The sequence below is a fragment of the Tissierella sp. P1 genome (genome assembly GCF_002266425.1).
Classification (GTDB): Bacteria; Bacillota; Clostridia; order Tissierellales; family Tissierellaceae; genus Tissierella; species Tissierella carlieri.
This window is the reverse complement of the sequence record NZ_NPMN01000005.1, coordinates 115344-173014: the sequence shown is the minus strand read 5'-3', so window position 1 is coordinate 173014 and position 57671 is coordinate 115344. Positions and strand designations below refer to the sequence as shown.

The window sequence follows — 57671 nt, the reverse complement described above, 5'->3', positions numbered from 1 at the left end:
GTTAAGACTCCTGCATCATATTCAGAAAGATCGTAATCTTTTATAAATCTTTCCTTTTTATCATGAGGTAATTCTGGAAGATTATTTTTTATTTCTTCTATCCATTCATGATTAATTTCTATTGGAGCTATATCTCCGTCAGGTGCAAATCTATAATCTGCTACTCCACCTTTTCCCCTCATGGTTATTGTCTCATTTTTTGCATCATCCCATCTTCTTGTTTCTCTTACTGTATTCTTCCCTTCCTTTAAAAGAGCTATATGTCTTTGTTCTTCATATTCCATAGCCTTTACTGCTCCCCTAAAGGAGTTTAAATTCTTAACTTCTGTAATATTGGTTTTAACTCCTGTTTCATTATCTACCACATTTATATTTACATCACATCTTAAGGAGCCTTCTTCCATCTTACAATCAGATACTTCAATATATTTTAATATTGCTCTAAGTTTTTCAAGGAATAGTCTAGCTTCCTCTGGAGTATTCATATGAGGCTTTGTTACTATTTCTATTAGCGGTACTCCTGATCTATTATAATCAATTAGAGTATCTCCCTCTACTGTATGGATTTGTTTTCCTGTATCCTCTTCTATATGAATCCTTTGTAAGCCAATTTTTTTAGTTTCATTTTCTAATTCTATCTCTATATAACCACCATCGCATAAAGGCAAATCATCTTGGGAAATTTGATATCCCTTAACTAAATCTGAATAAAAATAATTTTTTCTATCCATTCTTGTTTTAGTGGTTATTTTTGAATTAAATGCAATTCCTGCTTTTATAGCATATTCTACAGCCGTTTTGTTTATCACAGGCAGTGCTCCTGGTAAACCGATACAAACAGGACAGCAATGAGTATTTGCTTCACCACCAAAGGCATTTACACAGCTACAGAACATCTTTGTTTTAGTAGCTAACTCAACATGAATTTCTAGCCCAATTATAGTTTTATAGCTCATTTTTTAGTCCTCCTTCAAATCCTAGACCCGTCTTTATAATATTCGCTTCTTTATATTTATCCCCAATAATTTGTAAACCAAGAGGAAGTCCATCTATATATCCACATGGTATACTCATTGCACAGAGTCCTGCAAGATTAACAGGGACAGTAAATAAGTCTGCTTTATACATAGATAGCGGGTCTTTTATCTTCTCTCCAAATTTGAACGGAAGTACTGGAGATGTTGGAGATAATATTACATCATATTTACTAAAGGCATTACTAAAGTCTTGCTTTATCAAAGTTCTTACCTTTAGTGCTTTTTTATAATGATCTTCTGCATATCCTTTCGTTAATGAATAAGTCCCTAACATTATTCTTCTTTTAACTTCTTCACCGAAAGCCTCTGTTCTTGAATTGATATATAGTTCATCTAATGTTTCATATTCCTTAGCCCTATATCCATATCTAACACCATCAAATCTCGCTAAATTTGAACTAAGCTCAGATGTTGATATAATATAATAAGCTGCAAGTGCATAGTCTAAATGAGGTAAGGATATTTCATCTATTCCAGCACCTAGAGATTCAAATATTTTTATTGATTTATTAATTTCTTCTTTAATACGGCTATCTATATCGTCCTTAAAGATTTCTTTTGGTATTGCTATCTTCATTCCCTTTAAGTAATTAGTATAATCTATTTCTTTTGGGAAACTACCAAATATTATAGTTCCTTCTGGATTTTTAAAAGATGTAGAATCTTTTTCATCATATCCTGTTATAGAGGACAGCATAAGTACTGCATCTTTTACATCTCTCCCAAATACTCCCACTTGATCTAAAGTATTTGCCATAGCAACAGTTCCATATCTAGAAACTATACCGTATGTAGGCTTGATACCTACAACATCGCAATAGGATGCAGGTTGTCTAATTGACCCACCTGTATCTGTACCTAAAGCCAAAGCTACTTCTCCAGCCTTTACAGCAGCAGCTGATCCACCTGAAGATCCTCCCGGCACTCTTTCTGAATCAATAGGATTTTTAGTTGCTCCAAAATAAGAAGTTTCCGTAGATGAACCCATGGCAAACTCATCCATATTAGTTTTCCCTATAATTATTCCATCTGCTGATTTAATTCTTTCCACAACTGTTGCATCATATGGAGGAATAAAATTTTCTAGCATTCTAGAACCACAGGTAGTTCTAAGATTTTTAGTCATAATATTATCCTTAACACCTATGGGTATTCCTGCTAATAGACCCATCTTTTCTCCATTTTTTATTTTTTCATCGACCCTATCCGCAGCCTTTAAAGCTTCTTCTTTATTTAAAGTTATAAAAGCATTAATGCTTTTTTCTAACTCATCTATCTTATTAAAATGTGCTTCAATTAATTGCCTACTTGATACTTCCTTTTCATGTATCATTTGCTTCATTTCAAATGCCGACAATTTTGTAATATCCATTATCTCACCCCTTCTTATTCCACTATCTTTAATATTTTAAAATATCCATATTGTTCTTCTATAGCATTTTGTAATACTTCTTCTCTCTGCAATCCTTCTTTTACTGTATCTTCTCTTAGCTTTTGATTATAATCATATACTTGATATGTGGGCTCTATATTTTCTGTATCTATCTGATTTAACTTTTCTACATAGGCCAATACCTCAGAAAACTTATCTGTAAATTCATCTATTTCTTCTTCTGAAAACTTTAATTTAGCTAAACTAGCTACATGTTTTACATCTTCCTTAGAAATCATCATCTTATCCTCCTAATTAAACTTTACTTTTTATTTTACCACTTTTTATGATAAAAAATCAAACAATACTATAATGAGCCAGAGAAAACGTTCCCTGACTCATACTATTATAATAACTCCTTCAACTTCTCCTGACCTATAATTTCAATACCTAATTCCAAAGCCTTAGTATATTTAGATCCCGGATCTTCTCCCACTATAACGTAGTCTGTTTTCTTGCTAACAGAGCCTGTTATCTTTCCACCCATTTTCTCTACCATATCCTTGATTTCATTTCTGCTGATTCCTTCTATTGTACCAGTGATAACTACAGTTTTTTCTGTAAATATGGATCGCTGTATTTCTATTTCTTCAAAGTATGGCTTCACTCCTTCAGATAATAATTTATCTAAACTTTCTAATATTCTTTCATCATGGAAAAATTCTATGATACTACCAGCTATAATCTCTCCAACTTCTCCTACTGTCAACAATTCTTCAAAGGTTGCATTTTTTAGATTATCTAAAGATTTAAAATGATTTGCTAAATCATTAGCGGTTTTTATACCTACATTATTTATTCCTAAAGCATATATAAATGATGCTAATGATATATGTTTGGATTTCTCAATAGCTTCAAGTAAATTCTTCGTCTTTTTATCCTTAAAACCTTCTAATTTAATTAAATCCTCATATTTCACTTCATATATCTGAGGTAAATCCATTATATTCAACTCTTCCAAAAACTTCTCCGCTGTCTTTTCACTAAATCCCTCTATATTCATAGCATCACGACTAGCAAAATGAACTAATCTCGATACTAACTGGGGTTTACATGATAATGAATTAGGACAAAATATATGAACTCCATTCTGAATCAATTCAGAATCACAAGCTGGACAATGAGTTGGTTTTTCTATTTCAAAGGTTTCATCATCTGTTTTCAATGTTCCCAATATCTCTGGGATAACATCATTAGATCGTCTAATAAGAACTCTAGAATTTATTCTTACTCCCTTTCTTTCAATGTCATCATAGTTATTTAAAGTAGCTCTCCTAACTGTAACCCCTCCAATTTCTACTGGTTCAAGTATTGCAGTAGGAGTTACCTTAGAGGTTCTTCCCACATTCCATACTACCTCTAATAGTTTCGTTGTAGTTTCTTCTGCCTCAAATTTATAGGCTATTGCCCATCTGGGAAATTTATTGGTGTATCCAAGAACCGTTCTAGTTCTCATATCATCTATTTTTATAACTAATCCATCCGTTAAAAGATCTAATTTATGTCTCACTTCTTTTATTACTTCAATTTCTTTAATTATATCTTCTATTGATTCAAATTCTTTTGCATATGGAAAAACTGGTAACCTATTTTCTTTTAGAAATTCCAATACTTCAGTATGCTTTTGGAATGTTTTCCCCTCCATGTATCCTACATTATAAAAGTAAGCTGTAAGATTTCTTTCTGCAGTTATTTTAGAATCCAAATTCCTTAAAGCTCCTGCTGCTGCATTCCTAGCATTTTTCAAGGGTTCAGAGGCTACTTTATTATATTCTTCCAATACAGATAGTGGCATTAAGCCTTCCCCCTGTACCTCCATAGTTCCTTTAAAGTCTATCTTTAAAGGAATTGATTTTATGGTCTTAAGCTGTGGTAGAATTGCCTCTCCTATAATTCCATTTCCTCTTGTAGCACCTTGCACTAAAAGTCCGTCTTTATAGGTAAGATTTATAGTAAGTCCATCAAATTTATATTCCACTATATATTTAGGATTAGGTAATTTGTCTTCATTAGACAAATTATATTCCTTTATGGACTTTCTAACCCTATTATCCCAGCTAATTAACTCCCCTTCATTTTGACTCTTATCCAAACTCCATAGCTTACCTAAATGAATATGTTTTTCAAACTTATCTACTAATTCTCCACCTACTCTTTGGGTGGGAGAGTAAGGATGTATAATTCCTGTTTCTCTCTCTAATTTCACTAACTCATCGTATAACAAATCATATTCCTTATCAGATACTTTAGGATCGTCTAAGGTATAGTAATGATAATTTAAGTCACTAATTATCTCTATAAGTTCATCTATTCTTTTCTCATTATCCATAAATATCACCTCAATATTTCTATAGGAGCAATAGAAAGTAATAATCGTTTTAACCCTTCTCCATCAAAAGATATAACTAATTCTTTATCATTATCTCTATCCTTTATTTGAACTATAGTTCCTATGCCAAATTTCTTATGTTTTACTTTATCTCCTACACTTACATTTAGATTTTTATCCCCTTGAGGCTTAGGTTGTGCTTGTATTATAAATGGTCTAGGAGCAGCCTTTTCCCTATTTGCTGTAAAATCCTTCACGGATACTAGTTGTTCTTTGATGTTTTTCTTTTCTTTTTTCTCTATGGCATCTCCCATTTCCTCAATAAATCTAGAAGGCAGAGTATAATTTACATTCCCATAAATTGTCCTTACTCTTGCATTAGTTATAAATAATAACTTTTCTGCCCTAGTTACAGCAACATAGCAAAGTCTTCTCTCTTCTTCTAGTTCTGATTCATTATCTACTGCTCTAGTTATAGGAAATAATCCATCCTCCATGCCTACTAGAAATACAGCTGGAAACTCTAATCCCTTAGCACTATGTACTGTCATCATTGTAACTACATTTGTAGTGTCAGAGGTCTTATCTACATCTGATAGTAAAGCCACATTGGCTAAAAATTCTTCTAAATTACTTTCTCCCGTTCTCATTTCAAAATCTATTGCAACAGATATAAACTCTTTAATATTTTCTTATTCTTGTTTGAGCCTCTATTGTATTCTCTCTTTCCAATTCCCTTATATATCCTGTTGTATTAATAACTTCTTCTATAAAATCCTTTACTCCCATTACTTCCTTCATAGCCATAAGTTTATTCATCATATCTACAAATGGCTTCAAGCTATTCTTTGCTCTTCCATTTAATTCACTTATACTGTCCAAGGATAATAAAGCTCCATAGATAGAGTCATTTGTCTCTGCTGCAAATTCTTCTACTTTATCTATAGTTGCATTACCAATTCCCCTTTTAGGAACATTAATTATTCTTTTAAGCGAAATATTATCTACAGGATTTTGCAATACCTTCAAATAAGCTACTATATCCTTTATTTCTTTTCTATCATAGAATTTAAGTCCTCCTACTATTTTATAAGGAATATTTTTTCTAATGAAGGAGTCCTCAAATGAACGTGATTGAGCATTTGTCCTATAAAGGATAGCAAAATCAGATAAACTATATCCCTGAGAGATTAATTCTTCAATTTTACTAGCCACAAATAACGCTTCATCCTCTGAATCTGGCAACTCTTCATAATATATAGGTTCTCCCCCATGATTTTCAGTCCATAGATTCTTATCTTTTCTCTCAGAGTTATTTTTTATTACTTTATTTGCTAAATTAAGTATATTTTGTGTGGACCTATAGTTCTGCTCTAACATTATGGTTGTAGAATTTTGAAAATCCTTCTCAAAGTTTAAGATATTAGTGATGTCAGCTCCCCTCCATCCATAGATAGATTGATCGCTATCCCCTACAACACATATATTATTATGTTTTCCTGATAATAATATGGTAAGCTCATATTGAACCTTATTTGTATCCTGATATTCATCTACAAATACATATTTGAATTTTCTTTGATAGTAGTCTAAGACATCAGAATTTGACTTTAAAAGTTGTACTGTTTTTATTATCAAATCATCAAAGTCTAATGCATTATATTGCTTAAGCTTTTCCTGATATAAAGAATATAATTCCCCGATATTTCTTAAATAAAAGTCCTTATAATTTTGATTTATAAATTTATCTGGATCTGTCATAGCATCTTTTAGTTTACTAATTTGGGCCAAAACCGAAGATTCTTTATATGTCTCCTTGTCAAGATTTTTCTCTTTTATACATTCTTTTATTAATGTTATCTGATCATCTCTGTCATATATTGTAAAGGATCTATTATATCCAATCTTATCAATATCACGTCGAAGTATCCTAACACATATTGAGTGGAATGTCCCCATCCACATAGTATCTACATTGGCAGATAGAAGTCTCCCCACTCTCTCCTTCAGCTCATTTGCAGCTTTATTAGTGAAGGTTATTGCCAAAATATTTCCCGGGAAAATCCCTTTTTCTTCTATTAAATATGCTATTTTATGAGTAACTACTTTAGTTTTACCTGATCCTGCCCCTGCTAAAATAAGTAGGGGGCCATCTGTATGTAATACAGCTTCCCTCTGTCTATCATTCAATCCATTTAGGTAATCCACTCTCTCACACCTTTCTAAACATTTGTTTCCTTCTTTTCTATTATATAGTATTGACCATGAAATTTCCATTAAAAAAGCAGCAATCAAAGATTGCTACTTTTTCAGTAAACTCAAAATATGTGAAACTATATTAATAAAAATTATTTAATAGACTCTGCGATTTTTATTAATTCGCTTTTACCAATTTCTCCTCTTTCTGATAAGCTATAAAGTATTCCATTATATTCCCAATCAATACTTTTTTCATCTATCATGATGGCATTTTCATTATTAACTTTTACTTCCTCTAATTTTCCATCTGTTGCCATTCCATATGCTGTTTCTTCATCTGATATCCTCTGATGCATGTTAATATATTTTCCTGTATTTTGATTAATAAAATATAGTTCAATATACTTACTATTTTTTACAATATCTTCCTTACCTTTATAAAATTCTGCTCTGTCGAATTCATAGCCCTCTGGTAAATAGCTTGGAAGAATTATATTGAAACAGGTATAATCACTTAATTTATTAACATCCTTAACTACAAAATACTTTTCTTTATTCAATACTTCTTCTTCCCTAACAGATATTATCTCTCCACTATCCATATCTATGCGGGCAATTTCTTCACCATCAGCCATATATATTTTTCCAGATCCTATAAATTCTTCTGAAAATACCTCTAACATATTCCCATCTTTATCAAATATTTTCCCTTTTAGGTCTTCTGGAATAGGATAGGTCCTTTTTTGTGGTTCATATTGTACAGCTTCTATATTCTTAAGAGATATAATCTTTACTATCTTATCTATAACTTCTTGTGCAAATGATGTTTTTATCATTGAAATACTCAGTATTCCTATTAATAAAAAAGATGCAACTTTAGTAATAGGATATTTAATTTTCTTTAATCTCTTCATTTCATTCTCTCCTCTATACTCATTGATATTTTTTAAAGCTCTATCAAATACTTCTTTTTTATTACTATTCTTACTAAAATCTTTACCAGCCAAAGCCTTAGTTATTTCCAAAACTTCTTTATATTCTTCTGAGTCTACACTACTTAAGCCATTTATCCCATTAAAATAATCATCTATCTCTTTAGAACATCCATCTTGAATATTTCTATCATTCACATTTATTCCTCCTTCTCCAATTCCTTTTTTAGTTTCTTCATTGTTCTATAAAGTATTATACCTACATTGTTTTCTGTAAGATCCAATATTTCTGCAATCTCTTTGTTTTTCAGCTCTGCTCCAAATTTAAGTGATACAATACTTTTTTCCCTTGTATTCAATCTCCTCAATGCCTTTAACAACTCATCATTTGTTTCTGAAATCTCTACTATTTCTTCTGGTGTTTTCATCTTTGATATTAATTCCTTAACTCCATCAATAGAAAAAATATTATATTTTCTTATACTTCTAAAATAATCATTTACTATGTTCTTAGCTATAGCAAAAATCCAAACTTCAAAAGGTGATTTGTCCTTAGAATATTTCTCTATATTGACCATTGCTTTTAAGAATACCTGACTAGTCAAATCTTCTGCTGCATAATGGCAACTAACCTGATAATATATGAAATTGTACACCCTTTTATAGTAAGCTTCAAAAATATAAGAAAAATCTTGTTGATTATATATATTTTCTTTAGTCTTTTCTGCATTGAGGGTATCCACTAAAGTCAGTCGATACATATCAAACCTCCTCCTTAAATTCTATATTTGGCGCCAAATATTTTCATTCATATGTTAATACGTAAAACTCTTCATTTCATTACACAATATTTGAAATTTTTTATTTATATTTAAGTATAATTAATTATAAGAAAAGCTTCTATCAAAGTATTAAAAGAAGTTTTTCTTGGCCGCTGCATAAGCACCTTGCACGAAATCAAAAATTTTGGCAATCTGCTTAAAACTCATTCAGGTCAAGTTCTTGAGACGAAACATTAAAGTACAACTTTCCTATTCGTTATAAAATAATTTTATATAAACATCAAAAGGGCTGTATCAAATCATTTTGACACAGCCCTTCTATTCTTAACAATTCTAAAGTTCCATCCTTATATTTGTTTTAATCGATTATTTCTTATTATTAGTCTATAAATCAATTCTTCAATAAATGAAACTAGACTGCTTGTTATAAAGTATATACCTATACCTACTGGACTTCTAGATGTTAATATAATTGAGATGATAATAACACTTACTAGATTTTGCTTTAGGGGTTTACTTTCATCAAAGTTTCTTAAATGTCTTATATAGTTTAATAAGTTAGGACTTATTGAAACCAATGCATATACTAAAGGTATTATATAACTAGTGTCGTAGGACTTCAGGTTTGAAACCCATGGTACTAATATGGAACCTGTATCTACACTATTTGTCTTGATAACATTGAATAAAATTATTAATATTGGAATTTGAATTAAACCTGTAAAAGAGCCTAAGAAACTAGAACTATTTTTAGTATAATACTTGGTCAGTTCCTCAGTCATTTTTGTTTCGTTTCCCTTATACTTTTTCTTTATTTCATCAATTTCTGTTGTAAACTTTCGCTGTTTTAATAAAGCTGTTTTTTGTTTTATAGATATTGGTAGTAATAAAACTTTAACTAATATAGTTAACCCCACTATAGCTAGTCCCCAATCATTAGTAAAGTTAAATAGCATATTTAGAATACTGCTTAGTAAATTAGACATGAAAAATTCATCCTCTCAAAATGGTTTTTATAGCTTGAGTCATTAATCATATCTATTATTTAATCTGGAAAGTAAAATCTCCAGATTTGATACTTTTCATAGGCATTATAATCTACTATATTTAAACATATATTATAATCTAAAAATTTACTTTTCTCAAATTCATGATGGTCGTTAGAGATATGCAGAAACTGACTTTTAAAAGATCTTAGTGCAATATATCCTATAGATATAAAACATGCAAAAAACATCATAAAACTTAAGAAATATAAGTAGTCAAAATTCATAATAAAAACTCCTTTTAAAATGAGTTGTGTTAACATTATACGATATCGATAATATATATACAACTTATATTTAGCTGAATCCTATAGTAAGATAATTAATAAAAAACATAAATATAGAACTAAAAAAGTGACCTATATTCTATTAGAATAAAAATTATTTATTAGATTTTATATTTACTTATCAACAATTATTGATTCCTAACAATATAATTCATACTTATATTAGAAAAAAGAATGTTTGTTGAAATAATTAATAAGTCTACAAAAAGTAAGGTGTATATAACATATATACTTCTTTCTTTCATTCCAAGTATTATTATAATAATAACTTGTATAATAATTACAGCTAAAGATGTAATAACTCCGTATAATATTCCCTCTAACAAAACAACTCTTTTTATTTCGCCCTTACTAATTCCTATTATATTCAATAATGTGAACTCTTCTTTTCTATTAACAATATTATTAAAAATACTTGTAAAGCTATTCGCCATAGCAATAAATAAAAAGATACCTATTACAAAAATCTGAAATAATATTTTTTTAATATATCGCTCTTGAAAATACTTTACGGTATCGTTATATGTCTTAATACTTACACTACTATTAAACTCAAGATTTTTAATGTTATTTATAGATGTTAAATTAGTATTATCTTCTAGCCAGATATCTATTCTATCATACCCTATTGTATTGTATAAATTTTGTAAATCATCATAATCCACTATTACTTCTGTTGTAGAATGGAATTTAGTGTAAACTGGAAATTCATCCATTATTTTTATAACCTGAAAATGTTCTGATATAGTAAACTCATTTCTATCCTCTTGGTACATTTTAAGATAGATAAAATCTCCTTCTTTAACTTGAATCATATCAGCAAATTCTTTACTAATTATTACAGGACTTATGTCGTCTTTTATTTCTAGTTCTTTTTTTAAGTCCTTTTTTCCAAAGGCTATTGTAGATATAGTGGTGTAACTACCATTAATATCCTTATTCAATTCAATATCAGTTTTATTTTCCTTATAAAATGTTGAATTTTTATCGATGTTATTAAAATCAATATCAGCAAATAATGATTTTATTTGATACGCGTTAAAACTTTTAATATTTTTAGTTCTTTCTAAACTTTCTAAATTAGGTCTACTTATAAAAGATTTAGAATCATGTATGCTATTATAATCTATATTTCCTTCAATACATATATCCCCTGGAACATATTTTTTTATCCAACTATAATCCTTTTTGGCTCCAATATTATTAATAATTATCATAGTGCTTAAAATACTAAAAGCAATTATCATAATGCATATTGTTATTATAGTTCTTTTTTTATTTCTTAGAGTATTATGAAATCCATAATTTATTAATTTATTTTTAAAAAGTATTTTATTGCTTTCTTCAGTTTTTCTTCGATAATATTCAATATCTTGATTACTTGCATTTATGATTTCTATTGGGGTATCTGAAAATATATAATAAAGAGTGCCTAGTAAACTAGGTAAAAGAATAGATAAAGTAATAATAGCTGACGATAATACAATATATCTACATTGACTTTAAAATCATCTACTAGCAACTGTTTACTTTCTGTTCCAAGAAAATGTGCTACAAACTTTTCAAACAGTAAATTATTTACAATTACCCCTGATAAGATACCTAAAGGAATAGCTAAAACAAAATAAAATACTATTCTGTAAGTAACGATTTCATATAATACTTTTTTATCCATGCCTAACGATGTCATAATTCCTAAATCTTTTCTATCAGATAAAATAGAAAAATACACAACATTATATAAAATTAAACCAAATATAGCAAATATTAAAAAATTTACTACAATTCTCACATTACCTATTGTAGTATTATCATCAATAGCAAAAATTAGTTCATCATTATACTTGACTACATTTTGTAAGTTTATCATTTTTATTAGTTCTTCTGATTGACTTAATATATCTTTCTCTCTTTTAAAATGAATTAATGTGTTATCAACGAAGTCTGTTTTTATTAATTCATTTTTCAACTCTTCTGATACTATCCCAATCTCTATATCTTCATATTTCCCCCAATTTTCAATTATACCGCTTATTGTAAAAGTCTCTTTATATTTATAAAATAAATCTCCAGTATCATAATTAATTTTTTCAAATTCAAGCGATACTTTATCTCCAATTTCAAGTTTATTTCTTTCCATATGATTTCTAGTAATAACGATATCTTTATCTCCTGTTGGATTCTTACCTGCTATTAAATTACTTAATGACGAATCTAATCTATTATAAATTTGATCTCTATATAGAAGCATAAATTGATTCGCATTATCCGTGACACTTCCTATTACCCACTCTCCACCAACCTCTTTAACCAAATCATTTTCTCTGATTTGTTCAAACTCATTTAGTGAAGCATTTTCGTATAAAATATGGTAGTATCCACTTTCTTTAGCTGCATTTAAGTATTTTATCTTCTGAATATTTCTCACCGTCTGGTTAATGAATATAAAACAAGTAAACGCTAATATAAGCATAATAATGGTTTCGATAGTTCTCTTTTTATAATGGAAAATATTATTTTTTAATTAAATTAAATTTTTTTTCATATTCAACAATCTCCCCATCATTTAGTACTATTATTTCATCCGCGTATTTTGTAAGTTCTAAATTATGAGTTATCAACACAATTGTAGTATTATACTTAATTACCATATCTTTTAAAAGTTCAAGAACTTCTATTTCAGATTTTGAATCTAGATTTCCTGTAGGTTCATCTGCAAATATGATTTTAGGCTTATTCACCAATGCTCGGCAAATAGCTACTCGTTGTTGCTGGCCACCAGATAATTCAGATGGTAAATGAAGCCTTCTATCAAATATGTCCATTGTCTTCATTAAATCATCTACGTAATCTTTATCCTCATTAATTTGTGGTAGTTCTATGTTTTCTCTAGCATTTAGTACAGGAATCAAATTATAAGATTGAAAAATAAATCCTATCATAGTTCTTCGAAATCTTGTCCTCTCATCTTCATTAAAGTTAATTAAATTCCTATTGCAAATAAAGACTTCTCCCTTGGAGGGTATATCTAATCCACATAAAACATTTAATAGCGTCGTCTTTCCTGAACCACTTCTACCTATAATAGCTATAAACTTTCCTTCTTCTATATCCAAATTTATATTTTTCAATGCATATACTGGATTATTTGTATTCTCTCCATATATTTTTGTTACTTTTTTGGCATATATCATTTTAACACCCCCTTCTTTAATAATATGAGAATATCAAATTATTCTAAAGTTCACATGAGCAATTCACGCAAACCTTGCGTTATACAAATAAAAATAGTAAAAAGCCTGATACTCAGGCTTTTTAGATAATTAACCATTACAAAAATTTAATATCTTTTTTCTTTAATCTTCACTATGAATTGTCATTAAAAAACTTTCTCGTCATCATTTAATTCTATCACACTTAATTCCTGCACTCTTGTAACCTCATAGAGAAGAATCTCATAAGTAAATATTTCCAATCCACCTTCAAGCTTGATTAATAGAACATGCACATCCTAGTATATCTTAAAAATAAATATTTACACCTTCTTCTACATCTTTCATTTCATATTTAATACTGTATAATAAGATATTTTCATTCCACTAATCCTTGCTATTCCATGTACTTTTTAAAATTCCATTAGGAATGTCTTCCCTATAATTAGGAATTACTACCCTTATTGAAGCTTTCTTTAATATAATATCTATCAGACAAAAATTATAAACAAGCTGTTTATATAATGCTACCATATATGAACTGCCAAAATATTTAGCTTTGCATATCTCAAACTATTAATTTTAACTTTTGATTATCTATTTCATATACCTTTGTACATAGTAAATCTATATCCATTTGATTGTGACTCGTGATAAATATTGTTTTACTCTGTTTGTGTAGATCTAATAATAAATTCCTGATATTTTCTACACTGCTTTTATCAAGTGCATTAAATGGTTCATCCAATAATAACACATCTTGATCCTCCATAATTGCTTGACATAATGCTAATTTCTGCTTCATTCCTAAAGAATAATTCTTTACCTTGGTTTTTAAATTAGGATCAAGTCCTACTCTTTCCATTGCAGTCTTGATTTCATCTTTTCCTATTTTTTTACGTATTAAAGCCAAATACTCTAAGTTTTCATATCCACTTTTATCTTCTAAATATCCTGGTCTATCTATGATAATTCCAAAATTTGTTGGAAATCTGTTTTTTAAATTCATTTCATTTCCATTAATCTTTATAACTCCCGAGTCTGGAAATATAAATCCACAAATTATTTTAAAAAGAACAGATTTGCCCGAACCATTTGGTCCCACAATCCCGTATATTTCTTCTTTTTCAAAGGTAATATTTAAATCCTCAAATATGTTAATTCCTTTAAACCCTTTAGATACATTTATCATTTCAACTAAACTCATAGTATTCACCACCCAATTTATTTTATATCTTGACGGTTAAACATTCCTTTTAATATACATATATTTATAACAATATAGATAAGCAAAATAATTGTATGTCTAAACATTATGTTTCCTTCTACTGCAAATGCTAAACCATTTAAAGAAATGGGGGCTAAATAATATCTATTTACTCCTGGTAGCATAAATACCATTGTAAAAAATAACCCTATTAAACCTACAAATGTATTCCTTGTTTTCCACGCTATAGTAGATACTAGTAATATATAAAATAATAACTGTAAAAATCCATTTACAAAAAATTGATATAATGTTTTTAATAAAGTCACATTATAAAACATATTACTTTCTATAATTGTTTTAGAATTAACTAAAAAATAGCCAATCATAATACTACATATGAAAAGTATTACTAATGCTTTTATAAGATAAGCAATAATTCCCTTAACCCAATGAAGAAACCATCTATCAACTGCCCTATACCTAATAATTTTATAATATAAATTTCCATCTAGCTCTCTATCAAATGAAATCTGAGCGAAATATACTACCCCCCAGAATGTAATAATGTATTTTAATAAATTTAGAAAATGGCCATTTTCACTTGTAATTCCATAAAAGGAAAGAACAATCCCATCTAATATCGTAATATCCAATACATTTTCCGCTCTCAATTGAATAGTCATACTAACAATCACTAATATTGCATAAGTTAAATACATCCATTTATCACCAATTTTATTTTTAATCCTTTTCCTATTTGAATAGATGCTATTTAAGCAAAGAAACATAATATAAATACTTATAAGTACCACTAAATATATCCAGGTATTATTAAAACTCAATACCCCTTTTGTAGCCACTATATAAATCGGAAATTTTAATATGTTTACTATGAAAGATGTATCAACATATTGTTCTATACGAATCATGATAATGCACATAAAAAAAATTATTATGCTAGTTAAAATTAAATAATTTCTTTTACGAAAAATACTATATATAATAATCATAATTAAATTTAAAATCAAACTTACAATATAAAAACTTAAAGCAATTAATATTAATCCTTCTAATGAAGTAATCTCATTTGAACTAAAAACCTTAGTATTTACGATATTGTTATTAAACTGTGACAACTGGCTCCAGCTGAAACCATCGTACAAATCAGAGGATAATATAATTCCAACTACTAGCCATATAATAAAAAACATGTTTAACTTTTTTAAGTATTTCAACTGAATATATTTTATGGTTTTAAATGGATTACCAGTTCTTATGATAATATAATCCTTATAATTATTTTCAACATTTAAAATAGAATTATATAATAATAGAGGTAATATAAAATAATAAGTTAAATATTGGTCACATAATATATAATATAACATATCCCAAAGATTTATAGATAAACCTGATTTTATACCATATTTTATCAACTCAAATTTACCAAACAAACCAAAAATAAATATAATTAGTGCATATAAAAACCATTGAGCTTGATAGTTTTCAAATTTTTCTTTGATATTAAACATAGTAATCACCAAATTGTTTGTATTTTTTATAAGAATATATAAATAAAACAATATCAATGATAAATAAAGTTATAAATGACACAAAAAAATTTCCTGTCCAAATTTTTCTTAGACTTAATGGAAAAACAGACGCAAGTGGTGAAAACTTTTCAAATCCAATAACCGCAAGGAAAAAATTCCCTAAATGATAAAACAAAACAGGAATTGATAATGATATAAATCCATTTTTTTTATGCAATGAAATAAGCATAGCCATATTTCCATATAGTACTGCATTTATGCCGACCCAAATAGTATATACCAGTATATATGCCAAAGAAGAATATTCAAGAAGAAAAGATAAATTATTCTCTCTAGGATACATCTTCTCTGTTATAGGTGTCAACTCTACCAATCCATATCTTGGCACTATTACTTGACAGAAAAAATATGGAATCAATATTATTAAAGCTCCTACTATGAATGTAAAAATACTATTTGCTAGTAATTTGCTTTTTATATATGTCCATATATCAACTCTTGATTGACAATATTTTATATATTCATTTTTATACTCTACGATATAACCATTGGCATAAACCACCATAATTAAAACTGGAAATAACATTGAAATGATTCCCTGTATTGATTCTTCAAATATCTCCCTTGTAATATAATATATATAACCTTCTTGAATTGCTAAAAATTGAATTGTAAAAGGGATAATAATTATTATTAGAATATATAATATCTTTTTCAATGATGAAAATTTCTTAATTTCAGAATATAAACAATTAATCATTTTAGACCTCCTGTTAACTCTCATGAAGATATATTATGCATTTATCTATATTTTATATAAAAGGATAGCAATTAATTAATTTCATCTAGTAAAACCAGTATTTAGCTTAACCTTCAATCTATTAAATTTTAGTTGCTTCTCCATTCCCCTTCAACTTGTACTTTTACAGGTGTACTTAAGTCATTACTAATTTCAAGTCTACATCTTTCTCCAGCTTGTACTGAATTAGGAATATAGAAGAACATTCCATCAACTACATTTCTTTCCCATTTACTATTTCTATTTTGAGACACAAGTCTGATGTCCACTTCATAATCTCCACCTACATAATCAATATCAACTTCTGCATCCTCACTTGATATTGATTTTGTTTGATAGGATGTATAGCCTGAGCCATTAAATCTTGGAACTGTTGTGCTGAAACTACTCCAAGATGTACCTGCATAGGCACTAACACTTCCCATTATTATTAAAGCTATTAATAACATTGATACATTTCCCTTTTGTTTCATAAATTACCCCCCTTATTATTGGTAATTAATCGCTATCCTTCATAAACTAAATATTTGAGATGTTAAAACTATTGATTATAATTGCTTTATACTTGCTTAATTTCTTAATACCAATTATGACTAATAAATTTTCTGAATCTCATAAATAAAATATAATATCTTTAAAAAATACAACACCAAATAGTAAAATTTTTCTTACTGCCTCTTTAATCCAGACACTTAACTTCTACAAAAAATATACTTTATTACTTTCTCCTATTAGATTTAATTATATCAGCAACAAGTAAACAAAGAGCTTGGACACTTTTTAGTTATGGTTCTATACCATTCTCCCTCTCCAGCTCCTGTTGCCATTTCTAACTCTTCATTGGAAATTTCATCTATTACTTCATTCATATTAAAGTAATCTAATCTTTCATCCTCCATTCCCTCATCCCCCTTATTTCTCTAATTGATATAAGAATATCAAATCACTCTAAGATTTACATGAGTAATTCACGCAAACTTTTCCTTATATAATTACAAATAATAAAAGCTACTTTAAACATAAATAATGTCTATAGTAGCATTCTAAATTTATTCTATTGGGGCTTTACATATCCAAGTTGAATTCCCTTAGTTATAGCCTCAATAGCCGAATTAACTTTTAATTTATTAAAAATACATTGTATATGATTGGACACTGTTCGCTCACTTATATATAGCATAGCTGCTATATCTTTTCTTTTATATCCATTACATAATTTTTGCAAAACATCTTTCTCACTATCAGTAAGTTCCTCTATTAATACTTCATCATCTGGAAAGTAAGTATTTCCATTATTGATATTCATAAGAATTTTAATTAGATCATTAGGTTCTATATTTTTATTTACAAACCCTCTTGCCCCTATTTTTTTTGCTTCCATTTTATATACAGGTAAATCATGTCCTGTCAGTATTACAACTTTTGTCTCTGGTATATCAGTTAATATTCTCTTTGCTAACAATAGTCCATCTTCGTCACTTATATTCCGCAGGTTAATATCAATCAGCACTATATCTAGTTTAACTCCTTTGATAATGGATATTGCTTCATTTGTATCATCTATTATACTAAAATTAGTTATTTCAGGATGATCTTCTAATACAATTTTTAAACTCTTTGCGAATAATGCATGATCATCTATTAATAAAATATTTATAAGAATCCTCTCCTTTCATTGGCATTTTAGCTATTATAATTATCCCACTTGGATTATTTTTTAAAAAATCTATACTTCCTTCCAACATCTTGACTTGTTCTTTTATTGAAATTAGCCCTTTTTGATTTTTAATATTATCTAATTTGTTAAAGTCAAATCCCTTTCCATTATCCTTAACCATAAGAATGATCATCTCTTCATTATATTCCAAATTAATATTTAATTCTGTTCCATTTGAATGCTTGAAAGCATTAGTAACTAATTCCTTAATCATTCGATATACGATAAGGTCATAGGGTATTGCTAAAAACAAAGTTTCATCACATTCAAAGTTTATAGAGATATTCTTTAATGGATAGAAATACTTTATAGAATTGATTAGATTTTGATAATTTTCTTTTAGTGTTCTATCCTTTAGCATAACAGGATGATAAGTATTCATTTCATTTCTAATAGATACATTAAGATAATCTAAAGTATTTATAATCAATTGCTTTATTTCTGGATTATCAGATTTTGTTATTAGATTTTTTACCGATAAAATATCTTGAAGAACTTCATCATGCAAGTAATTAGAGATATCTCTTTTTATCTCCTCCTCTTTGATTATTAGTCTTAAACTGTTTTCAATGCTATTTCTAAAGGAATTATCTTTACTGCTTGCTGTTTGAAACCTATCCTTTGCATCTTCATATTCCAGCATTAAATATACCTCCCAGAATAGAATTGCCGAATGAATCAATATAAAATTAGTAACTATATTTAATTTATATATATAGTTAAATATAGATAGAAACATAAAAAATAATATTACAAGTTTTCTTATACTTCTTCTTTTTACGGGAAGAAAATAGTTTGCATTATCTTTACTTATTAAGGCTATTTTATTTATACTAAACAGTGGTATAAATATTAGTACATACCAAATTAAATTATCTATATGTCTTTGGTCTTTCAGTAAAAATGGCAAAATAATTAATATTGGAACAATAATCATTAAAAAGGAATTTATCAAGTTCTTCTTTTCATTTCTCATTACAAACATAAATCTTTTTCTATAGATTGTAATTAAAAATATAAATATCCCAATACTTAATAATAGCTGAATCTGCATTGCAGCATAAAACAATTTTATCTGTATAAATCTAGTCATTAAAGTTAAAATACACATAAACTTGAGAATTAAATCCGTAATCTTTTTATATGGATAACTATAATCTTGGAATATAAAATTTAGTGTGAAATCAATGGTTTTATACAATATGTAAACCCCAAGTAATATGCTTAATTCATAAAAAAGATATCGCTCATCTAGACAAATTAAAAATTGCCAATTTACTAATACTACCAGATCCGTAAATTTATTAATTATTTTAACATTCCTTATATTAATAAAGCTGACACAAAATCCATTTATTAGAATAATAGTAGTTAATATTAATGATATTATTTCAGAACCATATATTTCAGTACTATTCTTTATAAGTTCATAGCATAAAAAAATAATAACAAGGACTTGGTTTAATATGAGGAATTTTAATCTATTTAAATAATCCTCCTTCATTTTACATCCCCCCGACTATGCTAATTAGAATATATTATAGAACACTGTTCCCCACTTAAATTGTATTATATATTTAGGGGAATCATAAGGCAATTGTGATTATATATTAATTAATCTCTGGTAGTTCTAAGGTTAAAACTGATGGTATTAATTTTGGCTTAGTCAATCTTAATAACTGATATCCTATACCAGACAATCCTGTCATGAATGATGTTACTTGAAAGTTCTGAGGGATCCCACAATGCCATTGATCTATATTTGCATCTTTAATTAGATCAGATACTATTCTTCTTGCTTTTAGAAGATAATTTTCCTTGTAAAATAATTTATTAGCCATAATTAATAGTTCAATATTTCCCATAGTTCCATGACATAAACAATCACTTCCCCCAACTCCTTCTTTAAGCGTTTTGTTTATTGAATCTTGAATCTCCTCTATGATAGAATCATCTTTGAAAATATCATAGCATTTTATTCTAGAAATTCCTAATCCTGGAGCCCCATGGCACCAATTAACGGGGTCAGTAAATCCATTTTCTATTAAATCTTTTTTATTTTTAGTATTTATCCAATTATTCTGTTCTCTATTATAAATTTTCCTTTCAAAATTAATAGCTTTTAATGCTAAGCACAGATACCTTTCATCTTTAACTACCTTATAAAGTTCCATTAATGCCCATGCAATTCCTGCACTTCCATGCGACATTCCTGACAATATTTGTCCTCCCCCTGCTGGTGTTGGCCAACCAACACTGTTGTCTTTCTCAATACAGTATTTAATTAAATGTTCACCACTATTAATAGAAACATCCAATATCTCTTTATTGTTATATTTATTAAATATGTTTAAAGCCACTATTAATGTTCCAGCACAACCTGAAACTATATCAAAATTCTTGTCATTTTCTATATAGTTTTTACAGCTTAATATATAATAAATTGCTTTTTCTATTAAATCATTTCTATTAAACTTTAACCCCATAAAATAATAACAATATGCTAATGATGCTTTTCCCAAGAATGCTGAAATATTATTTTCATCCATATCTTTCGTAAGGTATTCTGCTGACTTAAGGATTTTTTCTATTACATCTTTATAAGCATTATTTTTTGTTATATCATACAGAATTGTAAAAAACAATCCATTCCCTAGGACTCCACTATATAAATAAGCATCTTGTGGTGAATATATCCATTGTCCACCATTTCCGATATCAATATTTAACCAATTAATATCATTGCATTTATCACTTAATATCCCTTGTTCTAAAATTTTATTGCCTATCTTTTCTGCTTCTTCTATGAAAAGTTTATCTGTTTCTAATAGTAGATTATTTGTATTCATATAGTTTTTCTTATATTCTCTGATTTCCCATCTTTTAATTGGCTTTCTAAGTGAAGTTTCTATATACTTTACTTGTTCTTTTTTTGCTATTTCGTTCATATCTCTTATTCTACTAATAGATTTCTCTAACATATTATATTCATTCTCAATGCATTTCCTCCCTAAGCTGTCATATACAATTCCACTGTTTACATATGAGTAAAAATAAGGAATATCTCCTTCCATCATATCTCTTATTTCAGATGTAACTATGTTCAGAAATCTTTTATCTTTTTTAACTATTGCCCACATTTTATCAAATAATTTATTTCTATATATTCCATCAAATAAGTACTTGGGATGTGTTGAAGTCTTTAAAACTACACTATAACTTTGAGTATCTCTTAAAATAGTTCTAACTTTACAATTTGAAAAATTTGTTAGTAATCCATCTTTATCAATAAAATCTGCCTTGTTTTCCATAATTAAATCATAACAACTTTCAAATCCTTCAATTATGAAACTAACATACTCTCTAGGGTCTATATATTTACCATTTAGCTTCGGGATGTTCTCTTTATATTTTATCATGCAATCAGTGCGTATAAGTCTCATATTATCAGTATAATTATCTTGAATTTGATATTTTCCTTTAAGAACAGTTTGTCCTCCTTTTCCTGTAATTCCTGAAATATCCAAGTCCATATTCTTATCTATACTGGCCGGAAATAGACTTGTCTCAAATATTGAGTTTTTTATTTTTCTACATATTATCTCAAAGGAATTATCTTCTTTACTCATGTAGCCACTAAAACTTTGGAATATCGATTCTAAATCTACAAAAAATGGATTATCTCTAGATATTATTAGGTTATCCATGTGTAAATCTGAAGTATTTAGTATATGAAATAAACAAGAATATACTCCCAATTTATAATATATTTTTTCTAAATCATCCTCGGAATTACATTCCTTAGCTTCTATACATTCTTGCCATCCATATTCTTCTCTTACTAAATATGTCATTCTCTCTAGTTTATATCTTAACTCTTTTTCGTTTATGTAATTCAGTATGGCATTAAATTTCTTGTCTATTTCTAATGATCGTGGTTTATATACAACACTTCCTTTTTCAAAGTAGAAAATTAATACTGATTTCTTTCCACAATGGCTATCTCCTTTGTTGTCTTCAATTCTTTTAATCTTGCCTTCTATTTGAAATATCTTTTTTAAATATTTATAATCTCTATTTAAGTTATCTAAGGATTCTATAATATAATCTTTACTTTTTATTAATTCCTCTACTATAACTCTAAATAATATAGGAAATTTATATATTAATTCTTTCAAATATTGTGCATTTTTAAACTTACCGCAAAAATCTAAATACCTATCTTTAGGGCTATCTCCTTTTAACTTATTATTCCTACTAAAGTAATTTAGTTCTAAAATTAAAGTTTTTAAAGATTTTTCTATAACTATCTCAAATGTCTTCTCTGCTATGATCTCTTTTATTAACTCTTCACTATAATTTACACTTTCTTCTATGGTAACTTTTGTCAATATCCATTTAATGAATGGAGTAGTAAAACAAGAAAATGGATGTTTAAGATACTTCTTATTAGTCATATACTCATTTACTTCTACATCGTCTCCAAATAAATTTATAATATCATTTATGTGTCTAATCCACAATGGAGTTTCTTCTTCCTTAAAAAGAATATCCTCTTGTCTCTGTGATAATAAATTTGAAAGTTCTTCTTCATTTAATCTATATGTCTTTAAATAATACTCTAAATACTTGTCTTGTAAAAAGATTTCTTCCATCCATCTTGATAATAGCAATGTGTCCCTAATATTATTTTCTCCTTTTATATACAACCTTTCATTGAGATACAGACCCCTTCTCAAATTATTTATATCTATAGATTCCATTCTTACCCCCTAGAATGAATAATATTTTATATTATATCTCTATTAAAATCTTATTTCATGAGTAATTTACGCAAATCTTTTAATTATTATAAATTAGTAACAATTAAATCTCACCCCACAGTTTAATCCTAACTTTCCACTAAAGCAAATATAATAATATTCATTGTTTATGTCCATTTCCAATGCTATAATAAGAGTAAATTTAAAGATTTAAGGAGGAACTTTATGAAGTTAAATTACAAACGGACCTTTTTTGTAGGACTAGCATTTTTATCTATTTCTGCATTTTGGCAATTATATGATAATATTATACCACTTATTTTACAAAACACCTTTAAAGTTGGGGAAACTATGACAGGCACCATAATGGCTGTTGACAATATCTTAGCTTTATTTTTACTTCCTATTTTCGGTGCTTTATCCGATAGAATAAGGACTAGATTTGGAAGAAGAACTCCTTTTATCGTTATAGGTACAGTCATAGCAGTTATCTCTATGATGATGATTCCTATTGCAGATAATAATCAAAATTTCATATTGTTTTTTATATCTTTAGGTGTGGTACTTCTTTCTATGAGTATCTATCGTTCACCTGCAGTTGCTCTAATGCCTGACATCACACCTAAGCCTCTTAGAAGTAAGGCAAATTCCATAATTAATCTCATGGGTGCAGTAGGAGCCATTTTTACTCTTGCAATGATTAGTATATTGATTCCAAAAGAATCTTCACCTAATTATACAAATATCTTTTTATCCGTTGCTATTCTAATGGTAGTTGCAGTTGGTATTCTTGTAATTACCATTAGAGAGAATAAATTAGCTAAAGAAGTATCAAGTACTGATTGTACTGAAGATGAAGAATCCAATTTAGATAATCTAAATGAAAGCATAACTATGGATAAAAATGTAAGGCGAAGCCTAAATTTTATATTTGCATCAATATTTTTATGGTTTACAGCATATAATGCTGTCACTACAGCTTTTTCTAGATATGCAATAACGGTTTGGGACTTACAAGGTGGTGGTTTCGCAAATGCCCTTATGGTTGCAACAGGTGCTGCAATTCTATCTTATATCCCTATAGGAATCATATCTAGTAATATAGGTAGAAAGAAAACTATTATTGGTGGTATTGTAATGATGAGTATTTCTTATTTCTTTGGATTTTGGTTTAAGACTTACTCTCCCTTAATCAATGTGGTATTTGCATTTACAGGTATTGGATGGGCGGCTATTAATGTGAATTCATATCCAATGGTTGTGGAGATGGCTCGTAGTGCTGATGTAGGAAAATATACTGGCTTATATTATATATTCTCTATGTCTGCACAGGTTTTTACTCCAATATTATCTGGATTTCTATTAGAAAATATCTCTTATAGGACACTATTCCCTTATTCATTTGTATTTTCTTTGTTATCCTTGGGCACAATGTTGATGGTTCGTCATGGTGATTCTAAGCCACCAAAGAGAAAAAGCACATTGGAACATTTTGATGTAGAAGATTAGTTTATAGGAGGTTATTTAATGTTTTTCTATATTCTTGGTATCATTTTAATGGTAATTATTCTTTACCTTCTTGCTATTATGCCAGAAACACTAAATAGACCTGACTTAAGCTTATTTTATAAAAGATATTATGCTCATAGAGGCTTTCATAAAGAAAAGTTTATTGCACCTGAAAATTCTATGGCTGCATTTCAGCTGGCAATAAATCATGGATTTGGAATTGAGTTTGATATACAGTTATCAAAAGATCGTGTTCCAGTTGTATTTCATGATTTTAATTTAAAAAGAGTCTGTGGCATAGATAAAAATGTAAATGAATTGACTTTTCAAGAATTAAGAGGACTTACCTTATTTGATTCAAAGGAAAAGATTCCTCATTTAAAGGAAGTAATTGATTTGGTTAATGGACAAGTACCTCTAATAGTGGAAATAAAATCCAGATTTAATTATCTTTCAATTTGTAGTATAGTTGCATCTTATTTAGATAATTACAGTGGGGCATATTGTGTGGAATCTTTCAATCCTTTAGCTGTACTTTGGTATAAAAAAAATAGACCGCAGGTTGTTAGAGGACAGCTTTCTACAAATTATTTAAAGAGCGAAATTAAACAAAGTAAAATATTTTCTTTTTTATTACAGAACTTAATGTTTAACTTTATTACCAGGCCTCACTTTATTTCATATAACTACAAATATCATGATAACTTATCTTTTATTTTGTGTAAAAGACTTTATAAAGTCACCACTATTGCTTATACTATTCCTTCAAAAATAGAATTAGACAATTATCTTAAGTATTTTGATTTGTTTATTTTTGAAAATTTTTTACCAGATAATCCTTTGAATTAAAGATAATAGAAAATAGCTAAGATTATAATCTTAGCTATTTTCATATTATCTTTAATTTTCTGCTAAAAACACATTAATATCAAATTCACCAATATGGGTTTTTAATGGTAGAAGAAGTGCTAATTTATTTGCCATAGAAATAGACTTATATTCGCCTATGATTATTTGTGGTGGAGCAATATCACATATGTAATTATATTCAGTTAAATTTGTTACTGCATTGCCTCCAATAATATTTGCAACTTCACCCAAAGCTGAAGATACAAAGTTGTCTATTTCATGCATTTCCATTCCTGACATTATTCTAACCATCTCTAAAGTCATATCACTAGTAAAACTAAAAAGAATCGTGCCTTTCAAATCTCCTGTGACTCCAAGAATAACATTGGCATCTTTGCTGCAAACCATGCCCTCTATAGCCTTTAACTGTCCCTTCTCTACATCTGTGTCAAGCATTAATCTAAATACATCCTGAGTTGCCTTATAAAAGGAGTTTAAGTATTCTGCCTTCATTGTGCTTGTCCTCCTTTTTCATTTGCATATTCTCCAATTTTTTGATCCATTTTTCCCACATGCATGATTAGCCATGTCATAAGTTTAGCACTGAATTCTTGTATTTTTTCCTCAGTAAATCCTCCTTGTTCAAAGATTTTAACATAATCATTGATTACTTCTTTAAATTTTCTATGTGCTTCTTTATGTATTTCAATATCTGGATAATTAATTTTTTCTTGATACGCTTCTTCATCATCAAAATGGAATATTACGTATTCTTGCATAAATTCCATTGTTTCTTTTACCTTATCTAATCTTTCATTCCAATCACTTTTACTTTGAACAATTTGTATAAATTCTGATAAACGTTTAAAGAGTTCTTTGTGCTGCTCATCAATTAATTCTACACCAACTTTATATTTATCTTTCCACATCATTTTTAATCCCTACTTTCTAACTTCATAATAATTATAATATTTAATTATATACCCCATAATTTGATATATTACAACAATAGCTTACACTTAATGTTAAAAATCAATAGCTTTGATGTGGCTCATGCTCTTAAATATTATATTATAATATCTAGTATCTCAGTATCTTGTGGCTGAAGAAAATCTATAAATTTATTACCTACCTGCACTATAGGCTTAGTTTCATTTTGAGGGTGTATATAGACTATTATTCCTGTTGAACCATCACTTAGTAAGACCTTATTTCCAACATAAAATCTAGATATATTCTTTAAAAAGACTTGAGTAATATTAGGGTCTAATGAGGTGAAACTTTCACGTCTAAGGTAATCTGCGGCTCGTAGTGGCGAATCCTTATCTTTATACACTCTATTAGATGTAATAGCATGATATATATCGCATACAGCCATTATTTTTGCATATTCATGTATACTATCTCCTTTAGCACCATAAGGATAGCCTGTCCCATTGATTTTTTCGTGATGCTGCAATATACCCTGTAAAATATCTTCATTAAATCTGTTAGTTTCTAATAGCATTTCATAACTATAAAGAGGATGTTTTTTCATTTCTTCATACTCTTCTGCACTCAATATACCCGGTTTCTTCAATATTTCATCCGAGATCTTCAACTTTCCAATGTCATGAAAAAGCCCAACTATAGATAAATCCATAATTTTATCTTGAGGATAATTTAGCCATTTTCCCAAAGTTATAGCTAATATGCTTACACCTAAACTATGATTAAATGTATAGTCATCTGTCTTTCGAAGCAATCTCATCTGAGTAAGTATATCTCTTTCTGAGGCTATTTCCTTAACAAAGCTATTCATCTCAGAAATTACCTTATCTGATTTTAATTTTTTACCCTCTTTAATCTCATTGAATATATTATCCAGTCTATTTTCTACCTTGGAATATTCTCTAGCAAATCCATCATTGCGAATTCCTTCAGGTATTTCTTCCTCTCTAACAAATACAAAATGTATTCCATGAATATTTAGTTTATCAATGAAAGCCTTTGTTATAGCGGTGTTCTCTGGTATCAATACTGCACCTGTTTTTATATCTACTACGTCCTTGTCCAAGAGCATTCCTATTTCTAATTTATCAATATTAATGAGTTTCCCCAATATACACACCTCCACTGAGATTATATATTACTATTGATCTAATTTATTTTTACACTCTAAAAGGAATAAGGGACTCTTAGTCCCTGTTTCTTATAACCAATAGGAAAGTTCTGCTTTAATACCTAATATCAAGAACTTGACCTAATTGAGTTTTAAGCAAATTATCGAAATCTTTGATTTCATGCAAGTCGCTTATGCAGTGGCCAAGAAAAGTTTCTAACGTTTCCTTAGAGGCTTTTCTTATTCTTCTATTATGCCTAATTTTTTTAATACAATATTGTATCCTTCTGAACCATAGTTCAAAGCCCTATTTATTCTACTTATCGTTGCAGTACTAGCACCTGTCTCAGCTTCTATTTCATTGTAAGTTTTATTAGCTTTAAGTAATTTCGCAACCTCGAGCCTTTGTGCTATTGCTTGAATCTCCTTTATAGTGCATATGTCTTCAAAAAACCTATAACACTCTTCCATATTTTCTAAAAGTAAAATCGCTTCAAAAAATCCATCTACCTGATTGGATTTTATCTTTGAATTAAATTCCATATCCTGCCCTCCTAATAAATTATAGTTTCATACTAACGTATTCAAGTGTAAAGTGATAATAATAGCTGGGACTTTGCCCAGCCATTATCTAGAACAATCCTACTATTTCTCCACTTGGTAATATATCAATATTATTTGCAGCTGGAACTTTTGGTAATCCTGGCATTGTCATAATTTCTCCTGTTAGGGCTACTAAGAAACCAGCACCTCTAGATACTTTTATGTCTCTAACAGTAATGCTAAATCCTCTAGGTCTGCCAAGTAAAGTCGGGTCATCTGAAAGTGAATATTGAGTTTTTGCCATACAGATTGGCATCTTGTCAAATCCTAATTTTTCTATATTAGCTATTGTTTTCTCGCAAGCCTTAGTGAAGTCAACTCCATCTGCACCATAAACTTCCTTAGCTATCTTTTCAATCTTAGTCTTGATTGAATCTTCTACATCATATAAAGGTTTAAAGTTAGACTCTTTTGTTTCACATACTCTTACTACAGCTTCAGCCATTGCTACTCCGCCTTCGCCACCTTTACCCCAAACTTCTGAAAGAACAGCTTCTGCACCTAATGATTTACATCTTTCAAGTACATAGTTAAGCTCAGCTTCTGTGTCTGTTGGGAATTTGTTAATAGCTACTACCGCTGGTACTCCAAATTTATTGATATTTTCTATATGTTTCTCTAAGTTTTCAAACCCTTTAGCTAATGCTTCTAAGTTCTCATTACCTAGTTCATCTTTCTTAACTCCACCATTGTATTTTAACGCTCTTACTGTAGCTACTATAACGGCAGCATCTGGTTTTAATCCACCGAATCTACATTTGATATCGAAGAATTTTTCTGCACCTAAGTCTGCACCAAAGCCTGCTTCTGTTACTGTGTATTCTGCCATTTTTAAAGCTAATTTTGTAGCTAACATTGAGTTACATCCATGAGCTATATTTGCAAATGGTCCACCATGAATTAATGCTGGTGTGTTTTCTAATGTTTGAACAAGGTTAGGATTAACTGCATCTTTCATAAGTAATGCTACAGCACCTTGAGCTTGTAAGTCTTTTGCAAATACTGGACTTCCGTCATATTTATATGCTACGATAATTTCTCCAACTCTAGCCTTGAAGTCTTCTAAGTCTTTTGATAAACAGAAGATTGCCATTATCTCTGAAGCAACTGTTATATCAAATCCATCTTCTCTTGGCATTCCATTTGGTTTTCCGCCTAATCCGATTACAATATCTCTTAATGCTCTGTCATTCATATCAAGAACTCTTTTCCAAACTACTCTTCTTGGGTCAATGTTTAATACGTTTCCTTGATGAATGTGGTTATCTAATAAAGCTGAAATTAAATTGTGAGCTGTAGTTATTGCGTGGAAGTCACCTGTAAAATGAAGATTGATATCTTCCATAGGTACTACTTGAGAATATCCACCACCAGCAGCACCGCCTTTAACTCCAAAGCTAGGTCCAAGTGAAGGTTCTCTAAGTGCTGTTATTGCAGTTTTACCTATTTTATTTAATCCCATTGAAAGACCTATATTTGTAGTAGTCTTACCTTCGCCTGCTGGAGTAGGATTAATTGCTGTAACTAAAACTAGTTTTCCGTCTGGCTTGTCTTTTAATTCCTCTAAAAGTCCTAAAGATACCTTTGCCTTATACTTTCCATAATGTATAAGTTTTTCTTCGTCTATCCCTAACTTCGCTGCTACCTCAGATATAGGTAACATTGTTGCCTCTTGAGCAATTTGAACATCTGTTTTCATACTTAATCCTCCTTGTGTTTATTTTTGTACTAACTATTATTTAAATTACCTAAGTAAATTATACCCGAATTAATATATACCCTTTTTAATATGGTCAATCACTTTTATTCCAATTTTCTAATTTTTTAGCCTATTACTAATGAATACTTAAACTACAATTACTATATAGTATTATAACAGAACAATAAGATTTTGGAAATCTTTTTCAACAAAAAAAGCAGGTTTTATCCTGCTCTATGAGTTAATTAATTGACAATTGTAGTTTTCCCAATATCCTTCCTATAATTCATACCATTAAATTTAATTTTATCTACATTTGAATAGATTTTTTTTCTAGCTTCTTCAATAGTATGTCCTAAACTAGTAACAGATAAAACTCTTCCTCCATTTGTAATTAAACTTCTATCTATTTTCTTTGTTCCATTATGAAAAAGTATAATATCCTTATCTAGCTCATCTACTCCAGTAATTATAAATCCTTTTTCATATTCATTAGGATACCCCTTAGATGTAATGACTACAGTAACACAAGCCTTCTCTTTCCATATTAAATCTGATTTTTCTAATGTTCCATCTATTGTATTTTGAAATATATCTATTATATCTGATTCAAGCCTTGGGATTAATACTTCTGTTTCAGGATCACCAAATCTTACATTAAATTCTAAAACCTTAGGCTCATCACCTACTATCATCAGACCAATAAATAATATTCCTCTAAAATCCATTTTTTCTGAATCTAATCCGACTCTTATGTTATTAAGTATATTTTTTTCAATTTTTTTATTTAACTCATCATCAAAAAGCGGACTAGGAGAGAAACAACCAACTCCTCCTGTATTTGGTCCTTCATCGTTCTCATATATTTTTTTATAGTCTTTAGCAGATTCCATTGGAATTATTTTATCCTTAGTAACTATACAAAGAAGAGAAGCTTCTATACCATCTAAAAATTCTTCTATAACAACCTTTTCTCCCTCAGATCCAAATACTTTTTCTCCTAAAATATCTTTTAATGTATTCATTGCTTCATCTTCACTCTGGCAAATAACTACACCTTTCCCGGCACATAGTCCATCTGCCTTTATAACTAATGGATAAGTGAATTCCCTAAGTCCTTCTATTGCTTCATTTAAATTAGTATATGTCTTATATTTAGCAGTAGAAATATTATATTTCTCCATAAATCCTTTAGAAAAATCCTTACTACCTTCAAGCTCAGCACATTCCTTGTTAACTCCAAAAATTTTCAATCCTTTTTCTTGGAATTTATCTACTATACCTAGTACTAAGGGTAATTCCGGCCCTACTACAGTTAAATCTATATGATTTTCCATAGCGAATTGAACTAACTTATCTATTTCATCAACATTTATAGCTATATTTTCAGCTATATCAGCAGTTCCACCATTTCCAGGTGCACAATAAATCTTACTTACTTTCTGACTCTTAGCTATTTTCCAACATAATGCATGTTCTCTACCACCACTGCCTATAACTAATACTTTCATTTTCTTACCTCCTAGGCATTAATGTTTGAAATGTCTTATACCAGTGATTATCATAGCAATACCATTCTTATCTGCTTCTTCTATTACTTCATTATCCTTTAGTGAACCCCCCGGTTGAATTATTGCTGTAATTCCTGCCTTAGCTAATAATTCTATGGAGTCTTTAAATGGAAAGAATCCATCAGATGCTAAGACTGCTCCTTTGACCTTTTCCCCTGCTCTTTCTATTGCATTCTGCACTGCCCATACCCTATTTACTTCCCCAAGACCAATACCTATGGTTGCTTTATCCTTAACTATGACTACTCCGTTGGATTTTACACTCTTTGCAGCTTTCCAAGCAAATAATAAATCTTCCATCTCTTCCTTAGTAGGCTGATTCCTGGTTACTACCTTTAATTCTTCATTTAATAAAATATTATCTTTATCTTGTATTAGTAGTCCACCTAATACTTTCTTTATATCTAATTCTTTATATTCCCTGTCTGTAATATTGTTTATCTGTAGGATTCTTATATTTTTCTTTTGAGTGAGTATTTCTAATGCTTTTTCAGTGAAAGATGGAGCCATTACTATTTCTATAAAAATTTCATTTATTTTTTCTGCAACCTTCTCATTTATTTCTCTATTAGCTGCTATTATTCCTCCGAATATAGATACCTTATCACATTCATATGCTTTTTCATAAGCTTCTAGTATGTCTTCTCCACTTCCAATACCACAAGGATTAGCATGCTTTACAGCCACTACAGTAGGTTCATCAAATTCTTTTAGTGCTTCAATACAACCATTTCCATCATTAATATTGTTGAAGGAAAGTTCCTTTCCATGAAGCTGTATTGCTCCTGCTAGAGTTCCTTCTTTCTTCCCTACTTCCCTGTAAAATGCTGCTCTTTGATGCGGATTTTCTCCATACCTTAACTCTTCCTTGGATTTATAGGCCAAAGTTAATCTCTCTGGGAATATAACCTCTTCTATTTCATTAAAATAATTTGATATTAATGTGTCATAATAAGCTGTATAGTTGAAAACCTTTCTTGCTAAATATTGCCTTGTTTTGAAGGTAGTTTCATTATTCTCCTTTAGCTCTCTTAGTACAATTTCATAATCGGAAGGATCTACTATTACTGTTACATCTTTATAGTTTTTAGCTGCCGCTCTAATCATAGATGGACCACCAATATCTATATTTTCAATGATCTCCTCGTGAGTTACACCTGATTTATTTATTGTCTCTTCAAAAGGATAGAGATTATTAATTACTATATCAATAGGATTTATTTTCATATCTTCAATTGTTTTTACATGATTATCATCATCTCTTCTGTACAAAAGTCCGCCATGAATATAAGGGTTTAAAGTCTTTACCCTTCCATCTAGTATTTCGGGGAAATTAGTTACATCTTCAACTTCCATTACTTTTATTCCAGCTTCTTTTAAAATTCTATAGGTTCCTCCAGTCGATATTATTTCCCAGCCTAGTTTCTCTATTTCTGAGGCAAATTCAACAATACCTTCTTTATAAAAAACACTGATTAATGCCCTTTTCATCATCTCACCTCTGTTTTATAATCACTTTTCTTCCTTCAATGATTAAACTACCTTCACAATATAATTTCATTGCCTGTACCAAAAGCTTATGTTCTATCTCTAGTACTTTTTCTTTTAAGGTATCCACCGTATCTTCACTATTAACATATACAATTTCCTGAAGTATTATAGGGCCCGTATCTGTTCCCTCATCTACAAAATGAACTGTAGCCCCTGTTATCTTTACACCATAGTCTAAAACCTCTTGATGTACCTTTTCACCATAATATCCTTTTCCGCAAAAACTAGGTATTAAGGAAGGATGGATATTTATTATTCTTCGATTAAATTCCTCTATAAATTCTTGAGATAGTACCTTTAAATATCCTGCTAAGACAATTAATTCTACATTTTTTGCTTTAAACTCTTTTATTAATTCTAGATTATATTCTTCTTCACTATTAAATAACTTTCTATCTAAATAAATGCTCTCTATTCCTGCATCTTTTCCCCTAGTTAAGCCATAAGCTTCTTTTCTGTTGGAAATAATTAATTTTATTTCTCCATCTATATTTCCATTTTTAATATTATCTATTATAGATTGTAGATTAGTACCTCCACCAGAAATTAAAACACCTATCTTTACTGGTGACATAATACTACTCCCTCAGTACCTTTTTTAACTTCACCAAGTAATATAAATTCTTCTTTCTGCTCTTTTAAATATTTTGTAATATCATCTAGTTCATTTTTATCTACCGCAAGAACCATACCTATTCCCATATTAAAAGTACCGTACATCTCATCCTTAGCTATACCACCCCATTTTTGTAAAAGGTTAAATATAGTTGGAGTATTTATTTTAGCAGTGTCTATATGAGCTGTTAGTCCTTCTGGCAGCATTCTTGGAATATTTTCATAAAATCCTCCACCAGTTATATGGCTAAGACCTTTAATATTAAATTTCTGTACCAAGCTATATACTGGATTTGTATATATTCTAGTTGGTCTTATAAGTTCCTCACCTATGGTGCATCCTAGTTCTTCTATATATTGGTTTACATCCATCTTTTCTTTTTCAAATATTATTTTTCTAACTAAAGAAAAACCATTGCTATGAACTCCACTAGATGGTAATCCTATGATATAGTCGCCTTCTTCTATTGCAGATCCGTTTATTATCTTCTTCTTGTCTACTACTCCTACACAAAATCCCGCAACATCATATTCATCTTCTTTATAAAATCCAGGCATTTCAGCAGTTTCTCCACCAATTAGGGCACAACCTGCTTTGATGCAACCATTAGATACACCTTCTACAATATTTGCCATCTTTTCAGGAATAAGTTTTCCTGTGGCTATATAATCTAAGAAAAATAAGGGCTTAGCTCCTTGACAAAGAATATCATTAGCACACATAGCTACACAATCTTCTCCTATGGTATTATGTTTATCCATCATAAAAGCAAGTCTTAGCTTAGTACCTACTCCATCCGTTCCTGATACTAAAACTGGTTCTTCATAGGACTTAGTATCTAATTGAAACAAGCCTGCAAATCCACCTATATCTGATAAAACCCCTGGGATATGAGTTTTCTTTATCATTCCCTTTATAAGCTGTACCTCTTTATATCCTGCTTCTTTATCTACACCTGCATCCTTATAAGTTAAGCTCACTTTACACCCTCCTATTTTCAATTCACGATTCACAATTCACTAGATAAACAAACCCTAAAGGACTACTGAATTATACCCTGCGGGGCAAATATCAGTAGCTAAGTGATGAACACAAAATCAAAAACCATGATTTTGGTTCCCTACTTAAGTTCACAATTGTCGCGGTCTAGCTATGGGGTCTTTTTCTGGCGACCAGCGGTCGTTTCTCTAATTGTGCATTGTGCATTGTGAACTGTGCATTTGTTCTAATCCTCTATATCCAACTATTCAATATCATTAGATATAGGATAGCTGTTATTCAAGCATCCTGTACAAAACTCTTCTCCATCTGCTGCTTTTAACAATCCTTTGAGAGATAAATATTCTAATGAATCTACCCTACTAATTCCTTTATTTCTTCCTTTGACATTTGGGCTGCTATTAAATTTTTTCTATTTGGCGAATCCATCCATAAATGACATGAATAAAGAACTGGCGGCGAAGATATTCTAACATGTATTTCTTTAGCTCCTGCATTCCTTATCATTTCGATAGTTCTTTTTATGGTAGTTCCTCTCACTATAGAGTCATCTACCAATATTACCCTTTTGCCTTCAACATTTTCCTTTAATACGTTTAAGCTTAATTCTAACTCCCTGTTCCCTTAAATCTTGAGTTGGTTCTATAAAGGTTCTACCTACATATCTATTTTTTATTAAGCCTTCAGCATAAGGAATTCCTGATTCCTCTGCATATCCTATGGCTGATATCGTACCAGAGTCGGGAGCACCTATAACAATATCCGCATCTACGGCTGCTTCTCTGGCTAACTGTTTTCCAGCCTCTATCCTTGATAGGTAAATACTCTTTCCGTCTAATTTACTGTCTGGTCTCGCAAAATATATTATCTCGAATAAACATGGGTTCTTACCTTTAGGCTCCTTCCTTATGGACTTTAATCCGCTTTCATCTATAACAACAATCTCTCCTGGCTCTATATCTCTTATAAATTCAGCTCCTATAGTATCAAAGGCGCAAGTTTCTGATGCTAATATATAATCTTCTCCAAACTTACCCAAAGAAAGAGATTTCACTCCATAAGGGTCCCTTGCACCTATTAATTTATCCGTTGTCATCATAACAAGCCCATAGGTTCCCCTTATTGCATCTAAGGCCTTTATTATAGCATCCTCCACATTGTCCTTGTGATATCTTGCTATTAGGTTGGCTATGACTTCTGTATCTAATTGAGATTGAAAAATTGTACCATTATCTTCTAACTCATCTCGTAACTTTTCAAAGTTTACTACAGCTCCGTCATGAGCCAATGCTAGTGCACCTCTCTTATATCCTACAACTAAGGGCTGTGCATTTACAGTAGTTGTATCCCCTACTGCAGCATATCTAACATGTCCTATGCCAATATTTCCTCGAAGTCTTTCCATAGTTTCCCTTGGAAAGACTTCATGTACTAATCCTAAATCCTTAAAATAATCAACAAAGCCATTGTTATTTACTGCAATACCTGTACTTACTTGACCTCTATGTTGTAGTGCATATAAACCATAGTATATTATTTTTGATACATCATTTCTTTTTTTGCTATAAATTCCTACAACTCCACTCAAGATTGCACCTTCTCTCTAGTTAGTTTCTATGCGCAGTTTCGCAACTCAAATTTATTTGCTCGCTACGCTTGTTGGGTTAGGTCATTTCCCGCAGTCTCACTGCACAAATTCATTTGCTCATTGTCATTCGCATGAATTTGGCGTTCGTTGCGTTTGACCTACATCAGCTCACTACTTTCGCTGTGTTAGGTCATAATCAATTTTTTCTACTTCTTCTGCCATCTCTTTTTTATATTCCTTGAATTTTTCCCTTAATTCAGGATATTTTATAGAAAGCATCTGAACAGCTAGAAGTCCTCCGTTTTCTCCTCCATCTATGGCTACAGTAGCTACTGGAACACCCTTTGGCATTTGTACCACAGAAAGAAGTGAATCCAATCCATCCATAGTGGAGGATTTAGCAGGGATTCCTATTACAGGAAGAGGGGTTACTCCTGCTAATACTCCAGCTAGATGGGCTGCTTTTCCAGCTATGGCAATAATAACTTCTGTATTGTTTTTCTCAGCATTTTCAGCAAATTCGACAGCCTTATATGGAGTTCTATGAGCTGATATTACTCTGACCTCATAATCCACTCCAAATTTATCAAAAATTTTAGTTACTTTCTCTGATATAGGTTTATCTGATATGCTTCCCATTAATATACTAACTTTCATTTTCTACTCCCCCTATTTAAAGTATTTTATACCTGATTCAAATATCTTATGTTCTCCTATTATGTTTGAATTCTTATATAATCCATTTCCTACTCTATCTATAGAGGAAATAGTACCAAGTATCCTTCCATCAGAACTGGTCATAGATTCTATACAATATACAGATCCTGTTGGATTCTCATCTATAAATTGAGTTGAAATTTGTCCCTTAGCTATTAGATCATCTATATTCTCCCCTATTACTCTTCCTTCTTTTGTAGCTACTGGTAAAGTATATACATCTCCCACTGTCATATCATTAAACCAAGGTGATAAATTTGAACTTACCTTAATATTGGCTAATCTTGAGATAAATTCTCCATTCTTGTTATAGGTAATATTTGTTGAAGGAGCTATAAGTCCTAGTTTCATCAATCCTAAGAATCCAGCACCTACTCCAAGGATTAATCCATCTCTCTTGTATATATGATTATTGATTTCTTCCATTACATAGGAATTACTTAGTATCAATTTCATTAGCTTTCCACCAGTTTCTGGTTCATCACCTAATAATGAACCATTTGGTAATCCTATTATTTGACATCCTTTGATTTTCTCTGCTAATTCCTTGTATGATTCTTCTATGTCTCTGAAAGTTAAAGTCTTAAACACAAAGGTATCTACTTCACCACCAGCTTGTTCAAAGCATCTAGCCATAGTATATTCTCCATGGGTTCCTGCAAATATTGGTATTAAAACTCTTGGTTTTGCTATACTAGCTTTTCTTGTAATTATATTTCCTTTTTCAAATTTAATATCTTCTTCATTTTCTTTGTCTCTATATATTGGAAATACTTCTTCCAATGGCTCTTGGAAGGATTTGATCAAAGAATCTAATTGAATGATTTCTTTATCTATTCCTATATGCTCTGCTTCTATTGTAGTTCCAAGGACTCTATAATTAATGTTTCCTAATACTGCTTCATCCTTCAATTCAATTATTATTGAGCCGTATAGTGGCTTAAACAAATCTTCTTTGCTTACTTCATTAAATCTAAATCCTATTTTATTGCCCATAGCCATTTCAGCAATAGATCTTGCAACTCCGCCAAATTTAACTGTGGAAGCTGAAATTATTTCACCTTTATCTATTAATTTTTTAATTGTGGAGTAATTTGACTTTAGTTGGCTGAAATCAATCATACCATCTTCATCTATATCCAATTTTATTAAAGCCACAGTTGAACCAGTATTTTTAAATTCTGGAGATATAATATTCTCTACTTTATCTGTAGTTACTGCAAAACTAACTAGGGTTGGCGGAACATGAATATCTTCAAAAGTACCACTCATACTATCCTTTCCGCCTATGCTTGGAGTATCTAATTCTTTTTGTACTAAAAATGCGCCAAGTAGTGCAGAAAATGGTTTACCCCATTTAGTTGGATCATTTCCGATTCTTTCAAAGTATTCTTGGAAGGTTAATCTTATTTTTTTATAATCTCCACCCATAGCTACAATCTTTGCTACGGATTCTATAACAGCATAATAGCCTCCATGGAATGGACTCCATTTTGAAAGTTTTGGTTCATAACCATAGCTCATTAAAGAGCAAGTATTTGTCTCTCCTTCCTGTACAGGAATCTTCGCAACCATTCCTTCTGCCGGAGTAAGTCCATATTTCCCACCTAAAGGCATCAATACCGTACTTGACCCTACAGTATGATCAAATCCTTCTACTAAGCCTTTTTGGCTACAGATGTTTAAATCCTTTATATTTTCTACAAATGCATCTATGGTATTTTTTCCTTCTACATGAGATGGCATTTTATCTAAATATAATTCTCCAATAGGTTGTTCTATATTAACTTTATTCTTCTTTCTTATACCATTGGTGTCTAAGAAACTCCTCTTGATATCGACAATAGTTTTTCCTCTCCATATCATTTTAAGAGTTTTTTCTTCTGTAACCTTAGCTACTACTGTGCCTTCTGAATCCTCCGCTTTAACAAAGGACATAAATCTATCTAGATTTTCAGGTGCAATAACTACGGCCATCCTCTCTTGTGACTCAGATAATGCAATCTCTGTGCCATCAAGACCAGGATATTTTAGTGGTACTTTATCTAATTCAATAAAAAGTCCATCTGCCAATTCTCCTATTGCTACTGAAACTCCCCCAGCACCAAAATCATTACATTTTTTAATCATCTTAGATACTTCTTCATTCCTAAATAAACGAACTATTTTCCTTTCTACTGCTGGATTTCCCTTCTGCACTTCTGCACCTGATGTGTGTAGGGATTCCTCTGTATGTTCCTTAGATGAACCAACTGCTCCACCTAATCCATCTCTACCTGTTTTACCACCTACTAGGACAATCAAATCTCCCGGCTCAGAATTTCCTCTATATACAGCTTCCTTTGGAGCAGCTGCAACTAATGCTCCTAATTCCATTCTCTTGGCCATATAACCCTTGTCATATATTTCTTTAACATATCCTGTTGCAGCACCTATTTGATATCCATAGGAACTATATCCTGTCTTCGCAGTCTGAGTAATCTTCCTTTGAGGTAATTTTCCAGACAAAGTATCTTCATATTTTTGTCTTGGATCTGCTGCCCCTGTGATCCTCATAGCCTGATATACGTAAGCTCTGCCTGATAATGGGTCTCTTATTGCTCCACCGAGGCAAGTTGATGAACCACCAAATGGTTCCATCTCTGTAGGATGATTATGAGTTTCATTTTTAAACATCAGCAACCATCTCTCAGTTGTACCATTAACGTCTACATCTATTTCAATGCTGGCTGCATTAACCTCATCTGATTCTTCCTTATCATCTAGTAAGCCCTTTTTCTTAGTTTCCTTCATATTGATAGTAGCCAAATCCATTAAGCAAATTGGTCTTTCTTTGTTTTCATAAACAAATTCTCTAGATTTTATATATTCATCTAATGATTTTTGGAATACTTCTTTATACTTTCCTGCATCCATAGATATATCTGTAATCTCTGTCATGAAGGTAGTATGTCTACAGTGATCTGACCAATAAGTGTCTATTAGCTTTAACTCAGTAATAGTTGGATTCCTATCTTCATCTTTAAAATACTTTTGGCAGAATAAAATGTCTTCTATATCCATACCTATTCCATATTTTGATTTAAAAGATATAAGTTGATTTTCTGTCATCTTTATAAAATCATCTATTATTTCTATTTCTTCTGTTGCTTCAGTTTCTTTTTCAAAGATAAAGCTATTAAATGCAATTTCCTTCATCTCTATTGGATTTATATAATATTTCTTTATTTTAGCTAATTCTTCTTCTGTTACATTTTCTAAAATTATTATTTTTGAATTTTGTGCAATTATTTCTTCATTTTTAGTTAAGATTCTAATCATTTGGTTAGCTGAATCTTCTCTTTGATTATATTGACCCTTTAGATATTCAATTCTAAATAATCTTTCGTTCGCTTTGATTGGAAGGTTATTTTCATATTTGTTATCTAAAATTTCTTCAAAGAGGATTTCTTTTACTATAAGCTCTTTTTCTTCTTCGGTTACATTGATTAAATCATATACATTTACCGTCCTTACCTTTGACAACCCTTGTACTTCCAAATAATCTCTAAAATCTTTTAGTAATAACTGACCTTCAGTATTAAACTCTTCCTTCTTCTCGATAAAAATTCTTTTAAAATCCAAATTTAACCCTCCTCAAAAAATTAAATTAAGCCCAGCCGGGTAGGCAAAGCGAAACCTACCCGACTGGGCTTTTATCCCTTCGGTGTAATACTGTCCATACAGTATCTGTACCGCTCGGTCCAGCAAGACAAAGTCTTCGGAACCCTAGGTACACTTTCGCCCATAGCTAAATGATTTTCGGTCATTTTGTAGAAACGTCTCAACCATATTATGAGACCTATATGAGCAACATATTCATTATTATTTATTACAATTACATATTAACAGTATGATTTATATCTGTCAAGAGTTGTTTATTATAATATTTTTTCAAATGCAATTCTCTTACTTTTATCCTCTAAGTAAATCACACCACAATACTGGAAACCATTTTTAGACAGTAACCTTTGCATTGATAAATTATCTTCATGGGTATCCACCCTAATGCTATTTATGCTTCTATTTAAGCAAAGCTCCTCTATGTTCTTGAAAATAATGGATGCTATTCCTAATCCTTTATAATCAGAATCAATAGCTATTCTATGAATAACTACATACTCTTCATTGCTTATCCATTTGCCATCATAAATATTCTTGTAGTTTTTTTCTTCTCCAAAAATAGCTACTACAGTACCAACAATATTATTATCTTTTACTAATACATAGCTTACTCCATTTTTTATATCATTTTTTACTACTTCATAATTAGGATAATTATTATTCCATTGTTCAATTCCTTGTTCCTTCATATATGCCTTTGCTTGATTAAAAATATTCATAATACTGTCAATATCTGATTCGACGGTTTTTCTAAATTCCATTTTAATCCTCCTTTAAGACTCAAACAATAGAGCCTGCTAATTAATTTTTATTTTGAATTTATTCTTATAATGTTACTAGATTTCTTATCAATGAGAATAATTTATAGCACTGGATTCCTTTTCTAAATATCTAATCAAAACAATAATTGTAAAGAATAATGATAATATAAATATTGAAAAGCCAAATGCGGCTTTAAATACACCTGTGAAGAAAAGAAATGCGATGATTTTCTTTGCAATATTATCACATATCCTTTCATCCATGTATTTCAATCTATATGAATACCAAAACAATATTGTGAAACCTCCTGATGCAACTAATGAAAGGATAACTCCTATAACAAAAGCTGCTATTTTGATTAGGAAAATTTCTTTATCACACATTTGCAATTCAGTAATATAAAAACTATAAAAACCAGTCATAGCATTATATATCCAAAAGAATCCAAACAAGTAACAAACTAACTTTAGTATCTTTATTTTATCTCTATTCATAATGTCCTCTCAAAATATTATATTTTCTCATTTGAGTATATTGAAGCCCATATTACTACATAATTAATAATTATATTGATTTTATAAACTTTTTTATTAAGTTTCTTTTGAAACTTTTTATTTTTGTTGTATCATGATTCATCGAATATAGACCAAATAGTACTAATGCAATGCCTACTCCCATTCCAAAACAATAAATACCTTCTGGCATTTCTATGAATTGTTTTGACCCTAATACAATACTATTAATTAGTAATCCCCAAATTATATACCCGTTCATTTGATTATTCTTCATTTTTAATCACCTCACTCAGAATTTATAATGAAAATAAATTTTAAAGAATCCTTTAACTAATGCTGTAAATAATGTAGCTCCCAATAATGAAAAAAATACAATCTCATTGAAAAAACCAGATATTATAGTTCCAACCCCTAGCCCTATAATACATATTGTAATTCCCATAGCACCTGTCTTTTGCATTATCATAATTGCACGTTCATCATTTTCCTCGATATATAATTTTTTTAATGCTCTCTCATCCCTCATAGCTCTTACATTTTTAAATATATCTAACATTAGCAGAAGTTCAAGTCCGCATAAAGCTCCTGCATGGAAACTCATGATGAAATTAGGCATTTTAGGTAATTTATCTTGGTTTAAAAACAACACAAGATAGCTAACTGCTAAACCGATCACAATCGCTGACATCCATAATGCTCTAATACGAATTTTATCCTTAAATTTTTCCATATTATATTTCCTCCACTTCTGAAAAATCAAATACTTCCTCAATGGTCAGTCCAAAATATTTTGCGATTTTATAAGCAAGAACTAAGGATGCTGTATATTTTTCACACTCTAAGGAAGTAATTGTTTGCCTTGTTACACCGACTGCATTAGCTAATTCTTCCTGCGATAGTCTATGCTGCTTTCGTAGTTCTTGAATTCTTGTCTTCAAAAAATCACCTCTCCGCAATGTTTACTTTGCAACTTTAGTATAGTATGCTTTGCAAATTATGTCAAGTACACTTTGCAAAACAAGCTAAAAAAAGCAGTGAAATTTTCACTACTTTTTCTTGTTTTAACATATCTTAATATCAGTAACCATAGGTATAGTGTAATTGATTTAACTTATTCTCAAATATTAAAAGAGCTCATCAAGAAGAATATAATATTCAACTTTTTCCCAATCAGGTTGTATGCCTAGATGCTTAAAAAATAAATCGATGTAATCATCTGTTCCAAAATTATGTTTTAGTGATCTAACACATAAAGCTATATCTTGATATATATCAGCTATCCCACTTCTGCCTAAATCGATAAAACCACTTATTTTATTATCTTTAGAGAAAATATTAGGAAGACAATAGTCTCCATGAGTAAATGCTGGTGTAAATTCTTTAGGTTGATTATTCCTTAAATATTCAAGTAGTTCCATTGGAGTATCGAATCTATTATTTTCTTCCCAATCAGATATATCAACTAAATTATTTTCTATATTATATAATGCTTCCTTTAACTTTGTTTCTAGACTATTATCAAATGGACAGTCTTCAATTGAAATAGATTGTAACATCTTTATTCCATCAGCTAACAACCTAACTGCTTCCTCTGGATTATTAAGAAAGTAATCTGAACAAATCATTTCCCCTTCTATTTCTGTCATAAGTAAATAGTCAAAACCACCATATGATTTAAAGTATATCTTTCTAGGAACTGGTAGCTTATGTTGCAGCCACTCCATAATCTCATGCTCTTTCTCAAGTTCATTAAAGGTAGGTTGAACTTTTAGATAATATGATAATTTATCATTGTAATATCTATAGACTCCAGCAGTTGAACGACCAATATTATCTGCTTCACACAACATTCCATCGAGAAGTAATCTTAAATCTTTAGGGTACTGTTGAATATCCATTTTTGTATTCTCCTCTATCTATCTTCTAGTTTATACTTCAATTACTAATTATTCATCAAATATAGTTTCTATACACTTTATTTGTCAAAAATTTCTTTTAAAAAATTTTTATATCCATCTTCATAAATTTTGATTACATTATCATAGCTATAATCGCTTTGTGCAAAGGTCCCTGCAATAGCAAACATTCCTGATATGGCTCCAAACTTATCCCAGTATGCTCCAGAATTAGATTTCATTAGTAATTCTGAATGTTCATCAATACTTGAAGAAACAGCTTGTCTTAAAATATTATATGCATCTCCCTTTTTTTGCAACTTCTCATTATCCAACCAATCAATCTTTTTAACATTCTCATGAAAAGATAAAAAATGAGCAAATCCTTCATCAAAACATATATATTGCAGTTTAGATATAAAACTAGACTTCCCATCTGGAGTTGGATAATCACTATGAAGACATGCATGTGAATATTCATGAGTAAGTAAGCTCTTAATTATAGGTATCAGCTTCTCTACTGAATCAACATAATCTAACATTCTATTAATATAAATCTATATCAATTTTAAGTTCTATTTCCTCTATAGATATATTTAACTACTAAAAACACAATAAATCCAAGTATAGACAAAGTACCAAAGAAGGTCATAAACATAGCCTCTTTCATTGTTGGTCTAGGATTAGGTACTAATATAGGTTTTAAATAATTATATACTGCCGCACATGCAAAAAATCCAGGTAAAATTATTCCTAAGTAGCTTTGCCTTTTTCTAGATAAATATATTACTGCAATAAGATATATAATAATGATTAAAAGTATAGTTAATAATAACTTATTTATGCCGATTTGCATACATGATTTTCTCCTTTGAAATAATTTATTTTAATTCAAATTCTCAATAAATTTTTCAATTTCATCTGCTATTTTTTCATACTCAATATCATGAACATAATGAGAACAGTCTAAGTTAACTATCTCCCCATCTTGAATATTTTCTATATAATTTTTCTGAAAGGTTCTCCATTCATCCTCATTCCAACCAGTTCCTTCTCCATTGGATGAAAATATTAGTATAGGAACATCGGGAACTCCATTTTCTCCCACTATACCTGCACTTGCCTTGATTTCTTGCACTTCATTTAACATTGTTTTTGTTGCTGTTCTTCGATAAAAAATAGCTTTATATAATTCTTTTTCTTCATCTGTCAATGATCCATATTTTATAGCATCACTTTGCCATACTCTAGGAATCCATCTTGTAATTCCTGCATTAGCTGCAAAAGCAGATAATTTTATTATAGGCATATTGATATTATATTCCTTATAAGATTCTGAGACTGCCATATCAAGTCCTATAATTGCTGATACTTCAGCTGGATATGTCTGAGCCCAGTATAATGCTTCAATTCCTGACATTGAATGTGCACACAAGATATATGGTCCACTTATTTCAGCTTTCAAAAGTGCCTCTCTCGTTTCAGATAAAATATTATTAATATCTCTATCTATATCCACTACATCACTAAATCCATATCCTGCTTTTTCTACTACTACGATTCTATATTTATCATCCAGCAAAGAATATAGTGATTTAAAATCTAAAACAGGAGAGCATGTACCACCACCAGGCATAAATACTAATGTCATATCTCCTTGCCCTTCTGTATACACATGCATCCGATGTCCGTTTACTTCCACCATTTCTCCATTTGGGACGAATAACCCATCTTCTTTGGATAATTGAATTCTATGATTAATATAGCTAATTGTTATAAATATAATAACTAACCCAATGATTATTCCTATGAACCTTAATATTTTTCTCATAATTTCCTCCAATTAGAATTATACAATTAGTCTTTAAGATATTCATATTATAAGTATGTATTTTAGTAGTATCTAGATTTTTTAACATTTTCCGTTATTAACAACTTAGTCTCTTAATCTAAATAATTAGGATGCTCAACTATATTACTTTATCATTTGTATTTTCTAAAATAGATTCATCTTTATACTCTTTCGTAAATAGAAATGGTAAGAATATAATAACATTAGAAATAAAAACTATTATTAACTCTGTTAACTTAATTGTCGTTTCATAACTAGCACCATCACTAAAGCCCATGCTATTGTTAATCAAATGGATAATTATAGCTGACCATAAATTCCCTGTTTTCATATAAACAAATCCAATGAAGATTCCACTCAATATACAAAACAAAACATGAGCTATTATGCAGTAAATAGGAGTGCTTGGGCTATAAAGCATAATACAAAGAGGTAAATGCATATCCCCCAAATAAATCCAAGTATAATAACTCCAAGTCTTCTACCAAGTAAAGCTTGAAGTCTTGGTTGCAAAAATTGTCTCCATCCCAATTCTTCTCCAAAGAATGGTATAAAACTTAAAACTATAGTCATTGGTATACCAATAATAAGTTTAAATATATATTTAGCACTAAAAATTATTTTTAATGCTTCTAATAATTGTCTATAAAAAAATGCTACTAGCAAAACTCTAGTTAATTTTAGTCCAAGAAATAGTAAACAAAATAGTATGACCTTCTTAAAACTGCCTGTAGAGCTCATATTAATTTCTTCAAAGCAATTATTCTCATTATTTCCAATTAGAATTAAAGCCATTATACTATATATTATTATGATTATATCTAAAGTTCCGCTTACATGGCTGGGAAAAGCAAAAATTCCTATGAGTAAAATAATAATATATAAAATACTAATAATGATATAAGATATAAAGAACTCCATTAATCCACTAGAAATTTTATCCTTTCCATAATAAACTTTAACGGCAATGACAGCTAAGGCTGGATACATCATCTGAGCTCCAGCAAACCCCGATTTAATATCATTATCAATACGATTATAGACCAAGAACATTATTATCCCCATAATGAATGTAATTGCAAAGTTAATCAATAAGAATGTTATAATTTCACTCTTAGTCTTTGTCAAATTTGAGTTCATAAGATCTCTCCTTTAATCAATTATTTATTTCATTTATGGAATAGCGAAGATATTATGAAGTAACTAATTATCCCTAATATAAATGCTATTATATTCCTCAAGTTAAAAAGTTTTCTCATATTTTATACCTCCTCAATTGTTGGACACATAGCTGAACTGCTACTTTTCATAAATTATATATTTTTATTTGATAATCCTATATAACTCATTATTCTAAATTTCCTCTATAAATTCAATTTATCTATATCATTTCATTAATCCTTATTTCATCTATATAATAGCCATGGAAATATTTATATATCTGATGCACATCTGATGTTATAATATTTTTTCTATCCATTAGATAATCCTTATTATCTCTAATCCCTAAAATTTGCTCTATTTGCTTAAATAAATATTTTCTCTTAGGAGTATTAGGTTCTATGGTATTCTTTAAATTTTTATATAACTCAAAGGATTTTTCTCTAGTATATTCCTCTCTATGAAGCAACATAATAATGTGAAAATATAATATCTCAAACATTACAGATGAACGTATTTTCGAAAGTATATCAGGATTTTCTAAAATAAAACTAATATAATTTTCTATAATCATGGGTAATTTCTCTAAATATCCTGCAAGATATTCTACAATTATTGTGTCTATAATACTAAGTGTAAACCAATGACTATCTTTATTTTTATATTTTTCTTCTAATTCCTCTAGAATGTATTCTCTTAGATATGTATTTTCATCTCTAGACTTTTCTGGCTGTGAAGATAAATATCCATAGCCATAAAATTGAATTCCACAAAAAAAACTATCACTCTTAATAATTTTATATGCAGGAAAGTCACCTATCACCAAGTCTTTTTTTATAAAGCTAGTGGCTAATAGGAATATGGTGATACCACTTAAGGATAAAATTAAACTTAGAAATCCTGCCCGAATATATATACTTGATGTAAATTTAATCATTACTATACTAATAAATGTTAGTACAATCCAAACTATTAAAGAACTTATAGGTCCCATTATTACTGCTTTCCCAAAAGCTTCTTGTTTTGACTGGAAATCTTTTTCATCCTTTACTGATATAATATCAGGGATTGCAATACCACCAACAGTTTTCATAGATGTTAGTTTAAATTTCCATTTATTATCCTCTTTAATTAATGCAAATATTGTAAAAAATATTGCTCTCATTTTAATTCCATTGCTAATAAAGCTTAATGCATGTCCAAATTCATGTAAGGTTACCGCTAAAAAAAATGTAAAAATAAATATTAATATATTTATATAAAAAGGCAGCTTGACGAAACCTTCTGGAATATGAATATAATCTCTTATGAATAGAATTGAAAATCCCAGTATAAATCCAATTATTCCTCCACCAACTAATTCCTTCAATATTCTATACTTCTTCTTTTTCATAGCATAAACACCTTCCCTTTTTACAAAAACAAATACAACTTCATCTATATCGCTTTAAATCTTATAAATTTACTCTACAATACTCTTGCAACAGCTCTCGTCATGGAGCTATCTGCCCTAATCTTTAATGGAAAAGCTATAACTTCAAAGCTTGGAATACCAAGTAATTTATCGAGATTTCTTAGATTCTCCATTATACATATCTTATTTTTAAAAAGCAATTTGTGTGTTTCAAAAGGATATCTGTCTGGAGAAGGCATATCTATCCCTAGCATCTTAATATTCTTATCTATCAATAACTTGGCAAAGCTAATATCTATAGCTGGATGACTTTCATAATAGGAGTTCTTTCCATATTCTTGATCCCAACCTGTGTAAAGCAAAACAATACTATTTTCTTCTATCAATTTCTTATACTCTAGTTTTTCTTTTATAATAGGTTGATTTCTTACATCAATAATGCATCCTATACCAATAAATGATTCTAATGGCATTTCATATATGTATTCTTTGCTTTCAGTTAAATGCATTGGTGAATCTATGTGCGTACCTGAATGCATACTAATATCTAGCCTATGATTGTTATAGAAATCCTCTTGTAAATTTTTTACTTGTTTTAATCCTGTCATGCTATCTCCTGGATAAACAGGCATATTATCCTCAATTATGCATGATAAATCTATTAATTTTTCCATATGACTTCCTCCATAATTAGTAAAACCTAAAATTATTAATATCTTTCTGATAACGTTTCTTCAACTCTCCATTGTGGTGGCTCACCATTATCTCCCCAATATTCTACTATTTCACTAATTAAGCTATCTTTAACAGTAAAAAAAGAAGTGGCATAAAAGCTGCTTGATTTATCTTCTGCTTCTACTTTTACAGCAGAAACAACTATCTCATCTTTAGAGAAAATTTTATCTAAGGTTATTATCCAACGACCTGGATATTTTTTATTGAAATTGATATATTTATCCTTACCTTTAAAAACTTCTCTAGTATTTGGTAACCATACATATGCATCTTCTTCCATTAATTCTCCCACTTCATCAAACATTCCATCACTCATTAGAGCCCAAAATTTTTTAACTATATATTCCTTCATATTGTAAATTTCCTCCTTACAAAGTCTATATTATACTTATTCTACAAAGTTTGCTAAATCCCTTCTTTTTATATAATCTTTTACAGCATAAAAATAGCCTCTTACTGACCTAAGATTTTAAATTCAGTAAGAGGTTTATAAGATTATTTCCTATTTTCTTTTAACAATTCTATAATACAATTGGATTTTTCACTTACAAAATCATCCATTTCCTTTTCCGTCAAGTATATATATTCTCTTTCTGGATTACCATTATACTTAGTATAAAATCCACTAACATATCTTAATTGTCTCTCTATTGCTCCAGCAGGATAATAATCAAGATAATCAGGGAATGATTCTATGTTTTTAAATATCCTATAAAATATGCTATTAGGGTTTTTCCTAAAATATAGATGGTCTAAATTATACCAATCTTTCTTAATGGTCCATATAAATTTTTTATCCGTTTCTAATTTCTTATACTCGGCATCTATTTTTTTCTTTTCATCTACCATGTTTCCCCACTCAATATCCGTTAATAAGTGTACATAGTAGCCTAATAAAAAGGAATATAACTTATTATCTTCTATTTCTTTGTTTAGATATTCATCGTAAAATTTTTCTGCTTCAATAACTTCATCTTTATTAATCCAATGGCTAACTGATTTAGAAGGGAAAAATTCACTCCAATCCTCATTAGGCTCACCACAATCTGGTCCTACATTACCTACAAGAAAATATTTTTCATCTAAACTCCTATCCACATTTAGAATAGTTTCAGCTATTCTAATATGCGCCCCCCATGTTGCCATAAAATCTCTCCCCTTTATTATAAATTTTTATCACTAGATTCTTTGATATTCTTTCTTATTTATTTTATATAAAACATGGGGTTTTTCAATGATTTAATATTAATAGACAATTATAATTGTCTATTAATATTAAACTCTTTTGAAAAAATCATTTTATTGTGCATTTACAACATTTACAATATCCATTTTTCTAATTTTCTTTACTGGTTTAATAACAGACAAAATTGTAGATAAAACAGTAATCATAATGATTACACCAAGTACAGCAAAAGGAATTTGCCACTCAATACCCCAACGTGATGTAATCATAGAATGAAAAATAAGTTGATGTAAAGGTAACCCCAGAATACATCCTGTTATACTTCCACAAACTGCATAAGTGCTGGCTTCGGCAAGTACCAAACGATTCAGTTGTTTTCCAGACATTCCTACTGCTCGCATTACGCCATACTGATTCATTCTTCCTGCAACACTCATATTTATACTGTTTATGATATTAAATATTGTGATGGAGGCAATAAGGAGTAAAAATCCATAAATAAAGATTGCAAAAGAATAAAATATCGCCTTAGTTTCTTCATTACTTTGTCTCATATCTGAGAACTTCATTTGAGACGCTGTTGCTAGACTACGTATCTGGGAGACTGCATTATTATCTACACCCTTTTTAAGCTGCATATCAATAATTGTATATCCTTCTTCCCCAGTCAGCTCTTGAAATAGCTTTTCTGAGCAGATTATGTTTTGTGTTCCCTGATTACTATCAAATGGACTATCAGATAATATCCCACCAATCTTAATCTCTTTCTCTCCTGAAGAAAATTTTAAGGTAATTGAATCTCCTAGTTTCCAAGTCAAATCTTCTGAATAAACAATCAGCACACTATCTGTTCCTTTTACTACCTCATCAATACTTCCCTGTACTAGCTGTTTTTTTGCCCAATTGAATTGATTTTCTTCATAGGAAATCAGATTAATTTTATCATTGCCATGCTTACTTGCTGTAGGTATATCATACGCAAACATACGACCATAAACGCGCTTTATATTAGAATCTTTCTTTAGCTGTTCAAACAAACCTGTATCCAATGATGGGGTGTTATCTATACTAATAATAGAAATATCGGGAGTATAAGGTCTAAGAGATTTTAGAGCCTGATGCATAAAGTTGACCATTACACTAAAGGATAAAAATAAAATAATACTTATAGCAAAAGAACCTGTCATTAATAAAATATTTTTTTTACTAGCAAAAGCATGATGAATTCCCATAGCGATGTCCACAGATATACGATTAGTTTTGGCTGCTGTTTTGGACTGTGATACATTGTTTTGATTCATGTTTCCACTTACTGCACTAAGCGGAGAAACTTTAGCTGCCTTTTTACATGGGGCAAGAGATGCGAGTATCACTGTCACAAAACCCACTATAACGCCTGCAATCAAACTAGGCCAACTAATGGCAAATAAGGGCATCTCTTTAAAGTAGACAGGATTTACATATTTTAAGAATCCTGAAGACGCCCAGACAATGACTATTCCTAACAGCAATCCTATTGGAATCCCTTTGAGACTAAAATTAATTCCCTCTAGCAATACAAATCTTTTTATCTGTGCTTTAGATGCTCCAAGACATCGTAACATTCCGAAGAATTGAATACGTTCAAGAATGCTTATGTTGAAACTACTTGCAATCATAAAAACTCCTGCAGTTAGCACTAGTACAAACAACACAGCTGCAACCATATAAAGTTTCATCATATAACTATCATGACTCTGCCCAACTAACGCAAGGAGAACAGTATTTTCAGAAACCTGTTCATCTACTAAATGAAAGTTTGCCTTAATTTCATCAATTGCTCTTCGTATATTGACACCTTTTTTGAATTGAACATAATAGCGACTTCCGTCTGTATTATCCGCAATTTCTCGTATTCCTTCATTTGATAAATAAAGCCCATGACTATCTTGACTCTTAAGTTGTGCAAAGTCTCCATAAACGCCAACAATGATATATTTATTAACTTTTTCATCTGACAAAGTTACAGAAACAGTGTCTCCTAAAGAGAAATCAAACTGCTCCATAGCCTGTCTATCAAATAAAGCTTCATTAACATTTTGGGGAAATCGCCCCTCCTCAATATCAATTCCCATCTCACGGGAAATTGATTCTTCACCCCCCATCACCGCTAATGACTTTCCTTTCAACGTACCATCATGAACTCTCTGTACCCATCCAGAATTCCCTACATCTGCACGATTATCAATCAGTTTTGCAGTTTCGTCATCTATGTTCTTAATACTAATATGAAAATTACCATACTCTTTTATAGCACTTATCTTTCTAGTTCGAACTTCCATATCAGCCATACCAAAGATTGCTGTAACCAAACATACAGCAATTACAATACATGTAATCGTAATGCGATTCTTTTTCTTATGGACCTTTGCGTATTCTCCCACTAAATTAAGATAGCTTTTCATTCTCTCTGCACCCCCAGATCAGTTAGCACACCGTCTGAAACCTTCAATACTCGGTCAGCAGCAGAAGCTATATTTTGATTATGAGTAATCATCAAAATAGTCTGCTGATATCGTAAAGCAGCAGCTTTTAGCAGTAAAATAACATCTTTGCTGTTTTTGCTATCTAGATTTCCAGTAGGCTCATCTGCTAAAATCAACATCGGATGAGTAATCAATGCTCTTCCGATTGCAACTCGTTGCTGCTGTCCACCAGAAAGCTGTCTAGGTAAATGTTTCCTTCTACTCTGTAAACCCAGCACATCTAAAATTTCTTCAACATATGCATTATCTGGTTTTTGATAGTCCAAAAGTAAAGGGAAAATAATATTCTGCTCCACATTAAGTTCTGGAATCAAATTATAAGCCTGAAAAATAAAGCCAATATTACGACGACGAAAAATTGTTAATTTTTCCTCTTTCATAGAGAAGATATCTTTTCCATCAATAAACACCTTTCCTAAAGTTAGTGTATCTAGTGCACCAATTGCATTTAAAAGTGTACTTTTACCTGAGCCTGATTCTCCAACTACCGCAACAAATTCACCTTTTGATACTGAAAAAGATACATTTTTAAGTGCTTCTACTTTGGTATCTCCACTCCCGAAAGTTTTACATAAATTTTGTACCTCTAATAAATTCATCTTTATACCACCTTTCTAGTTGCTAACACCAAAATATCATATATATCTTACTTTAAGGTGAATTCCAACTTACATATTTGTAAGTTTCAAAAAATCAAGTGTAAAAAGACTACCTTTCCCTAATGTACTATCTACAGTAATAGTACCATTGTGAGCTTCTACAATTGATTTTGCTAAAGATAATCCTAATCCAATACCCTGAATATCCTGTGAAAAACGACTTCGATAAAAACGCTTAAAAATATGATGAATGTCCTCAGGATGAATACCCTTACCATTATCTTTTATAGTAATTTTTATAAGAACAGGAGTTTCCTCCCATGATATTTCAACTTTTCCTCCTTCTTCCATATGATCCAGTGCATTTTTGACAATGTTTCCTATTGCCTCCATTATCCAATTCACATCGCAGTAAAGAGCAACATGATTAGGACCATTCAATATAATACTTTTTTGTTCCTGACTTCCTCTGGTCTCAAAACTATAAGCTAATTTTTGCACAAGCAAGGAAACATCTGCTTTCCTTTTATCAAGTATAATAGCTCCTGTATCCAGTTTTGCAATTTTTAAAAGATTTTGAATTAAAATTTCCATCCGTTCTAAAGCATTTTCTGTTTTAGTAATAAATTTTTTTACGGTTTCCTCATTTCCACTTTCATCCTTAATAATTTCATTATACATTTTCAAAGCAGCAAGAGGTGTTTTTAATTGATGAGATATATCTGTAATCATATTTTTTAAAAAATTCTTAGTATTTTTTTCCCTTTCAAAATGTGCATTTAGAGAAGTAGTCATTGAATTGATAGAAGCAAACAATTTATATAAACTCCCCTCTTCATTGCTGTCAATACGTATTGTTGCATCACCAGCCATAAAAGCATTCATTGCAGTATTAGCTTTTTCAATAGTATTATGCTGGCGTTTAAAGTATAGAAAAAAAACACTTATAATCAGTGCTCCAAACATTGCTACAAATGAAATAAAATATATCTTATATTTCCGAAGAAGCATATTTCCATCTGAAAATAACCTATTATTCATATCTACTCCATACCCTAATGTGTCCAAGAAATCTTTGCCTGCTAAAATTTCTTCTTCTGTTTTTGAACCTACAAATGCAGAAGAAATATAGGAGGGATTTATTCCATGTTTCAATAGATATCCTGCAACCTTATAATTATAAGTAAACACTTCTGTTTTAAAATCATGAATAACCATTTGTGAAAGAAGTAAACAAAAAAATAAAGCTAATATTATAATAACCATAATATGATGAAAGAGCTGGCGGATATCTTTATTCGTGAGTAACTTCATATACAAAACCCTCCTTATCTGACTACATTCCATTTATAGCCAATACCTCGTACAGTGAGAATCATTTTAGGATAGTTTGAATCCCTCTCAATTTTACAGCGTAGCCTACGGATATAGACAGAAAGTGTATTATCATCTATAAAATCGCCATCTCCATCCCACAATTTATTAAGTATGGTCTCTCGTGTTAAAGTTATATTTGAATTTTTCATAAGTAAGCTAAGTAGTTTGTATTCAGCTACAGTTAGATCCAATACTTCCCCATTTTTCAAAGCACGATTGTTCAAAAACTCAATAGTAATATCATTAGAAGATACTATACTAGCCTCCCCTTGAAATGAGTTCGCTCTACGTAACAATGCTTTTATTCTAGAAATTAGTTCGTTTAATTTAAACGGCTTTATGATATAATCGTCTCCGCCTATATCTAATCCCATGACAATATTCACTTCTTCGTCAGAAGCAGTTAAAAAAATAATTGGAACAGTTGAGGTAAGACGTACTTTTTTACAAATTTCGAATCCTGTACCATCTGGCAAAGTTAAATCCAAAACTAGAAGATCATATTTCTGATCTTCGTATAGAAAAAGGGCTTCCTTTACAGTTCTCGCAACATCAATATTAAACCCATTTTTTCTAAAAGAATACTCTAAACCATCAATTAAATTCAAATCATCTTCAACTAATAATATGTTTTCCATTGCTATTTCTCTCCCTTTTTAAAAACTCAAGAATATGTTATCTGTATCCTATTAATTTTATTTTGTAGTCATAATATAGAAATATATCTTTTTTACCTTATCACCTTTATAACAGTATGTAAAATAAATAATGTAACATAATACCTATTTGTATGATGCTTACCATTAATAATCTTATTATATCTTTTATAATTTCTTCTTGATAGCCAAATTATAATATCTATTTAATTAAACACATATCATTTCCCATTATTAAAATATAAAACCATAATTAAAACTTATTGATAATTATATTGTAATAAGTCAGTATATCCATATAGAGTCACATAGATTTAATATCTTTTCTACAAGGTTTCACTCTTTTTATTTGGATAAATATTATTTATATACACGGATGGTCATCTTTAACAAAGAGCTGTCCAAAATTTTATTTTGAGACAGCTCTTTTATAAGTGGTCATGACAAAAATAATAAGTATTATAAAGTCTATTAGTACCGAAGATACTATTTTAAAAATTTGTTTTTTACTATATAAATTTTCCCTATTCTTTAATTTTCTACTTGAATCTACTAAATCCAATATAACTATAATAGCAAAACCAATACATGCAATTATTCTAGCTACTATTTGTATGTAATAGCCTATCTCGCTAGCCCAAATCACATTAGAACTGGTTAAATCCAAAGTTAAAAATACTATACATATAATATAAATAGCTCTATCTTTTAAAGATACCTTATCAACCATTTATTAGTATCTCCTCCAGTCATACACTTTATTTGCCAATCCTATATCTATATAGTGAACTCCCTGTTGCATTAGGAATATCATTTAATATGACAACATCATTCATTTTATCGTTTTGTCAAACTAATAATGCCTGTCAATAGTATCTTTTTAATATTCATATAAAACCTCTCCCTTTTATTATAAGTTTTTATCTTTAAATTCCTTCATATTCATCCTTGTCTATTTTATATAGAACATGAGGTTTCAATAAGCTACTGTCTTCTACCCTTGGATGCTTAAATTCTCCAACTTTCTTTAGACCTATTTTCTTCATAACATTTTCAGAGGGTTTGTTTATTTGTGCTGTAAAAGAATATATGGTATCTAAATTCAATTTATTAAATCCATACTCTAAACATGCCTTAGCTCCTTCTGTTGCATACCCCTTATTCCAGTATTTATTATCTAGTCTCCAACCTATCTCAACACATGGTGTAAAATCTGCCTCAAAAGTTGCAGTTAATAATCCTATAAATCCTATAAAGTCCTTAGTATCTTTTAATTCTACTGCCCATAAGCCATATCCATTTTCCTTGAAATGTTCTTGTACCCTATTAAGAAAGTCATCTGTTTCTTTAGAATCTAAAGTCTTTGGAAAGTATCTCATTACTTCCTTACTATCATTCATTTTCGCAAATAATGCTCTATCTGATTCATTCCACATCCTAAATCCTAATCTAGGGGATTCAAATATGTATTCATTTGCTTCACTTGAGAAATCTTCTTTTATTTCATCTTTTGGATCCCAAATAGACCATGCTGCTTCTAAGAAATTATTTTGGTTATCTCTGAAATAAAAATATTTTGCCTCTCCATCCCCAAGTATCTGTATATCTTCAACTACAACTCCATTACCTTTCAAATAATTATAAGTATATTCAATATCTGGACAATTTATAGCCATAATAGGAAACGGCTTCCCATTACGTAATATTTCCATTCTTTTATCATCTTCAGTCTCTATTAATAATAATGCTATAGAATTCTTATAGGGATGATGTAACACAGCTAAAAATGATCCACGATCTATAAACTTGTCCATCAATTTAAAGCTTAAATTACGAGTATACCACTCTATAGATTCATCAATATTTGAAGTTGGTATATAAACATAGCCGATACGTGCAAATGTAAATTCTTTATTCACTCATAAACACCCCTTTATATTATACTTCATTCATATCACTGTCTTTTAATTCTCTAAAAATAATCTTCATTTCCATAATCAATTTCCTTTTTCTGTCTCATCTTTTATTCGTATAACTAGCTCATTAAACTTTTCATATTCCTCAAAATTTGGAAAATGTGCTGACTCTTCAAACCATATCAATTCTTTTTTAGGTGCTATTATCTCATTATAGTATTCTTCAATCAGCACAGAGGGGGTGTTATAATCGTATCTACCTGCACAAAAGTAAATAGGTACTTTTACTTCTGGGATATCTCTAATGAAATCTA

The 57671-nt window shown here is 29.9% G+C and carries 58 protein-coding genes, 1 pseudogene and 1 riboswitch (2 of these 60 cut by a window edge); of the genes and pseudogenes, 2 read left to right on the top strand and 57 right to left on the bottom strand.

Going from position 1 to position 57671, the window contains the following annotated elements; genetic code table 11:
- From gatB to CIW83_RS05325, 21 genes are all read right to left on the bottom strand, one after another.
- Positions 1-956: the 5' portion of an Asp-tRNA(Asn)/Glu-tRNA(Gln) amidotransferase subunit GatB gene (gene gatB / locus CIW83_RS05420; protein WP_094899849.1), read on the bottom strand. It extends 475 nt beyond the left edge of the window; only the first 956 of its 1431 coding nucleotides appear in the window; its start codon is at positions 954-956; the stop codon falls past the left edge of the window.
- Positions 946-2409: an Asp-tRNA(Asn)/Glu-tRNA(Gln) amidotransferase subunit GatA gene (gene gatA, locus CIW83_RS05415; protein ID WP_094899848.1), complete on the bottom strand. Its 1464-nt coding sequence runs from the start codon at positions 2407-2409 to the stop codon at positions 946-948. The genes gatB and gatA overlap by 11 nt, the downstream gene beginning before the upstream one ends.
- A 14-nt stretch (positions 2410-2423) precedes the next feature.
- Complete coding sequence (gene gatC / locus CIW83_RS05410) at positions 2424-2711, bottom strand: Asp-tRNA(Asn)/Glu-tRNA(Gln) amidotransferase subunit GatC (protein ID WP_094899847.1); 288 nt, start codon at positions 2709-2711, stop codon at positions 2424-2426.
- A gap of 104 nt (positions 2712-2815) precedes the next feature.
- The gene (ligA, locus tag CIW83_RS05405) at positions 2816-4798 is read right to left on the bottom strand and encodes an NAD-dependent DNA ligase LigA (protein ID WP_094899846.1); all 1983 of its coding nucleotides are present in this window, start codon (positions 4796-4798) and stop codon (positions 2816-2818) included.
- 5 nt (positions 4799-4803) lie between these two features.
- A complete protein-coding gene (locus CIW83_RS24785) occupies positions 4804-5448 on the bottom strand; it encodes a 3'-5' exonuclease (RefSeq protein ID WP_369819359.1) in 645 nt (214 codons plus the stop codon).
- A gap of 31 nt (positions 5449-5479) precedes the next feature.
- Positions 5480-7006, bottom strand: a complete 1527-nt coding sequence (locus CIW83_RS05400; RefSeq protein ID WP_369819358.1) for an ATP-dependent helicase — start codon at positions 7004-7006, stop codon at positions 5480-5482.
- Positions 7007-7146: 140 nt separating this feature from the next.
- On the bottom strand, positions 7147-8127 hold the full coding sequence (locus CIW83_RS05395) for a DUF4367 domain-containing protein (RefSeq protein WP_094899845.1): 981 nt from the start codon (positions 8125-8127) through the stop codon (positions 7147-7149).
- Between the two features lie 2 nt (positions 8128-8129).
- Positions 8130-8690: a sigma-70 family RNA polymerase sigma factor gene (locus tag CIW83_RS05390; protein ID WP_094899844.1), complete on the bottom strand. Its 561-nt coding sequence runs from the start codon at positions 8688-8690 to the stop codon at positions 8130-8132.
- 368 nt (positions 8691-9058) lie between these two features.
- Positions 9059-9697 carry a membrane protein insertase YidC gene (gene yidC / locus CIW83_RS05385; RefSeq protein WP_094899843.1) on the bottom strand — a complete coding sequence of 213 codons (639 nt, stop codon included), beginning with the start codon at positions 9695-9697 and terminating at the stop codon, positions 9059-9061.
- 59 nt (positions 9698-9756) lie between these two features.
- Positions 9757-9984, bottom strand: coding sequence for a hypothetical protein (locus CIW83_RS05380; RefSeq protein ID WP_094899842.1), 228 nt, complete (start codon positions 9982-9984; stop codon positions 9757-9759).
- A 188-nt stretch (positions 9985-10172) separates the two neighbouring features.
- Positions 10173-11261, bottom strand: coding sequence for an ABC transporter permease (locus CIW83_RS05375; RefSeq protein WP_143598521.1), 1089 nt, complete (start codon positions 11259-11261; stop codon positions 10173-10175).
- Between the two features lie 215 nt (positions 11262-11476).
- The gene (locus CIW83_RS05370; RefSeq protein ID WP_094899840.1) at positions 11477-12517 is read right to left on the bottom strand and encodes an ABC transporter permease; all 1041 of its coding nucleotides are present in this window, start codon (positions 12515-12517) and stop codon (positions 11477-11479) included.
- 40 nt (positions 12518-12557) lie between these two features.
- Positions 12558-13238, bottom strand: coding sequence for an ABC transporter ATP-binding protein (locus CIW83_RS05365; protein ID WP_094899839.1), 681 nt, complete (start codon positions 13236-13238; stop codon positions 12558-12560).
- 586 nt (positions 13239-13824) lie between these two features.
- Positions 13825-14463, bottom strand: coding sequence for an ABC transporter ATP-binding protein (locus tag CIW83_RS05360; RefSeq protein WP_094899838.1), 639 nt, complete (start codon positions 14461-14463; stop codon positions 13825-13827).
- A gap of 17 nt (positions 14464-14480) precedes the next feature.
- Positions 14481-15998 (bottom strand): hypothetical protein, encoded by a 1518-nt coding sequence (locus tag CIW83_RS05355; RefSeq protein ID WP_094899837.1) that lies wholly within the window; start codon positions 15996-15998, stop codon positions 14481-14483.
- On the bottom strand, positions 15991-16779 hold the full coding sequence (locus tag CIW83_RS05350) for a hypothetical protein (RefSeq protein WP_094899836.1): 789 nt from the start codon (positions 16777-16779) through the stop codon (positions 15991-15993). Before CIW83_RS05350 ends, CIW83_RS05355 begins: the two co-directional genes overlap by 8 nt.
- 128 nt (positions 16780-16907) lie before the next feature.
- A complete protein-coding gene (locus tag CIW83_RS05345) occupies positions 16908-17291 on the bottom strand; it encodes a hypothetical protein (protein WP_094899835.1) in 384 nt (127 codons plus the stop codon).
- 273 nt (positions 17292-17564) lie between these two features.
- Complete coding sequence (locus CIW83_RS05340; protein ID WP_094899834.1) at positions 17565-17717, bottom strand: type A2 lanthipeptide; 153 nt, start codon at positions 17715-17717, stop codon at positions 17565-17567.
- A gap of 155 nt (positions 17718-17872) precedes the next feature.
- Positions 17873-18424 carry a response regulator transcription factor gene (locus tag CIW83_RS05335; protein WP_235601233.1) on the bottom strand — a complete coding sequence of 184 codons (552 nt, stop codon included), beginning with the start codon at positions 18422-18424 and terminating at the stop codon, positions 17873-17875.
- 28 nt (positions 18425-18452) lie between these two features.
- Positions 18453-20039 carry an ATP-binding protein gene (locus CIW83_RS05330; RefSeq protein ID WP_094899832.1) on the bottom strand — a complete coding sequence of 529 codons (1587 nt, stop codon included), beginning with the start codon at positions 20037-20039 and terminating at the stop codon, positions 18453-18455.
- A gap of 106 nt (positions 20040-20145) precedes the next feature.
- Complete coding sequence (locus CIW83_RS05325; protein WP_094899831.1) at positions 20146-23298, bottom strand: type 2 lanthipeptide synthetase LanM family protein; 3153 nt, start codon at positions 23296-23298, stop codon at positions 20146-20148.
- Positions 23299-23523: 225 nt separating this feature from the next.
- Between CIW83_RS05325 and CIW83_RS05320 the strand changes: the two genes are divergently transcribed.
- Both CIW83_RS05320 and CIW83_RS05315 read left to right on the top strand, forming a co-directional pair.
- The gene (locus CIW83_RS05320) at positions 23524-24807 is read left to right on the top strand and encodes an MFS transporter (protein WP_094899830.1); all 1284 of its coding nucleotides are present in this window, start codon (positions 23524-23526) and stop codon (positions 24805-24807) included.
- A gap of 18 nt (positions 24808-24825) precedes the next feature.
- A complete protein-coding gene (locus CIW83_RS05315; protein WP_094899829.1) occupies positions 24826-25656 on the top strand; it encodes a glycerophosphodiester phosphodiesterase family protein in 831 nt (276 codons plus the stop codon).
- 51 nt (positions 25657-25707) lie between these two features.
- Here the strand turns inward: CIW83_RS05315 and CIW83_RS05310 are convergent, their stop codons facing one another.
- The 36 genes and pseudogenes from CIW83_RS05310 to CIW83_RS05145 all read right to left on the bottom strand — a co-directional run.
- Positions 25708-26169: a chemotaxis protein CheX gene (locus CIW83_RS05310; protein ID WP_094899828.1), complete on the bottom strand. Its 462-nt coding sequence runs from the start codon at positions 26167-26169 to the stop codon at positions 25708-25710.
- Complete coding sequence (locus CIW83_RS05305) at positions 26166-26588, bottom strand: bacteriohemerythrin (RefSeq protein ID WP_094899827.1); 423 nt, start codon at positions 26586-26588, stop codon at positions 26166-26168. The genes CIW83_RS05310 and CIW83_RS05305 overlap by 4 nt, the downstream gene beginning before the upstream one ends.
- Before the next feature lie 134 nt (positions 26589-26722).
- Positions 26723-27757, bottom strand: a complete 1035-nt coding sequence (locus CIW83_RS05300; protein WP_094899826.1) for an HD-GYP domain-containing protein — start codon at positions 27755-27757, stop codon at positions 26723-26725.
- A gap of 240 nt (positions 27758-27997) precedes the next feature.
- On the bottom strand, positions 27998-28300 hold the full coding sequence (locus CIW83_RS05295) for a YerC/YecD family TrpR-related protein (RefSeq protein ID WP_094899825.1): 303 nt from the start codon (positions 28298-28300) through the stop codon (positions 27998-28000).
- A gap of 88 nt (positions 28301-28388) precedes the next feature.
- Positions 28389-30059 (bottom strand): formate--tetrahydrofolate ligase, encoded by a 1671-nt coding sequence (locus CIW83_RS05290; protein ID WP_094899824.1) that lies wholly within the window; start codon positions 30057-30059, stop codon positions 28389-28391.
- A 245-nt stretch (positions 30060-30304) separates the two neighbouring features.
- On the bottom strand, positions 30305-31570 hold the full coding sequence (gene purD / locus CIW83_RS05285; RefSeq protein WP_094899823.1) for a phosphoribosylamine--glycine ligase: 1266 nt from the start codon (positions 31568-31570) through the stop codon (positions 30305-30307).
- Positions 31571-31588: 18 nt separating this feature from the next.
- Positions 31589-33121, bottom strand: a complete 1533-nt coding sequence (purH, locus tag CIW83_RS05280; RefSeq protein ID WP_201259686.1) for a bifunctional phosphoribosylaminoimidazolecarboxamide formyltransferase/IMP cyclohydrolase — start codon at positions 33119-33121, stop codon at positions 31589-31591.
- A 4-nt stretch (positions 33122-33125) separates the two neighbouring features.
- On the bottom strand, positions 33126-33755 hold the full coding sequence (gene purN / locus CIW83_RS05275; protein ID WP_094899821.1) for a phosphoribosylglycinamide formyltransferase: 630 nt from the start codon (positions 33753-33755) through the stop codon (positions 33126-33128).
- Complete coding sequence (gene purM, locus CIW83_RS05270) at positions 33743-34777, bottom strand: phosphoribosylformylglycinamidine cyclo-ligase (protein ID WP_094899820.1); 1035 nt, start codon at positions 34775-34777, stop codon at positions 33743-33745. Before purM ends, purN begins: the two co-directional genes overlap by 13 nt.
- Positions 34778-35150: 373 nt before the next feature.
- Entirely contained in the window at positions 35151-35354 is a 204-nt protein-coding gene (locus CIW83_RS23580) for a hypothetical protein (protein WP_235601231.1), read from the bottom strand.
- A gap of 16 nt (positions 35355-35370) precedes the next feature.
- Positions 35371-36384, bottom strand: coding sequence for an amidophosphoribosyltransferase (gene purF, locus CIW83_RS05265; protein WP_235601230.1), 1014 nt, complete (start codon positions 36382-36384; stop codon positions 35371-35373).
- Positions 36385-36555: 171 nt separating this feature from the next.
- Positions 36556-37041, bottom strand: coding sequence for a 5-(carboxyamino)imidazole ribonucleotide mutase (gene purE, locus CIW83_RS05260; protein ID WP_094899819.1), 486 nt, complete (start codon positions 37039-37041; stop codon positions 36556-36558).
- A 12-nt stretch (positions 37042-37053) separates the two neighbouring features.
- Complete coding sequence (locus CIW83_RS05255; RefSeq protein ID WP_094899818.1) at positions 37054-40725, bottom strand: phosphoribosylformylglycinamidine synthase; 3672 nt, start codon at positions 40723-40725, stop codon at positions 37054-37056.
- Positions 40726-40868: 143 nt separating this feature from the next.
- Positions 40869-40970, bottom strand: a riboswitch (purine riboswitch).
- Between the two features lie 51 nt (positions 40971-41021).
- The gene (locus CIW83_RS05250) at positions 41022-41525 is read right to left on the bottom strand and encodes a GNAT family N-acetyltransferase (RefSeq protein ID WP_094899817.1); all 504 of its coding nucleotides are present in this window, start codon (positions 41523-41525) and stop codon (positions 41022-41024) included.
- 87 nt (positions 41526-41612) lie between these two features.
- Positions 41613-42020 carry a hypothetical protein gene (locus CIW83_RS05245; protein ID WP_094899816.1) on the bottom strand — a complete coding sequence of 136 codons (408 nt, stop codon included), beginning with the start codon at positions 42018-42020 and terminating at the stop codon, positions 41613-41615.
- 70 nt (positions 42021-42090) lie between these two features.
- Positions 42091-42315 (bottom strand): hypothetical protein, encoded by a 225-nt coding sequence (locus CIW83_RS05240; protein WP_094899815.1) that lies wholly within the window; start codon positions 42313-42315, stop codon positions 42091-42093.
- A gap of 15 nt (positions 42316-42330) precedes the next feature.
- On the bottom strand, positions 42331-42771 hold the full coding sequence (locus CIW83_RS05235) for a hypothetical protein (RefSeq protein ID WP_094899814.1): 441 nt from the start codon (positions 42769-42771) through the stop codon (positions 42331-42333).
- Position 42772: 1 nt separating this feature from the next.
- Positions 42773-42979, bottom strand: a complete 207-nt coding sequence (locus tag CIW83_RS05230; RefSeq protein WP_094899813.1) for a helix-turn-helix transcriptional regulator — start codon at positions 42977-42979, stop codon at positions 42773-42775.
- Between the two features lie 186 nt (positions 42980-43165).
- Entirely contained in the window at positions 43166-43939 is a 774-nt protein-coding gene (locus tag CIW83_RS05225) for an APH(3') family aminoglycoside O-phosphotransferase (protein WP_094899812.1), read from the bottom strand.
- A 77-nt stretch (positions 43940-44016) separates the two neighbouring features.
- The gene (locus tag CIW83_RS05220) at positions 44017-44478 is read right to left on the bottom strand and encodes a hypothetical protein (RefSeq protein ID WP_094899811.1); all 462 of its coding nucleotides are present in this window, start codon (positions 44476-44478) and stop codon (positions 44017-44019) included.
- Between the two features lie 26 nt (positions 44479-44504).
- Positions 44505-44792 (bottom strand): hypothetical protein, encoded by a 288-nt coding sequence (locus CIW83_RS05215; protein WP_094899810.1) that lies wholly within the window; start codon positions 44790-44792, stop codon positions 44505-44507.
- A gap of 30 nt (positions 44793-44822) precedes the next feature.
- Positions 44823-45767: an alpha/beta fold hydrolase gene (locus CIW83_RS05210; protein ID WP_094899809.1), complete on the bottom strand. Its 945-nt coding sequence runs from the start codon at positions 45765-45767 to the stop codon at positions 44823-44825.
- 139 nt (positions 45768-45906) lie between these two features.
- Positions 45907-46119 carry a hypothetical protein gene (locus CIW83_RS05205; RefSeq protein WP_235601229.1) on the bottom strand — a complete coding sequence of 71 codons (213 nt, stop codon included), beginning with the start codon at positions 46117-46119 and terminating at the stop codon, positions 45907-45909.
- 3 nt (positions 46120-46122) lie between these two features.
- Positions 46123-46209, bottom strand: a pseudogene (locus CIW83_RS24780) (hypothetical protein); the annotation flags it as partial.
- On the bottom strand, positions 46173-46928 hold the full coding sequence (locus CIW83_RS21915) for a CPBP family intramembrane glutamic endopeptidase (protein WP_143598520.1): 756 nt from the start codon (positions 46926-46928) through the stop codon (positions 46173-46175). The pseudogene CIW83_RS24780 and the gene CIW83_RS21915, both read right to left, overlap by 37 nt.
- Before the next feature lie 241 nt (positions 46929-47169).
- Positions 47170-48342 carry a M50 family metallopeptidase gene (locus tag CIW83_RS05200; RefSeq protein ID WP_094899807.1) on the bottom strand — a complete coding sequence of 391 codons (1173 nt, stop codon included), beginning with the start codon at positions 48340-48342 and terminating at the stop codon, positions 47170-47172.
- Positions 48343-48416: 74 nt separating this feature from the next.
- Entirely contained in the window at positions 48417-49037 is a 621-nt protein-coding gene (locus CIW83_RS05195; protein WP_094899806.1) for a cyclase family protein, read from the bottom strand.
- 35 nt (positions 49038-49072) lie between these two features.
- Positions 49073-49450 carry a nuclear transport factor 2 family protein gene (locus CIW83_RS05190; RefSeq protein WP_094899805.1) on the bottom strand — a complete coding sequence of 126 codons (378 nt, stop codon included), beginning with the start codon at positions 49448-49450 and terminating at the stop codon, positions 49073-49075.
- A 143-nt stretch (positions 49451-49593) separates the two neighbouring features.
- The gene (locus tag CIW83_RS05185) at positions 49594-50244 is read right to left on the bottom strand and encodes a zinc dependent phospholipase C family protein (RefSeq protein WP_094899804.1); all 651 of its coding nucleotides are present in this window, start codon (positions 50242-50244) and stop codon (positions 49594-49596) included.
- Between the two features lie 153 nt (positions 50245-50397).
- Complete coding sequence (locus tag CIW83_RS05180) at positions 50398-52728, bottom strand: FtsX-like permease family protein (RefSeq protein ID WP_094899803.1); 2331 nt, start codon at positions 52726-52728, stop codon at positions 50398-50400.
- Positions 52725-53408, bottom strand: a complete 684-nt coding sequence (locus CIW83_RS05175; protein ID WP_094899802.1) for an ABC transporter ATP-binding protein — start codon at positions 53406-53408, stop codon at positions 52725-52727. Before CIW83_RS05175 ends, CIW83_RS05180 begins: the two co-directional genes overlap by 4 nt.
- 69 nt (positions 53409-53477) lie before the next feature.
- A complete protein-coding gene (locus CIW83_RS05170; protein WP_158220024.1) occupies positions 53478-54722 on the bottom strand; it encodes a sensor histidine kinase KdpD in 1245 nt (414 codons plus the stop codon).
- A 14-nt stretch (positions 54723-54736) separates the two neighbouring features.
- Positions 54737-55423, bottom strand: coding sequence for a response regulator transcription factor (locus CIW83_RS05165; RefSeq protein ID WP_094899800.1), 687 nt, complete (start codon positions 55421-55423; stop codon positions 54737-54739).
- A gap of 427 nt (positions 55424-55850) precedes the next feature.
- A complete protein-coding gene (locus tag CIW83_RS05160; RefSeq protein ID WP_094899799.1) occupies positions 55851-56171 on the bottom strand; it encodes a hypothetical protein in 321 nt (106 codons plus the stop codon).
- 196 nt (positions 56172-56367) lie between these two features.
- Complete coding sequence (locus CIW83_RS22675; RefSeq protein WP_201259685.1) at positions 56368-57360, bottom strand: GNAT family N-acetyltransferase; 993 nt, start codon at positions 57358-57360, stop codon at positions 56368-56370.
- Between the two features lie 78 nt (positions 57361-57438).
- A protein-coding gene (locus CIW83_RS05145) for an alpha/beta fold hydrolase (protein ID WP_094899798.1) crosses the window boundary here: on the bottom strand, positions 57439-57671 show its 3' portion. It continues 814 nt past the right edge of the window; only the last 233 of its 1047 coding nucleotides appear in the window; its start codon lies off the right edge, out of view; its stop codon occupies positions 57439-57441.

What these genes read in the sequence shown, in the direction of transcription:
- CIW83_RS05240 (WP_094899815.1), bottom strand. Translation starts at nt 42,315, where the DNA reads ATGAAGAATAATCAAATGAACGGGTATATAATTTGGGGATTACTAATT.
- yidC (WP_094899843.1), bottom strand. Translation starts at nt 9,697, where the DNA reads ATGTCTAATTTACTAAGCAGTATTCTAAATATGCTATTTAACTTTACT.
- CIW83_RS05195 (WP_094899806.1), bottom strand. Translation starts at nt 49,037, where the DNA reads ATGGAAAAATTAATAGATTTATCATGCATAATTGAGGATAATATGCCT.
- purD (WP_094899823.1), bottom strand. Translation starts at nt 31,570, where the DNA reads ATGAAAGTATTAGTTATAGGCAGTGGTGGTAGAGAACATGCATTATGT.
- purN (WP_094899821.1), bottom strand. Translation starts at nt 33,755, where the DNA reads ATGTCACCAGTAAAGATAGGTGTTTTAATTTCTGGTGGAGGTACTAAT.
- CIW83_RS05310 (WP_094899828.1), bottom strand. Translation starts at nt 26,169, where the DNA reads ATGAAGGCAGAATACTTAAACTCCTTTTATAAGGCAACTCAGGATGTA.
- CIW83_RS05225 (WP_094899812.1), bottom strand. Translation starts at nt 43,939, where the DNA reads ATGGATATTCAACAGTACCCTAAAGATTTAAGATTACTTCTCGATGGA.
- CIW83_RS05185 (WP_094899804.1), bottom strand. Translation starts at nt 50,244, where the DNA reads ATGGCAACATGGGGGGCGCATATTAGAATAGCTGAAACTATTCTAAAT.
- CIW83_RS21915 (WP_143598520.1), bottom strand. Translation starts at nt 46,928, where the DNA reads ATGAACTCAAATTTGACAAAGACTAAGAGTGAAATTATAACATTCTTA.
- CIW83_RS24785 (WP_369819359.1), bottom strand. Translation starts at nt 5,448, where the DNA reads ATGAGAACGGGAGAAAGTAATTTAGAAGAATTTTTAGCCAATGTGGCT.
- CIW83_RS05170 (WP_158220024.1), bottom strand. Translation starts at nt 54,722, where the DNA reads ATGAAGTTACTCACGAATAAAGATATCCGCCAGCTCTTTCATCATATT.
- CIW83_RS05355 (WP_094899837.1), bottom strand. Translation starts at nt 15,998, where the DNA reads ATGTTTAATATCAAAGAAAAATTTGAAAACTATCAAGCTCAATGGTTT.
- CIW83_RS05305 (WP_094899827.1), bottom strand. Translation starts at nt 26,588, where the DNA reads ATGATGTGGAAAGATAAATATAAAGTTGGTGTAGAATTAATTGATGAG.
- purH (WP_201259686.1), bottom strand. Translation starts at nt 33,121, where the DNA reads ATGAAAAGGGCATTAATCAGTGTTTTTTATAAAGAAGGTATTGTTGAA.
- CIW83_RS05340 (WP_094899834.1), bottom strand. Translation starts at nt 17,717, where the DNA reads ATGGAGGATGAAAGATTAGATTACTTTAATATGAATGAAGTAATAGAT.
- CIW83_RS05360 (WP_094899838.1), bottom strand. Translation starts at nt 14,463, where the DNA reads ATGAGTTTAGTTGAAATGATAAATGTATCTAAAGGGTTTAAAGGAATT.
- CIW83_RS05320 (WP_094899830.1), top strand. Translation starts at nt 23,524, where the DNA reads ATGAAGTTAAATTACAAACGGACCTTTTTTGTAGGACTAGCATTTTTA.
- gatC (WP_094899847.1), bottom strand. Translation starts at nt 2,711, where the DNA reads ATGATGATTTCTAAGGAAGATGTAAAACATGTAGCTAGTTTAGCTAAA.
- CIW83_RS05350 (WP_094899836.1), bottom strand. Translation starts at nt 16,779, where the DNA reads ATGATTAATTGTTTATATTCTGAAATTAAGAAATTTTCATCATTGAAA.
- ligA (WP_094899846.1), bottom strand. Translation starts at nt 4,798, where the DNA reads ATGGATAATGAGAAAAGAATAGATGAACTTATAGAGATAATTAGTGAC.
- CIW83_RS05190 (WP_094899805.1), bottom strand. Translation starts at nt 49,450, where the DNA reads ATGAAGGAATATATAGTTAAAAAATTTTGGGCTCTAATGAGTGATGGA.
- purE (WP_094899819.1), bottom strand. Translation starts at nt 37,041, where the DNA reads ATGAAAGTTAGTATATTAATGGGAAGCATATCAGATAAACCTATATCA.
- CIW83_RS05345 (WP_094899835.1), bottom strand. Translation starts at nt 17,291, where the DNA reads ATGAAACAAAAGGGAAATGTATCAATGTTATTAATAGCTTTAATAATA.
- CIW83_RS05215 (WP_094899810.1), bottom strand. Translation starts at nt 44,792, where the DNA reads ATGCAAATCGGCATAAATAAGTTATTATTAACTATACTTTTAATCATT.
- CIW83_RS05200 (WP_094899807.1), bottom strand. Translation starts at nt 48,342, where the DNA reads ATGAAAAAGAAGAAGTATAGAATATTGAAGGAATTAGTTGGTGGAGGA.
- CIW83_RS05380 (WP_094899842.1), bottom strand. Translation starts at nt 9,984, where the DNA reads ATGAATTTTGACTACTTATATTTCTTAAGTTTTATGATGTTTTTTGCA.
- CIW83_RS05165 (WP_094899800.1), bottom strand. Translation starts at nt 55,423, where the DNA reads ATGGAAAACATATTATTAGTTGAAGATGATTTGAATTTAATTGATGGT.
- CIW83_RS05210 (WP_094899809.1), bottom strand. Translation starts at nt 45,767, where the DNA reads ATGAGAAAAATATTAAGGTTCATAGGAATAATCATTGGGTTAGTTATT.
- CIW83_RS05205 (WP_235601229.1), bottom strand. Translation starts at nt 46,119, where the DNA reads ATGAAAACAGGGAATTTATGGTCAGCTATAATTATCCATTTGATTAAC.
- CIW83_RS05325 (WP_094899831.1), bottom strand. Translation starts at nt 23,298, where the DNA reads ATGGAATCTATAGATATAAATAATTTGAGAAGGGGTCTGTATCTCAAT.
- CIW83_RS05390 (WP_094899844.1), bottom strand. Translation starts at nt 8,690, where the DNA reads ATGTATCGACTGACTTTAGTGGATACCCTCAATGCAGAAAAGACTAAA.
- CIW83_RS05315 (WP_094899829.1), top strand. Translation starts at nt 24,826, where the DNA reads ATGTTTTTCTATATTCTTGGTATCATTTTAATGGTAATTATTCTTTAC.
- CIW83_RS05235 (WP_094899814.1), bottom strand. Translation starts at nt 42,771, where the DNA reads ATGGAAAAATTTAAGGATAAAATTCGTATTAGAGCATTATGGATGTCA.
- CIW83_RS05375 (WP_143598521.1), bottom strand. Translation starts at nt 11,261, where the DNA reads ATGATAATTATTAATAATATTGGAGCCAAAAAGGATTATAGTTGGATA.
- CIW83_RS05250 (WP_094899817.1), bottom strand. Translation starts at nt 41,525, where the DNA reads ATGGAATTTAGAAAAACCGTCGAATCAGATATTGACAGTATTATGAAT.
- CIW83_RS05220 (WP_094899811.1), bottom strand. Translation starts at nt 44,478, where the DNA reads ATGTTAGATTATGTTGATTCAGTAGAGAAGCTGATACCTATAATTAAG.
- CIW83_RS05180 (WP_094899803.1), bottom strand. Translation starts at nt 52,728, where the DNA reads ATGAAAAGCTATCTTAATTTAGTGGGAGAATACGCAAAGGTCCATAAG.
- CIW83_RS05330 (WP_094899832.1), bottom strand. Translation starts at nt 20,039, where the DNA reads ATGAAGGAGGATTATTTAAATAGATTAAAATTCCTCATATTAAACCAA.
- CIW83_RS05160 (WP_094899799.1), bottom strand. Translation starts at nt 56,171, where the DNA reads ATGGTTGATAAGGTATCTTTAAAAGATAGAGCTATTTATATTATATGT.
- CIW83_RS05175 (WP_094899802.1), bottom strand. Translation starts at nt 53,408, where the DNA reads ATGAATTTATTAGAGGTACAAAATTTATGTAAAACTTTCGGGAGTGGA.
- CIW83_RS05245 (WP_094899816.1), bottom strand. Translation starts at nt 42,020, where the DNA reads ATGAATAGAGATAAAATAAAGATACTAAAGTTAGTTTGTTACTTGTTT.
- CIW83_RS05370 (WP_094899840.1), bottom strand. Translation starts at nt 12,517, where the DNA reads ATGCTTATATTAGCGTTTACTTGTTTTATATTCATTAACCAGACGGTG.
- CIW83_RS05365 (WP_094899839.1), bottom strand. Translation starts at nt 13,238, where the DNA reads ATGATATATGCCAAAAAAGTAACAAAAATATATGGAGAGAATACAAAT.
- CIW83_RS05290 (WP_094899824.1), bottom strand. Translation starts at nt 30,059, where the DNA reads ATGAAAACAGATGTTCAAATTGCTCAAGAGGCAACAATGTTACCTATA.
- CIW83_RS05295 (WP_094899825.1), bottom strand. Translation starts at nt 28,300, where the DNA reads ATGGAATTTAATTCAAAGATAAAATCCAATCAGGTAGATGGATTTTTT.
- gatA (WP_094899848.1), bottom strand. Translation starts at nt 2,409, where the DNA reads ATGGATATTACAAAATTGTCGGCATTTGAAATGAAGCAAATGATACAT.